Here is a 57671-nt window from a genome sequence, read left to right as displayed (position 1 = left end):
TGTAATATTGTTTCCTCGCAATACGTTTCCCGCCATCGAGCTTGATGCAGCTTTGATCAACTTCGGATCACTGCTGTTAATTTTGAATGGTGAAAAAAACAGAAGAACCAATAGGACCGCTGATAAAAGAACCGGCCCAAAGATACCGAAGAGTTTCTTTTTCATTAACCTTGTAATACTTTCACTTGTTCAATGATTTTAGTTGGTGTGTTCCATTGTGCGCGGTCAAACTCTGATACAGGAACTTGAACACCTAATTGTCCTTCGATTTCTACTAATAATTGAACTGTGGCTAGAGAATCCATCAATCCTTCTTCGAATAAATCTACTTCTGGATTATCTCTCACTTCATCTGTTCCGGTAATATCTTCTAAAATGCTAAAAATTGTTTCTTCCATGTTGCTCGCTCCATTTCATTTATAGTTTTTTATTTTTTATCGATAGTTATTTCATGAAAAATATATTGTGGAACCATAATTTATCTAGGAAACCTGAGAAGATCAAAAAGCTCAAACAAACAGCATTGAACGTTAAGAAAATCGCGAGGGCTTTCGTAAATTTATTAGATGGCAGTTGTTGCTTGTGTTTTTTTTTGAATCGCAGCCAGGCATCTGTCAAACAGATCAGCGTAGCATGATAAATACCATAAACGATATAGTACCAAGTCAAGCCATGCCAAACGCCCATCAATAAGAATAAGGCAAAGTAACCAACATTCGAGGCAACGATTCGGCTTTTGAATGTTTTCTTTTTGATCAATGTAAACATCAAGCGCATATAGATATAGTCGCGAAACCAAAAAGAGAGTGTCATGTGCCAACGATTCCAAAATTCTTTGATATTCCATGACAAGAATGGTTTGTTGAAATTCGGTGGTGTTTCGTAGCCCATCAATTTACTAGTTCCAACTGCGAACAAGCTGTATCCAGCAAAATCAAAGAATAGATACATACTGTAAACATACATATACCCTACTAAACTCCATGATAGACCACCATGCTGCAAGGCATGTCGGTCAACGATTGGTAATAATACTTGACCAAAATAATAACCGATGATGAATTTGTATAAAAAGCCCAGAAAGATATCATGAACAGCTGATCCTAATAGATCTACATATTTTTCTTTCGTCGGCGGTTCATTCAAATCTTTTTCAAAGCGACGGTAACGGTCGATCGGCCCCGACGAGATCGTTGGGAAGAAAAGTAAGAATTTAATGTAATTCAATGGACTGTATTCTTTGATCATACCATCGCGCATTTCCATAATGATCTGAACCGATTTGAATGTCAGATAGGAGATTCCTAAAAAGCCTAAAATTGAATTCTGACCATCCATAAACGGGGTGACTTTTACAAAGATCAGCGGAACGATGCTTAAAAAGACTGCTCCATAAAAAATACTGGCTTGATTTTTTTGTTTGCGATACCGATGATACCCAAAAACAAGCAGGCTTTGAAAAATCACATACCCGATCAAGGCCAACCCTTGCTGGTAATCACTTCCGCCAAAAGAGATATATAAAAAAAATAAGGTAATTAGTGATTGATACCAATTGATCCGTTTACCTCGAAACAACAAACTTAAAACCAATGGTGCCAAAGCAATAAATAAGATAATAAAATAAGTTGGCGATGCATATGGGATCATGTGAGGAATAAACATTAGCTGTTCACCTCACTGATCAAGCATTTCCGATCAATTTTTCCATTCATTGTGCGGGGCAATTGTTCAACATAAACAAATTTTTGCGGAATCATATACTCCATGACTCCTTCTGCCAATTCTTCTTTGATCGCTTTCGTCAATTGATAGTTTTTTTCGAATTCATTGTCTTTTGCTACTACATACGCAACTAGTTGCTGAACTTTGTGTGCTTGATATTTGGGAACTACGGTTGCTTGCTTTACAAAGGACACTTTCTCTAAATGGTGATCGATATCTTCTAACTCAATTCGAAATCCATGTAGTTTTACTTGGAAATCGATTCGACCTTCATAAAGAAGCAAGCCCTCTTCCGTTAAGCGGCCAGCGTCGCCTGTACGATAAGCCGGAACACCATCAATGGTGAAAAAGGCAGCCGCAGTTTTTTCAGGATTATGGAGATAGCCTTTCGACACACTGGGACCTTTGATAATAATTTCGCCCGCTTCACCAGCGGATACGGCTTTATTTTCATCATAGATCAACACTTCGGTATCTTTCTTGATATAACCGATCGGAACACGGTCATATTCAGCTAATACTTCAGCCGTCACTTCGATTTTTGTCATCGCTACTGTTGCTTCCGTTGGCCCATAAGTATTGAAAATTTTCGCTTGTGGGAAACGGCGTAATAATTCTTCAGCCGTTTTACGAGTAAGTTCTTCACCGCAAAATTGAAAAACTTTAAGTGATGGCACATGTTCGCCATCGAATGTCTTTTCCATTAAACAGATATCCATGAATGACGGGGTCGAAACCCATACGTCCAAATTCAATTGAGGTAAAAAATGAAACAATTGTTTGAAATCATTGATGATTGTTTTCTCCATCGGAATCAAGGTACCGCCGCTGCAAAGAGCGGGATAGACACTCATGACTGACAGATCGAATGAATACGGTGCTTGCGATAAGAAACGCATTCCTGACTGAATACCAAAATCGGCTAAATCCCATTCAGTAAAACTCAAAAGATTTTTATGACTGATTTGAACACCCTTAGGCACTCCAGTCGTTCCTGAAGTAAAAATGATATAAAAAGTTTCATCCTCCATAACTGGAGTGAGTGCTACTTCTTTTTGTTCAGTAGTAAAAAGTGCACGTAACTCCGCTGGTGATACTACGGGAATATCTGATTTGATTTCCTCTGGCCAAGGCATGACACTTAAGATCATTGCTGGTTGAGCAACGGCTAAAATTAGTTCGATCCGATCGAACGGTGTATTTGATTCGATTGGAATATACGCATGGCCACTTTTGGCTACCCCTAGGAAACTGGCGAGCATGTCAAATTCTAATTCGCCAAAGACCACGATCGGTTGTTTAGCTTCAATTGTTTGGTGTAAATAGTACGCGATATGATCAGACCACAGACGTAACGTTTGATAACTAAAGCTTTCCTTTTCAGATTGATAGGCAATCGCTTCGGGTTGATCAATGGCCCATTGATCAATGGTTTGAATAATATTTTGCATGACTATCCTCCGTTCATTGCAAAAAAATTTGCTTGATTAAAATTCGTTATAAATAAAATTACCGCCTTGGATACTCTTGTAATGGTACAAGTAGACTAGAATCAGAAGGACAGCAAAGTAAAAAATCGTCTTTCCAATAAAACTTGACCAATAACGAGTCGTCGGCCGATAAAAAAGCTCTTTCATCCAATCGCCCTTTCTTTTTCTGCTTTTGATAATTATTATAGAACGCTGAAAATAATCTACCACCGATTCCACTTACATAAAGCGCTTTCGAACGAACACTTTTGTCACCTAATTGAAATAAAAATAATCGGCCACTTCCAAAAAATGCTTGGAAACGGCCGATCAACGACTATTTTCTAAATTAAATAAAACTATTTATAGAAACTTCTTCTGATACATACAGGTGATCCAATAGAACAATCCATAGACGATCAGCATTAGACAACAAAATAGATACACAAAACCGTAATTAGCATTTTGCGCAATATGAGCGATCACAGAGATTGCTAGCACACTATGGATCAATGCCAGGAACGCTGGAATAAAGAAAGCGTAACGATTTTCACGATTGATTTCTTGATGGATATTTTTTTCTGGAATTCCTAATTGCTGCAACAATAAATACTGTTTGCGTTTTTGCTTAAAGTCAGATAATTGCCGCATCATCAACATACTGGCCGTAGCAATGATAAACATCGTGGTCACAAAGGTCACCACAAATAAAATCAAGCCTAGTGTGCTACGCGTTTGACGATAAGATTCTCGATGTGAGGCATATTCTGAGCGATAAATCGTCGATTCCTTATTATTCGTATCTTCGCCAGCTTTAATGTCACCTATAATCTGACCGTTTTTCCAGCTTAAATCATAGTGAATTGGGTGGGCCCAATCACCTTTTAGGGACTCTTTGACGATTCGATTTAATGTTTCTTCATCTTTTCTAGCCACATCAACCACTTCTAATTTATACGCCACTCCCTGTGTCTCCGCGAATATTTTATCGGAGACCACGATCATCCCAGTTCCATAACGCATCGTCGTATCACCAAAAAAGTTTGGCCGCATTTCTTGAACTGTCAATTTTCGTTGTTTCAAATTGATGGTCTTGTCATACTGCGTGTACTCATTTAAAAAACGCTGATACGAGCTCAAAATCACGGTTGCATCCATTGTTCCTAATTGGATATTCTCCAATGTATCGTTCATTTTTTGGAACGCGCGATAATCCGTTAGTGAGACCATGTCCATTACTTCCGGTTGCGTCATGGTATCTTCACCAGAGATTCGGACATCTTGTTTAGCAGGAACAGATTTCAAAGTCAAAGTTTCTTGCGTATAAGGAATTGCAGCTTTCAATTTAGGCTCGATTTTTTTAAAACTTTCACTAGTGATGATCAGCGAAGTCGGGGTGCTTTCATGCACCGAGCGCATCGCCAACGAACTGATTGCGATCATCAAACCTAATAATGTCAATGCTAAGCCAAGCGCTACTGTGATTGATCCTAAGAAACGCCATTCACTAGATAAGCGTAATTGCCATTCACTTCGTGCCAATATACCTAAATTTTTATTTAGACGTTTAGGCCGATACGAATTATACCAACGCAGCGTATAAGCAAAAAAGAAATAGCTTCCTATCACACAAATCGCAAAGATCAATAGCATCAGTATAAAATTTCCTTGGAATAATCCGAAGCGGTCGCTCCATTGCCGTGAAAAATAGAGATAAAAAATCGCTAATCCCCAACCAATAGACAGAAGTATGATACCTAAAACAGCTAGAATCTTTTGCCTAGTAGAAAGCGTCATTGCTTTGCTTTTTCGCAATTTTAATTTCTTAAGATGAGAAAATTTATAGCCAGACACTAGCCAAAGTACCTGGAAAGATACTACCAATAAAATGAACGCTACAACTAAACTCGTTGAAACGATTGCATCGGTAGAGAAAAAGAAATGTACTCGCAGCGGCAGATCCATCGCTTTGACTAAAATCATACTGAATAATTTTGATAGCAAAACACCCAAGCTGATCCCGATCACAAATGAAAAAACACCGATAAACAGAATCTCTAAAATAAACCACAAGCAGATCTGGTAGTAACTCAAACCATATAAATGAAAGATACTGATATCTTTACGCCGATTTTCAATAAAGAACCGATTGGTATTGGTCATAAAAAATAATAAGATCAGTACAACCACAAATCCGCCAAATCCTAGCATCGCAACCAACTGTGTATTTTTACCAGCACTACGGATCAGCGGTTGTTCATAGGTCATAGCAGTGAATGAATAATAGACCATAACTGCAAAAATCAAACTGAAAAAGAAGACCAAGTAATTTGAAAGTTGCTTTTTAAAGCCATGCCAAATCAATTTAATCAGCATTGGCTTTCCCTCCTCCGCCGATCGTAGCTTGCATATCGATTACTTTTTCAAAAAAGTCTTTACGGGATGAACGGCGAACGATTTCAGAAAAGAAACGACCATCCTTGATAAATAGCACCCGATTGCAATAACTAGCGGTATAAGGATCATGTGTCACCATCAAAACGGTTGTCTCTTCATGGAGATTGACTTCGTCTAAATAGTTCAAAAATTCGGTTGCTGATTTAGAATCTAACGAACCCGTCGGCTCATCCGCAAATAAAATTTGCGGTTGGCTGATCAACGCACGAGCTGCTGCCGTGCGTTGCTGCTGACCCACTGAGATTTCCTCTGGATAACGATTTAAAATATGATCGATTTTTAAAACATTCGTCAAATGCCTCACACGACGCATGATTTCTTCATTGGATAATTTGCTGACCGTCAATGGTAAGATGATATTGTCACGGACCGTCAAACTATCGATCAAATTAAATTCTTGAAAAATGAATCCTAGATTCTCTCGCCGAAAATCCGTTAATTTACTTTCTCGCATTTGCGTGATATCGGAACCGGCGATTTTTACTGAACCCATCGTCGGTAATAAGATCGTTGACAAAATATTCATTAAAGTCGTCTTGCCAGCACCACTAGGTCCCATGATGCCAACAAATTCACCCTTTTCCACTGAAAAATTCAAATCATTCAAGACATTGACTTTATTGTTGCGAGTACCGTAGCTTTTAGTAAGATGTTGGACATCAATAATTTTTTTCATTTGTTACCTCTTTTTAACATCTAATTTTTTTCTTTTATGGTATCATATTTAGGTTGGTTTCTTGAGTGAAACGACTAAATAGCACCTTACGTTTTTATCACTCGAAATTTAAAATTTTCAAGTTATTTTATTTTTTTCAAAGCTTGATACTATCACATTTAATACAACTTATGTTATCCAGAGATACTATATATAGTGCCTCTGGATTTTATTTTAATAAAAAAACTACTATATCTCGTTTCATTGTGATATTATTAATAATTGAAATAACCGAATTGGAGTGAATAGATATGATGGAAATTCATACAAAAGACTCGCTAACTAACGAGTTTCAACCGTCGCTTAAAAAAATCAAAGTCGTAAAACGAGACGGTCGACATGTGTCATTTGATGATCAAAAAATTTATGATGCCTTGATCAAAGCGGAAACAAAAATCAAAAAAACAATGGACCCTTTAGCCAATGAGCGTATCCAGTCAATCGTTGAACGTGTGGATGCTGAGATTTTTGAACGTTTTACAAATGATATCAAAATTTATGAAATCCAAAATATCGTGGAACATATCTTGCTTGAACATAATGAATATGAATTAGCCGAAGAATATATCAATTACCGGACGCACCGTGATTTCCAACGGAGCAAAGCAACCGATATCAATTTTACGATTGGCAAATTGATCAACAAAGACCAATCAGTTGTGAATGAAAATGCTAACAAAGATAGTGACGTCTTCAATACTCAACGAGATTTAACTGCTGGAATTGTCGGCAAATCAATTGGTTTAAAAATGTTGCCACCGCATGTAGCGAATGCCCATCAAAAAGGCGATATCCATTATCATGATTTGGATTACCATCCATATACACCAATGACGAATTGCTGCTTGATCGACTTCAAAGGCATGCTGACTGACGGTTTTAAAATCGGAAATGCTGATGTTGAAAGTCCTAAATCGATCCAAACAGCCACCGCTCAAATTTCACAAATCATTGCTAACGTTGCTTCTAGTCAATACGGCGGCTGTTCTTCCGACCGTACCGATGAATTGCTTGCGCCATTCGCACGCTTAAATTATCAAAAACATTTGAAAGATGCACAAGAATGGATCGAAGGTACTGAAAAACAAGAAGCGTTTGCGAAACAAAAAACCCGCAAAGATATCTATGACGCGATGCAAAGTTTGGAATACGAAATCAATACGTTGTTTACCTCAAACGGTCAAACACCTTTCACTTCACTAGGCTTTGGTCTAGGAACAGATTGGTTTGAACGCGAGATCCAAAAAGCGATTTTACAAATTCGGATCGAAGGTTTAGGAATCGAAAAACGGACAGCGATTTTCCCTAAATTAATCTTTACTCTTCGCCGCGGTACAAACCTAGAAGCAACGGATCCCAATTATGATATCAAACAATTGGCTTTAGAATGTGCCACTAAACGGATGTACCCAGATATTTTGAATTACGATAAATTGATTGAATTGACTGGTAGTTTCAAAGTTCCAATGGGCTGTCGTTCATTCCTTCAAGGTTGGAAAGATGAAAATGGCCAAGAAGTAAATGTTGGCCGTATGAATCTAGGGGTTGTTACTTTGAACTTACCTCGCATCGCAATGGAATCAGCTGGCGACAAAGAAAAATTCTGGACATTGTTAGAAGACCGTCTGCAAATCGCTAAAGATGCTTTAGTTTTCCGTGTTGATCGCTGTAAAGAAGCAACACCGGCAAATGCACCGATCCTTTATCAATATGGCGCTTTTGGCAAACGTTTAAAACGCACGGATTCAGTCAATGACTTATTCAAAAATAAACGAGCAACTGTTTCATTAGGCTATATCGGTCTTTATGAAGTAGCGAGTGTCTTTTATGGCGGCGAGTGGGAAAACAACCCTGAAGCCAAAGCCTTCACCTTGAAAATTATGGAAGATCTAAAAGCTCATACGGATGACTGGGGCAATGAATATGGCTATCATTTCAGTGTCTACTCAACTCCAAGTGAAAGCTTGACTGATCGTTTCTGTCGTTTAGATACTGAACGTTTTGGAATCGTAGAAAATATTACAGATAAAGAATATTACACGAACAGCTTCCATTATGATGTACGTAAAAATCCAACACCGTTTGAAAAATTAGATTTCGAGAAAGATTATCCTAATTATTGTTCTGGCGGTTTCATTCACTATTGTGAATATCCCGTACTACAACAAAATCCTAAATCATTAGAAGCTGTTTGGGATTACGGCTACGATCGCATCGGCTACCTAGGAACAAATACTCCGATCGATCATTGTTACAAATGTGGTTTCGAGGGCGATTTCAAACCGACTGAACGTGGTTTTGAATGTCCAGAATGCGGCAATCACGATCCAAAAAGTTGTGATGTTGTTAAACGTACTTGCGGCTACTTAGGAAATCCTCAAGCACGCCCAATGGTTCATGGACGTCATAAAGAAATCTCTTCTCGTGTCAAACACATGAAACAACAATAAAAATTATTCCTAACAGGGACGGCTCTTTCGCTGCTCCCTGTTTTACTTGAAAGGTGATCACATGCGTAACCCAAAACCGAAAGAATGGCTAGCTAGCGATTTGAGCTTGCAGTATATCGCTGACTATAAAGCCTTTAACTTTGTCGATGGTGAAGGTGTTCGAAATAGTTTATATGTCAGCGGCTGTCCCTTTGCCTGTGAAGGCTGTTTTAATGTTGCAGCTCAAAATTTTCATTATGGAAAACCATTTACTCAAGAATTAGAAGACCAGATCATCGCTGATACTGCTCATGACTATGTTCAAGGGATCACCCTGCTTGGTGGCGAACCCTTCTTGAATACTCAAGTTTGTTTGAAAGTCATCAACCGGATTCGTGCTGAATTTGGCCAAAGTAAAGATATTTGGTCATGGAGCGGCTATACCTTCGAAGAACTTTTACAAGACAGTGAAGATAAATTAGAAATGTTGAGCAAAATCGATATTTTAGTCGATGGCCGCTTTGACATCAATAAAAAAAATCTAATGCTGCAATTCCGTGGCAGCTCCAATCAACGGATCATCGATGTAAAAAAATCTTTAGCACAAGGAAAAGTCGTTATCTGGGAAAAATTACACGACTCTGAAAAAGCTTTTGAACAAATCAAAAAGGGCGATCTAATTTGATCGCCCTTCCCACAAAGGTAATACAATATTTTCATACGCAATGGGATCTAGATTAGTCAGCGTAATACCGACTAAACGGATCCCTTTTTCAATGCCGCCGATATCTTCCCAGATCAAACTGGCCTGCGAAAATAATTCTTCTTTTTTTGCTATGTAATAAGGCAATGTCACACGTTTCGTGACCGTTGTATAATCCGTATAACGGATCTTTACGACCACTGTTTTTCCGTGTCGCTGTACTCGTTTTAAAGCCTCTTCAACCTTTTCAGCCAATTGCCGCAGCTGACTCAATACTTCATCTTCTGTCGCTAATGGACGGCCGTATGTATGCTCTTTACCAACCGACTTTCGTTCACGAGTGATGCTGACGGCTGAATCGTGGATCCCTCGAACTTTCCGGTACAAAGAATAACCCATCTTCCCAAACTCTTGAATCAAAAACATTTCACTTTTATCATAAAGATCTGCACCGGTAAAAACACCTAGTTCATTCATCTTCGGAACTGTTTTCTTACCAACACCATGAAATTGTTCAATCGGCAAGCGTTTCAAAAAAGGGACAGCTTCTTCTGGTGAAATCACGGTCATTCCTCGGGGTTTCTGATAGTCGGAAGCTAATTTAGCTAAAAATTTATTGTAACTGACACCCGCTGAACAAGTTAAATGCAACTCTTGCCAGATATCTTGTTGGATCTTACGGGCGACTTTGATCGCCGAACGAGCATCGATTTTATTGTTCGTGACATCAAGATATGCTTCATCGATAGACACAGGTTCGATGATATCTGTATAGCGATGAAAAATTTCCCGAACTTGTTGGGAGACGGCACGATATTTTTCATGATCACCTGGTTTAAAAATCGCCTGTGGACATAATTCATAGGCTTTTTGTGCACTCATCGCTGAATGAATCCCATAAATCCGAGCTTTATAGTTAGCCGTCGTCACTACGCCTTTACCGCCCGTATCCGATGGATGACGTGCAATCACTAACGGATGCTTGGCTAATTCAGGATCATCTCGTTCTTCGACTGATGCAAAAAAAGCATCCATATCGATATGGATAATTTTTCGCGATGTATCATTTTTTAATGGAAACACTAATTCAGCCAAACAACTCACCTCTTTGTTCTTGCATTCTCCTCTCATTATAAACGAACGTTTGTTCAGAGACAAACCTTCTGATAATTAATAATGATTTTTTAATGCTCTTTTTTCCAATAAAAAATAGACAGCTCCCACTGTCTATCGTTCCACTAAATTCACTTTACGGATCATTAATTTATCTTGCGCATGTTGAGACTCTTGTGATTCACCAAAAATCTCCGCATAAATGATTTTGTTGTGTTCACGTCGACGTAGTTGATAAATGATTTTCCCGCTGTCTTCCAACTCTTTCATTAGTTCTGTTACGCCACCAAAACCCGTTTTTTTCGTGATAAAGCCATTTGCTACCATCCGCTCATCTAAAAAGCGTGCAGAGATCACTGAGCCTTTAGCTAATGATGATCTCAAAGCTGTCGCTAATTCTTCCAATTCTTCTGGCACTGGTAATTCTCGTTCAACAGGCTGATATAACGTATCTCGCAGTGTATCTAATTCTTCGACCAACGCTTCATATTGTTCTTTCGTCAACATCACACCGGCAATTTTTTCACGGTTAAAAATATAAACACCTGTCTCGGCTTTCCGAGCTTGGGCAAAAACATCCATTGGTGATTTTTTTACTTCAGTGATCGAAGATGTCGGAACATCTAATTTTCGTAACCCCACTTTGCTCTCCCCCTGATTTTCTATAATAACTTTTATTGCGATTCACTCTGCGTGGCCCTATTCATCGCTCTAGTTTTGGCTATTTCTCATGCCAGATTAAAAATTCTTAGGCACGATAAGCACTCTCAACGTATTATAGCATAACCTTTCTGGAAGCAAAATCGCAGATCTACTTTTCAGTTTGAAAAGTAGAAAATACGCAACTGGCTTCTTGGACCATTACGATCGGCGATTCAAGCTGCAAGCTAACGGCCATCTGCTGACTAGACTGAAAAATCTGCTGTACGGCTTTTGCCAACTCATCCAATTGACAGTTTACTAGCAAAGCACTCGCTCGTTTTAGTTCTTTACTCAATAAATAATAATAGTTACTTGGCACCGCTGATTTTCGATATAAATTATAAACGCTTAATGGTAAGCCCTGATGGATACCAATAAATAAATCAAACAGTTTTACAGTAAAAATTTTTTTAGTTAGCTCTGAATCCCACTGAATCGATGGTTCGATGATTTGTACACCATCGATCGTTGCTTGATACAACGAAGTCTGATGCAATTGATGCAAATGAAAAAAATCAGTACAAGCCGAATAATGACAGCGAATATAATCTAAAAAGAAGTATGGAGCAGCTAGTTCTTCCAAACCAAACTTTGTCGCAAATTGATTTAATAGACGTGAATCAGGAAAATAAACCGCCATATTATTAGAGTATTTAACAGAAAAATGATTCTGTTCGATATATGGATACCACTCCGTTTCTGTGTTTGAACAAAAATCACGTAAATAACGCAATTGGAGATGAATGAGCAATGCTTCCTCCCCTATCAATCCACCTGTTCGTCGATCTGCTGTAAGGTTCAACTTTACTAATTGTTGATTCAATTCTTTGACTTTGGAGTACTTGACTTCCTTGTTTCCGCGATTCCATAGATATTGTTGAAATAGCTGAAAGCGATCGTCTGTCCATAGCAACTTACGATAAAGGTCTGTATAACTAGGTTCTTGTCGCCAATTGATTTGCCAAAAACTATATTTTGCAACATAATTTTTTTGCTGCAATTCATAAAGATCTCGAAGGATTGTCTTGCGGCTAACCGTTAGTTTTTCTGCAAACTCAGCCACACTGTACCGTTCTTCTCGTAACAATTCGATTAAATTTAATTGTCGTCGACACTTTTTTCGTGTTACAAATTGCCAAATCATACTCCATCCCTTCTTCCTTTCATACTTCGACCGATGTATCAATTCCAACATAGCACAAGTATCCACAAATTTTTGTCTCAATTTTTTTGCAAAAAAAAAAACGCCTGAATTCTCAGACGTTTAATGTCATCGCATTGATGGCCACGATGATTGTACTTAATGACATCAAAATGGCACCGACTGCTGGACTCAATATTATCCCAATAGGCGCTAACACACCTGCAGCTAAAGGAATCGCCAAAATATTATAGCCGGCTCCCCACCAAAGATTCTGGATCATTTTGCTATGTGTTCTTTTTGCCAAGCGAACAAATTTTAAAATGTCTTGCAAGTTGCTGTTAGTCAACACAACATCGGCTGAATCAATCGCAATATCCGTTCCTGCGCCGATTGCCATCCCAATAGATGCTCGCGCTAAAGCAGGCGCATCATTGATTCCATCACCTACCATCATGACTTGGTTGCCTTTATCTGTGTATTGTTTAATGATTTTTTCTTTATCATCTGGTAAAAGCTCACTAAAAAATTCTTTGATACCTAAATAATTCGCTACCGCTTCTGCACTGGCTTGATTGTCTCCCGTCAACATCACAGGTTCGATACCGGCGTCTCTTAAGTGACTGATAAATTCTTTAGCTTGAGGTTTCAAGGTATCTCCCATCGCAAAGAATGCCATCAATTGATTATCGATCAGTAAGAAAGACAATGTATTTCCCTGTGTTTGATAATCACTCAATGCTGCTTGGTCGACCGCCAAACCTCGACGTTCTACTTCTTTTTGATTGGCTAGAATCACTTGATGCCCTTCTACGATTCCTTTCACACCGATCCCTTTCAAGGTGGAAACTTCTTGTGCTTGATAAGGTGTGATCTTTTCGGCTTTCAAATAATTCACTACCCCAACTGCTAGAGGGTGGTTTGTTTGAGCTTCTAACGCTCCGATATATTTTAATGCTTCTGCTTGGGACAATGATTGGCTTGTTTCTACACCTGTTACGGTAAATTTCCCTTCTGTCAATGTCCCTGTCTTATCCAAAAAAACATAATTTAAATCGCTAGCTTGTTCTAAGGCTTGACGACTTTTCAACAGCAATCCGTTTTTAGCTGCTAAAGAAGTTGAGCGGGCAATCACCAACGGAATCGCTAAACCTAAAGCATGAGGACAAGCAATCACGAAAACCGTCACCATTCGATCCAAAGCTTGCGCTAAGTCTGAAACAAATAACCAAACGATGAAGGTTAATATTCCTGCACCCAATGCAATATAAAACAGCCATTTAGCAACTTTATCAGAAATGGATTCTAATTTTGATTTTTCTTGTTGTGCTTGTTTGACCATTTCCATAACCTTGGCTAAGTATCCGTCTGATCCAGTTCCGGTAACTAGAATTTTGATCGTGCCGTCACCATTCACCGATCCGCCAATCACTGAATCATCTTTCGCTTTTTGGACTCCCTTTGACTCGCCTGTGACTGCTGATTCATCGACGATCGTTGTTCCATCGATAATTTTTCCATCAGTCGGTATTTTATCTCCTGCACGAACAAGTAGTTGATCGCCTTTTTGGATTTCTTGCAGCTTCACTTTTTTGGTAGTACCATCTACTTCGATTTTATTCACTTCATCAGGTAATAATTCAGCTAATTTTTGAATAGCATTGCTGGCATTTGAAACTGCGCTCATTTCGACCCAATGTCCTAACAGCATAATTACAATCAATGTCGCAAGTTCCCAGAAGAAATCCATCACATGCTCATGAGGATTTAGTTTATTTGCGACAAATGAATACAAACTATAAATGTAAGAGACGGAAATCCCCATCGCGATCAATGTCATCATTGCCGGACTCTTCATTTTCAATTCCATTTTTGCTCCGCTTAAAAATGGCTGACCGCCGTAAAAAAATAAAATCGTTGCTAAAACTAATACCACCCATTCAGATCCAGGAAAGGTAAATTGAAAAGGTAGAGACATTCCCATCATTGGTGATAATAGAATGATTGGAGTCGCTAAGACTAATGACAGCCAAAACTTTTGCTTGAAATTCCCCATGTGCATCGAATGATCCATGTCGCCATGTTCCATCTCATGATGATCCATTCCTTTCATTTTCCCCTCATGCATGTCCTGGTGGTTGGAATGATCCATCTTCATAGTTTGGTGTTTTTCCATCTTCTCTTTCATCTTAGTCACTCCTCATTCTTAAAAAATTTTTGTTCGATCAAAATGGCTTATATTTTTTTCCGGTTCAAACTCAATGAGTTAAGCAAAACACTGACTGAACTAAAAGCCATCGCTGCCCCAGCAAAAATTGGACTCAAAAAGCCTAATGCAGCAATCGGAATACCAATCACATTGTATAAAAAAGCCCAAAATAAATTTTGTTTGATTTTTCTTAAGGTCAATTTTGATAAACGAATACTTTTTTCGACTGAAAGCAAGTCACTGTTCATCAAGGTGATATCTGCCGTTTCCATCGCAATATCTGTTCCACTGCCCATCGCGATCCCAATATCAGCTAATGCTAACGCTGGTGCATCGTTGATTCCGTCACCGACCATCCCAACGATTTCTTGTTGCGACTGTAATTCCTTGACGATCTGTGCTTTGTCTTCTGGTAATACTTCTGCGACGATATCTTTTGAAGTTAAACCCACTTGTTGACCGATAAACTGAGCCGCTCTCGGATTATCGCCAGTCAACATCTTCACGTTGATTCCTAGATCATGTAACGCTTTGATAGCTGCACGCGATGAAGCTTTAACTTTATCTGTTACCGAGATCATCGCTAAAACTTTTGTCTCATCGCTTAAAAACATGACCGTCTTGCCTTCTGCTTCTAACGCTACCACACGTTCGTCGACAAATAAAATATTTCGATCATTCAATCCGCGTTTTGATCCTACAAATAATCTTTTATTATCAATCGTTCCTGTGACGCCTTTACCAGTGAGACTTTCAAAGCCAGTTACTGGCAAAACAGATGCTTTTTCTTTTCCATAATGATAGATTGCTTGAGCTAAGGGATGTTCTGACTGTTGTTCCAAACTAATCAAATAGCTCAACGCCTGTGGATCAAAAGCTTCAAACTCAGCAACAATTGGCTTACCTTCTGTGATTGTCCCAGTTTTATCAAGAACTACTGTGGTAAGGTGCGCAATTTGTTCAAGCGCCCCTCCACCTTTGATCAAAATACCTGATTTTGCCCCTAGTCCTGTTCCTACCATAATTGCGGTTGGTGTTGCTAGACCTAACGCACAGGGACACGCGATCACTAAAACAGCCACACTATGCACGATCGCTTGCTGCCAATCTTTCGTGATAATCCCGGTCGCAAGTAAGGTTACTAGTGCGATCACTAAAACGATTGGGACAAAAATACTAGATATTTTATCTGCAATTTGTTGAATCGGTGCTTTTTCACCTTGCGCATCTTCCACCATCCGAATAATTCGTGAGAGCACCGTCATACTCCCGACTTGCGTTGCCGTGAATTGGATACTGCCGGTCGTGTTGACCGTCCCGCCAAAAACAGCATCATCGATTTGTTTATCGACGGGTAGACTTTCGCCGGTCAACATACTTTCGTCGATCGTTGTTTGTCCAGCAATGATTTTTCCATCCACTGGAATTTGCTCTCCTGGGCGAACTCGTAATAAATCGCCTGCTTGAACCGTTTCGATAGCAACTTCTTTTTCGATTCCATCAACGATCAACGTAGCCTTTTTTGCTTGCAGATTCATTAGCTGTTTGATCGCGTCGCTGGTTTTGGTTTTTGCTTTTTGTTCAAGGTATTTTCCCAATAAGATCAATGTGATGATCATACCACTGCTTTCGAAATACAAATCAGAGGTATGTGGGTTAAAAAAGCCATTATAAATGCTCAATAAATACGCAGCTGTTGTTCCCATAGCGACTAAAACATCCATGTTCGGCGCCTTCGTTTTTAAGGCATGGTAAGCACCACGATAAAAACGCAGACCAACACCAAATTGGATCGGAGTAACTAAAATCAATTGGACCCATGGCAAATGCAAGAAATGGACCCAACCCCCATGACTGCCAAGCAGCATCCCGATCATGGCCGCCATTAAGGGAGCTGTTAAGATGGCACTGAGAATCAAATCACGTTTCATCTTTTTGACATAAGTGATTTTTTCTTGTTGAATTTTTTGCTTGTGTGCTTCATCAAACAAAATTGCACCATAACCAATCGCTTCTACTTGATGAATCAACGCTTCGGTCGTCGTCGAATCATCGAATTGGACGGTCGCTTTTTCCGTGGCTAGATTGACATTGGCTTCTAACACACCTGCAGTCGTTTTCAATTCCTTTTCAACACGAGCCGAGCAATTTGCACAGGTCATTCCTGTAATGGCAAAGGTCTCTACTGTACTGTTCGACACTTAGATCACCTCTGTTTCATACCCGGCTTCAGTCACTGCTGCTGCAATTTTATCAGCTGAGACTTTTGCTTCATCAAATTTTACAACGCCTTGGTTTTTTTTCAAATTGATTTTTACCTTATCGATTCCATCTAATTGATTGATCGTATTTTCTACCTTAGCCACACAGTGATTACAGCTCATTCCGTTGATTACAAATTGTTTTTTCATTTTTATTCGTCTCCTCTTTTTTGTTTGGTTTAAATATTAATGTTCATTTATGATGATTGCATTCACACTGGCCAGGAATACAATTACATTCGATCGTGGCGACTGTTTCTTTCGCTGCTAATTGCTCTTGCAACATCATTACATCTTCTGGCGTTAGTTGCGCTTCTTCGATTAGTTCAGTGATTGTTTCACCGATTCGTTTCGCACAAATATGAGAAAAAAGATTTTCTGTAGCACTTTTTACAGTTGCACTTTCGCTGATTGCTGGATAGTAAATATATTTTTTACCTGATTGTTCTGTGCGGACTGCTTCTTTTTTCACCAAACGACCAAGAAGGGTTTTGATTGTTGCTGGTTTCCAATCCATCGTTTGTCCCAAAATGGCAATGATTTCTTGGGCGGTAGTCGCTTCTTGTGTCCAAATCACACGCATTACTTCCCATTCGGAATCACTAATTTTGATAGGACTTACTGTCATTGTCATAAAAGAATCTCCTTTCGTTTACAGATGTAATCTTTATATTTTTAGTTTACATTTGTAATCTTCATTCGTCAACTAATATAACTGTCTTTCTTTTATTTTTTTCTATAAAAAAAACTTCACGCCTAAGACGTGAAGTTTTCTATTTGATTCTTAAACAACGCATTGCATTTAAAACAGCAAGCACTGTGACACCTACGTCAGCAAAAACAGCTGCGTACATCGTAGCAAAACCTAATGCGCCTAAAATCAAGACGATAATTTTTATTCCGATTGCAAAAACAATATTTTGTTTAACGATTTTCATTGTTTTACGGGCAATTTGAATTGCTGTTGGAATTTTAGCTGGCTGATCATCCATGATCACGACATCGGCAGCTTCGATCGCTGCATCAGACCCTAAGCCACCCATGGCAATTCCAAGATCTGCGCGAGCTAAAACGGGAGCGTCATTCATACCATCACCAACAAATGCTGTTTTTTGTTCGCGATTCAATTCTACTTCTAAATAATTGACCTTGTCTTCCGGCAATAATTCGCTATGAACTTGATCGATTCCAATTTTTTTGCCGATTGCATCTGCAATAACATGGTTGTCTCCGGTCAACATTACTGTACGTTTGACCCCTAAGCGTTTTGCTGCTGCGATCGCTGACCCTACATGATCCTTCAATTCATCAGCAATGACTAAGTAACCTAAGTAATTGTTTTCTTTTGCGACATAAACAATCGTTCCGATTTCATTCACCGGTTCAAAAGCTATTTGGTTTTTATTCAATAATTTTTCATTACCGACTAAGAAATGTTGGTTATCCATTACTGCTGAAATACCAAAACCAGCGATTTCTTCTAGTTGACTGACGGGCAACAATGGTTGATCGACATAATTGATGATTGATTGAGCGATTGGGTGACTTGAATTTTGTTCTGCACTTGCAACATAACGTAATAAATCTTGTTTATCTATAGTTGTTTCAACTTTTTGAACACGAAAGACACCTTTAGTTAATGTGCCTGTTTTATCAAAGACTAATGTATCGACATTTGCTAATATTTCAATATAGTTGCTGCCTTTGATCAAGATTCCTGCTTTACTAGCACCGCCGATCCCACCAAAGAAACTCAACGGAACAGAAATCACTAAAGCACAGGGACAAGAAATCACTAAAAATGTCAACGCACGATAGACCCAATCATAGAATGGGGCTCCCGTAACCAGTGGCGGTATGATTGCCAATAAGGCTGCCAATCCTACAACGATCGGTGTATAGTAATGAGCAAAATTGGTAATGAAATTTTCCGCCGGTGCTTTTTTACTGCTAGCATTTTCAACGAGATTAAGTATTTTACTTACAGTAGATTCACCAAAAGTAGTCGTAACCTCCACAGTCAACTGCCCGCTTTGGTTAATAAAACCGCTTAAAATTTCTTCACCTTGATCAATACTACGCGGAACAGATTCTCCTGTTAATGCGGAGGTATCCAACATTGAATGACCATCAATCACGAGACCATCCAAAGGAACTTTTTCTCCAGGATTGACTAGGATATGATCACCGATCGCAATCGTATCCGGTGCAACTTTTTTTATTACTCCATCTTGAATCAAATTCGCAGAATCAGGTCGAATCGCTAATAGCGAACCAATCGATTTTCTTGATTTTGCAACTGCATAATCTTGGAAAAATTCTCCGATTTGATAAAACAACATCACGGCCACTGCTTCTGGATATTCCCCGATCGCGATTGCACCAACTGTGGCAATTACCATCAAAAAATTCTCATCAAAGAGTTCTCCATGAAAAATATTCGTGATAGCTGTCTTTAATACATCATATCCTACCCAAAGATATACGATTAGATAAGCAATTAGTTTCCAAGGCATCATTGGTGTGAATAGTGTCAAGATGAACAATGCCAAGATAGCGATTCCGATTTGAATTAATTTTCCATAGGCTTTTTCTTCTTTTTTTTCAGATTGAACAGTATTGACGCTTACATCTGGTTCTAATTTATGAACGATTCCTTTTGCTTCATTACTAACTCGATCAATATTTTCTTCAGACGCTTTGATCGTAAGTTTCGTGCTCATAAAATCAACTTTAGCTTCCTCTACTCCTTGGATCTGTTGGACTGACCGTTCAATTTTTGCTGCACAATTTGCACAATCTAAACCATCCAAACGATAAACCTTTTCCATGAAATTCCCTTCTCTCTTTCACACATGAACATTTCTTCATATGTATTATATATGTTCATTCATTCATATGTCAAGCGAAAAAGAAAGCTTTTTCATAAGCATTGAGTTTTAGCTTTTTATTGCACTAAAAAAGAAGTTGAAACAAAAGCAACTACTTTTGTTTCAACTTCTAACTTCTATCATTATGGGTAAATACGATTTAATAAACGAGGGAATGGAATGGCTTCACGAACATGATCGATCCCTGAAATAAATGTGATCGTACGTTCTAACCCTAAACCAAAACCTGCATGTGGAACAGTTCCATATTTACGTAAGTCTAAGTACCAGCTGTACTCTTCTTCGTTCAGACCTGCTTCACGAATTTGTTCCAACAAGTAATCATAATCAGTTGCACGTTCTGAACCACCAATGATTTCACCGTAACCTTCTGGTGCGATCAAGTCTGCACAGATTACAACATCTTCACGGGTTGGATGTGGTTTCATATAGAATGGTTTGATTGCTTTTGGATAATTCAAAATAAAGACTGGACGGTCGAATGAATTAGCGATAAATGTTTCATGTGGTGAACCAAAGTCATCGCCCCATTCGATATCGTCAAAACCATTTTTCTTCAACAATTCGATTGCATCATCATAAGAGATGCGTGGGAAAGGTAATTTTGTATAATTTTTTAAGATTTCTTTATCGCGACCTAAAACATCTAACGCATAGTCACAGTTATCAAGGACACTTTGGACAAGGTAAGCAACATATTGTTCTTGGACTTCTAAACTATCTTCTTGATGCATGAAAGCCATCTCAGGTTCGATCATCCAAAATTCAATCAAATGACGGCGTGTTTTAGATTTTTCAGCTCGGAATGTTGGACCAAATGAGAAAACTTTGCCTAGAGCCATAGCAGCTGCTTCCATATATAATTGTCCACTTTGAGAAAGATATGCTTTTTGGTCGAAGTAGTTTGTTTCGAATAAATCACTTGTTCCTTCTGGTGCTGAACCCGTTAAGATCGGCGGATCGATTTTTACAAAACCGTTATTATTGAAGAATTCATACGTTGCACGAATCACTTCGTTACGGATCAACATGATAGCATGTTGTTGTGATGAACGTAACCATAAATGACGGTGATCCATTAAGAAATCAACACCATGTTCTTTTGGTGTAATTGGGTAATCATGGCTTTCACCGATTACTTCGATTTCTTTAACCCCTAATTCATAACCAAATTTTGAACGTGTATCTTCACGAATCTCACCAGTTACAATAATTGATGTTTCTTGAGTCAACTCTTTGGCTAAATGGAAAACTTCTTCTGATACTTCACTTTTTACAACAACTGCTTGAAAATACGCTGTTCCATCACGTAATTGTAAAAAAGAGATTTTTCCGCTTGAGCGTTTATTCGCTACCCAAGCACCAATTTTTACTGTTTCGCCAACATGATTCTTGGCATCGATGATTTGAATTTGTTCCACAAATGTCTCTCCTAACTTATTTATCCCGAAATTGATTTTTTACTTTTGACTATTTTCAATAAAACGACGAATTCGCACAACGGCTTCTTCTAGATCTTCCAAACTGGCTGAATAACTCATACGAACACTATCGGGCGAACCAAAGCCTTCCCCAGTTACCAAAGCTACGCGTTCTTGTTCCAATAAATCATTGACCCATGTCGTAACGTTATCGTAACCACCTAACGCCATTGCTTCAGCAATATTCGGGAACAAGTAAAAGGCCCCTTGCGGCTTCTTCAGCTTGAATCCAGGCAATGCAGCAACTTTTGGATAGATAGTATTTAGGCGTTTTTCAAAGGCTTGACGCATTTCTTCTGCTGTCTCTTGCTGACCCGCTAATGCTTCAACAGCTGCCGCTTGACTAACTGCTGCCGGGTTGCTGGTCGCTTGAGAGGCGATCGAAGTCATTCCGCCGATGATTTCACTATTTCCTACTGCATAACCGATTCGCCAACCAGTCATTGAGTAAGTTTTTGAAACACCGTTAATGATTACCGTATGATGGAAAATCTCGTCAGATAAAGTCGCGATATGCGGTGCTTCATTTCCATTATAAACAAGATGATCATAAATATCATCTGAGATAATCAATAAATCATGGCGAACAGCCCAGTCGCCGATTGCTCGCAATTCAGATTCAGTGTAAATCATCCCAGTTGGATTTGAAGGTGAATTGATGATCACTGCTTTTGTCCGTTCTGTTCGAACTTCTTCTAGCTGATCCAAAGTAATTTTATAATCATTGTCTAAACTACCACTAATGAAGACCGGATTTCCTTGAGCTAGTTTTACTTGCTCACCATAACTTACCCAATAAGGCACGGGAATGATCACTTCATCACCAGCATCCAAAATCGTTTGGAACAATGTATATAAAGCAAATTTAGCTCCACTGGTCACAATGACATTACTGGCATCAATAGTTAAATCATAATTTTTTTTCGTGACATCAATGATCGCTTTTTTCAATTCCGGTGTTCCACCAGAAGGTGTATAAAAGCTGACTTTGCCACTTTCAATACCTTCGATTGCTGCTTTTTCAATATTTTCTGGGGTGGTAAAATCAGGTTCACCCACAGTCAAACTAATGACATCTAATCCTTGGGCTTTTAATTCTTTGGCTTTAGCAGTAGCTGCTAAAGTAACGGACGGCTCTAAGTTTGTTACACGTTGCGATAATTTCATAACTGATAACTCCCCTACCAAGATTTTTTAGATTTCTTTGATGACTTTGATCGTTTTGCCGTCACTAAATGCCAGCAAGTAATACTGGATCGCGCCTTTTTCGTCTTTGGCAGTAACCTCCCAAGCCGTTTGGTCACGATAAATTCCTAGATTGGCTTTTTCAAAAGTCAAATCAGGATAGTCTTCAATAAACTTATTCTCAACTTGCTGCTCGGTCAATCCCGTTTTTTGATCTAAAACTTTTACCTTTTCACCTGATTTAGGAATGATCACAACGAGAGATTCGCCAGATTTATTCTTCCCAATGACTGTAAAATAAGTTTTTTCGCGATTGAACCAATAAAACTGATCCACATCCTCTATATCGGCGTATTTCTCAGCCATTTTTACAGCTTCTTTTTTCGCTTGCTGCATCGGCCGATTGGAACGGATAAAGAGCATACTTGCCGAAACGATGACGATCAGTAAAAAAATAATGATCCCCAACAACCAGCGATTTAATTTTTGTTGTCTTGCACTATTCGTATCCAAAAATCATACTCCTCTCAGACAAGCTACATTATACCAAAAGACAAGCGAACCCTCATTAATTCTCTTCATTTTTGTCAGAATTTAAAAATTCATCGCTTTCTCTTAAGATTTCTGCTAATGGCAGCTGCTTGATCGGTAGTTCTTTGGGCAAAGACTTCTGTAATTTTTCACCGTAGCTGGCTGTGAGCAAACGCTGATCTAACAACAGCATTACACCACGGTCGTTTTCAGAACGAATCAACCGTCCTAATGCTTGACGTAAACGTAAGGCCGCTTGCGGAACCGATTCCTGGTAAAACGGATTGATCCCTTGTGCAGACAAAAATTCATTACGCGCATGGACTTGGAGCCGTTTAGGATTTTCAAATGGCAAACGAGTCACTACTAAAATCTGCAGGATTTCTCCCGGCAAATCGATTCCTTCCCAAAAGCTATCTGCACCAAACAGCAGCGCATCTTCAGAAAGCAAGAAGCGTTTCAATAATTTTTCTCGACTGCCGCCGACCCCTTGCGCTAAAACTTCTCTGCCTTCATTCAATAAAGGAACTCGAACTCGTTGATACACTCGATTCAAGATATCATGGGAAGTAAATAAAATTAAAATCGGACGCTTTTGTTTTTCTGACAGTTGATGAACGACTTGTGCTAAATAGTTAGCATAATGATCCGGCGAAGTTCCTTGGATGCTGATACTATCCGTTGGTAAATAAAGCCGAGCTTGTTTTTCGTAATCGTAAGGACTGCTGATTATTTTTAATGCTGTATCAGGAATTCCCCAGCGTTTCGCAAAATAATGCCGGTCACTTCCTACCTTCAATGTCCCACCAAGGTACAAAATTTGTTGATACCGGCCATACCATTTGGTATCGCTGATCAAAGAAGCTTCTAAATCTTGAACATGGAATGTTTTTCGTTTTCCGTTGAACCAATGGATATAACGCGCATCCCAGCGTTCGCTAAAACAATCAAAAGCTATTTGTTGTTGTTGCAAACTTTCCAAAACAAGCTGTAATTCATTCCACTCAGCTTGTTCTTTGATGCTGAATGTTTCCTTGTGAAGCTCGTAGTATTCCTGTAATCGTTCACCTAAGATCAAGACATCCTGATATAAGCGTCCCGTTCGTTGCAAAACTTGTTCCCCGGCTAATGATAGCTGATCGATCATAGCTTTTGTGATCAAGCGATCTTCTTCGGTCGGATATTCTTGTTTGAACACTTGATATAAATCAGTTAATTCTTCATTTAGCTCGTGCATCACATCTTGAAAAAGCTCAACAGTATGCTGGGTGTATTGATCGTTACTGACTAATTCATGCCACGTCGCATAAAGCTGCTGCTCATTTAATTGGTGAAACTGGCGTTGAATCGCTAGAATATTCAATTGATGCGTACTATTTCTTTCCAACGAACGTGTTAAATGATGGGCTTCATCAATAATCAAATATGGGCTTGCTGGCAATTGTGGTTCTTTACGCTGATCTTCTTGAGCCAGAAAAGCATGATTGGTAATAATAAGATTGCTTTGAGCCAATTTACGTTGGCGATGGTGGATAAAATCGACTGTATAAAAAGGACTTTTTGGATTCAATGAATGTGGGCCTAAATGAGCAACTTCTTGCCAAAACGGATGATTCAAATTTGTCATGTTCAACTCATCAAAATCACCAGTCTCAGTCTGTGTCAACCAGACCAATAAAGCCATTTGGTATAAAGTATATTGTTTTTGTTGGGAATTTTTTTCAAATGTTTGATAAAAACGTTCCAAATCCAAATAATGGCGACTACTTTTCATGACTACCGCTTGCAACGGTTGATCCAGCAAACGATTGATTAACGGTAGATCATTCGTCAAGATCTGTTCTTGCAAGAGCAGTGAAACGGTACTGATAATGATCGGTTGCTCGGCTGTCGCCAGATAACTCATTGGCAACAGATAACCCAAGGTTTTCCCAATTCCTGTTGCTGCTTCGACTAGAATATTTTTTTCGGTTTTTTTATTAAAAAAATCATAGACCAAATTCATCAAACGCGCCTGTTCCTTGCGAAATGTCAAAGAACCTTGATAAATTTTTTCTTTCGCTTTACGTGAACGAGGATACGCTTTGTTTCCGTAATAGTTCTCGGAAAAAAGCGGCACACTTTTTTTGTGTAATGCCAAGCCATGAACGATCGTCAATTCATCCGGTAAAGGCTTGGGCTCTAATTGCATATCGGCTAGACAATCGACTAAGAAATCTTTTGTTTGAAACGCCATTTGATCCGCAGCACTAATGATTTTTTCCACAGTGACGATGGGTAATTCTTTGATTATATTTTCTAGATGCAGTAACAATTGAGCGGTCACATCGGCATCACTATCCGCTTGGTGAGGATTTTCATGGACTAAATGCAATTCTTCTGCTAAATCTTTTAAGCGAAAACTTAACGAAGTCGGCATGAAGACTTGAGCTAACTCCACTGTATCGATTCCCGGAATCGTTAATGCTGGAAGTCCGCAACGCTCAAGTTCATTGCTTAAAAATGGATAATCAAAATGGATATTATGTGCAACAAATACAGTATCTTCTAACAAGTTCGCGATAGTTAGAGCCACGTCTTCAAAATAAGGCGCTTTGCGAATACGCTGATTGGTGATCCCAGTCAATGTCTGAATTTGAGGCGGTATCATTTGGTCAGGATTGATATCGGTGGAAAAATGACTCACTATTTTTCCGTCTTCGATCAATACACAGCCAAACTGGATGATTCGACTTGTTTTAGGATCCGTTCCTGTCGTTTCAATATCTACGACTGCGTAACTCTTTTTCACACAAGCTCTTCCTTTCGCAATGATTCAGTATCACATTAAATAAAATACGTTATCGTTATTATGTACAGTTGTTTGAGAAATGATAAATAAATTCTTCTAAGAGAGTTCCTCAAGGCATTATATCTGAATAGTAACATGTTCTTCAAGAAAGTTCTTTCAATCAATCGTTTTCATTAAAAAAATAATTGTTAAATTTTCAGATAGATTTTGATTTGTTTCAAATAGTTGTTTTAAACCAAAAAAAGCCAGATGCTTACGCATCTGACTGTTAAATTCAACTAATTAAGCTTTGTTAACGTTAGTTGCTTGTGGTCCACGTTGGCCATCTTCAACATCGAAAGTCACTGCTTGACCTTCTTCTAAAGTTTTGAAGCCGTCGCCTTGGATTGCTGAGAAATGTACGAATACGTCGTTTCCGTTTTCAGCAGTGATAAATCCGTAGCCTTTTTCTGAGTTAAACCATTTTACTGTACCTTGTTCCATGTTAAACATCCTCCTAGGATAAAAATTGATTTGTAATTACTTGAATGGTGAAATAGGAAGGATGTTGTTTGAAACAAACTTACCAATTACCGTACAACAACTACAAAAATAATTATAGCATATTTAAAGCGATAACACTAGATTATCGCTCAAAATATTTTGTGTTTTTAGCAACCTTTCTAATAACGTAAAACCGCTAACAAACTCTTCTCATCTGGGGCATCTTTTTGCTCTAAAACAAACACTTGACCACCCGTTTTTGTCACGTTTGCTGTGATTTCATTCAATACTTGACGACGGTCATATTCCACATCTGGATCTTCACCAAAACCATCGACTAAGTTTGAAGTTGCGACGAACAAATGAGATATTTTCCCTTCTTTAGCAGCGGGAACGATATCCACCAATTGATCGACAAACTTCTTATTGGTCAATTCTTGATAGGTCTTTGTTTCTACGGCCGCTAATTGATCGGTCAATTTTTCAGTTTCTTTCTTCAAATCATTGATCGTCACTTGTGCTGGCGAACCAGTGATTGCCGCTTTATCTGAATAATACGGATTTTTCGCTACTTTTTTGAATTGAGTTTGATTTTCTGGTAACGCATAAACATAAATTGGAAGTTTTTCTGGATTATCTAATGTTTTTAAGAAATTATCCACTGCTTGGTAATAGTTTACCCAATCAATTTCGACTTCTCCATCTTTCGCGTTGACTCCATGGAAACTTCCCACTTCACCGCCACGCGCAGAAACATTTAAGTTTCCACCAGTCAATTCATCTCCTAAAGCAGTTACAACATCGGTCGGTGCGTCTTCAGGTAACTCAACCGCTGTCACTTCTTTATTATGAACAGTATATAATTTCATTGAATCCTTGTTCAACGTAAGTAGATAGTATGAATAATTGAATTGTGCATTTTTGATAATCGCTAATAGATAGGGCAAATCACTTACATAGTATTGATCGTCCACATCGATAGTCAAACGATGGATATACGTTTGATCCTTGGTCAAAATCACTGCGACACTTTTCGTTCCGCTGCGCCAAAAATCTCCGTCGGCTAATAATTGATCGATTTTTTCTTGGAATGGTTCAAAGCTTGTTTCAGTGTACTTCTTTTCAAAGCGTTTCTTTGCTTCTTTAGAAAAGTTTTTAAACGTGATTTGATCTTTTTCTACTTCTTGGTGCGCATGATGCGTATTCAACATAAAGGTGATAAACGGGCCATTCGCTTCTTCCGATGTCAATTCAGTTAATAACTTTTTACTGATGTTTGCCATAAAACTAACCTCCTAATAAAATCTTCCATTCTCAGTGTAGCACAGACTCGAAATTCCTAAAAACAAAATGCAACCCTTACATTGTGTAAAATACCAAAAAATTTCATGCAAAATTGCATAAGACCTTTCTAATACATTTCTTAGTGATTAACAAAGTACCATTCATACTTTCATTCACAGAATGCTTTATTATAATAATATACCAATTATCCCGAATTGGTTTTTTCATACTTACTCCTACCAAGAGTAAATAACAACCTTCATTTCCACCATAGTGACGGCTATGGTGGTTTTTTATTTTTCTTTTTAATGAATTCCCAAATCTAAAAATCACTACAGATATTTTTAACTTCAAAGAACATTTAAAAATTTCTTTTCAAAGACTAATTAAAATCGTTTTTAAAATCAATTTACTATTATCGGGAAATTAGATAATTTTTTCTACTATATTAATAGAAAAACTCATTAATTTTACCGTTTCCTAAAAAGTAAAACCAATTCACAATTGTTATTAAAAAAAATGAATAAAATAAGTTTATATCAATCATTATTTACATTTAATAAAAACTAGACCAATTAAAAACACTGCCTGATTTTGTCAGGCAGTGTTTTTTTATCGAATTGCTGCTTTTCCATGTTCCCCTGTACGAATTCGAATGACTTCTTCAATCGGGGAAACAAAAATTTTACCTGTGCCACATTCATCCGATTGACAAATATCTAAAATCAAATCGATGACTCCATTGACATCTTCATCGGCTAAAATAAAACTAACAGATACTTTAGGGAGTAAGGTCGTGATGACCTCCTGGCCTCGCACGTAGCTCTTTTGTCCTTTTTGTAAACCACAACCTAATACTTGGCTGACGGTCATTCCGTTGACAGCCACCGTTTGATCAATGGCAAATTTTATTTCTTCTAACTTTTCTTGTCTAATGATCGCTTCTACTTTTTTCATCTGGCTGCTCCTTTACGAATCCATTCCCATGAAGGTCGGATAAGCATTTTCATCGTGTTCGATTTGATCTAAGCCCAATGCTTCTTCTTGTTGTGAGACACGAATTGGCATAAACAATCGTATCAACGAAATAATCAAGTAACTGGCTATTCCGGCAAATAATAAAGTAAATACTACACTTTCAATCTGTGCGATAAACAATGGTGTACCACCATAAAGCAGTCCGGTTTTTCCACCAACCGATGGATCTGCAAAAATTCCGGTTGCAAGTCCACCAAAGATCCCGCCAACACCATGACAGCCAAACGCATCTAGCGCATCATCAAATCCAAGCTTTTGTTTGATGACAGCAATAAAATAATAGCAGAACGGACTGACTAAAGCACCGATCAAAGCGCTGGAACCAATCGAAACAAATCCTGCTCCTGGCGTGATCGCTACTAAACCAACTACTGCTCCTGTACAAGCACCAACAACTGTTGGTTTGCCATTCAATATTTTTTCGATCAACATCCAAGAAAGCATCGCACAAGCAGCGGCAGTATTGGTGGTAATCATTGAATGGATCGCTAAACCGTCAGCCGCTAATGCGGAACCACCATTAAAACCAAACCAGCCAAACCATAAAAGTCCGGTTCCTAAAACAACAAAAGGAACATTATGCGGACGATAATCCCCTAAATGATATTCCCGTCTACGACCTAAAACTACTGCTAACACTAAACCTGATATTCCAGAACTTATGTGGACAACATTTCCGCCAGCAAAATCAATCGAGCCGATTTTATCTAAGAAACCACCGCCCCAAACCATGTGTGCCATAGGAAAGTATACCACAACCAACCAAATAGCGATAAATAAGAAAATTGCTGAAAAGCGCATTCTTCCTGCAACAGAGCCAGTCAAGATCGCCGTCGTGATCAATGCAAACATCATTTGGAAGAAAGCAAACAACCCTTCAGGGATACCATCGCCTTTTGTCATAGAGACATGATTAAAAAATAATTTATCTAAATTACCAATAAAATCACCGCCGCCGCTGAAAGATAAAGAATAGCCGATAGCTACCCAAATCAAAGATGCCAGTCCTGTCGTACAAATGACCATCATCATAGTGTTCAAAATATTTTTGCGTCGTTCTAAACCGCCATAGAAAAAGGCTAATGCCGGTGTCATTAGAAAAACAAATCCTGAACAAATCAATATAAATGCAATATTAGCTGCCATCGAATCACTCCATTCTAATTATGTTAAGTATTCTAACATCTTGAATTAAAATTAAAAGAGTTTTTTTCAATTCCATTCATTTAATTCTCATTTAATTACTTTTCGTGTTAGAAAACTTTACACAAAAAAAGCAGGAGTAATCTCCTGCTCTTACAATTGATGGTATTCTTTATAAACGTCTTGCTTTTTTAGATTATGGCGTTTCGCTACAGTCTTCATTGCTTCTTTAGAAGACTGTCCTTCAGAAATCAAAGCTTCGACTTGTTCTTTTAATGTACCTTCAAAGATAATCTCTTCTTCAGCCGGTTCGGTGGTACCAGATACAAGTAAACAACACTCGCCTTTTAATTGATGATCTACCAAGTATTCTAATAATTCTTCCACACTTCCCCGTAGGTATTCTTCATAAAGTTTTGTCAACTCACGACAGATCACGACTTCGCGATTGCCGCAAACATCTAAAATATTTTTTAACGTTTCTTTGACCCGATGGGGAGATTCATAAAAAACAAGAGTCGCTGTTTGTTTTTTTAATTCTTCTAGTTCTTTCTTTTGGGAACTTTTTTTCCGTTGTAAAAAACCATAAAAATAGAATGGTTGTGGTAAGAGTCCAGAAGCAATCAACGCAGTCATTCCAGCTGTTGCTCCAGGAAGGGCTACAACTGGGATATCTTCCTCAATACAAGCGACAACCAGTTCATGTCCCGGATCACTGATAGATGGCATACCAGCATCACTTACTTGTGCGATTGATTTGCCCGCTTTTAAAAAGGCAAGTAATTCTGGGATTCGCTCATTGTAATTATGTTCATGCAGACTTTTTTGTGGAACTTTCACTTCAAAGTGATTCAATAACTTTTGAGTATTCCGTGTATCTTCACTAGCAATCAAATCAACGGTTTGCAATGTTTTAACACCACGGAAGGTCATGTCTTCTAAGTTACCGATCGGGGTCGGAACTAAATACAGCGTTCCTTGTTCTTGTGCAAAACTTTTTTGGATTCTCACACACATTCTCCTCACTCATTCAAACTACTATTTCTTTTTCTCCTAAACAAAAGAAAAGCGGGCGTGACAAAAGCAACGTCATGCCCACTTTCAGAAACGATCATTCAAGATCATTCTGTTTTATTTATGTGTACTTTCGCGATAAATGACATCTAAACAGAAAGCACAAGGTTCATCTTGTTCTCGTCTCGATCCATAAAGTAAGTTGCAGACATGAAACCCATCTTCATAGATTTTCTCTAAATTCAAACGTGATTCAGATAATTCCTGACGCTCATCTTGGACAGGCGTTTTCTTTTCATCGATTTCACGGATACGCTCGCGCAAACGCTCATTTTCCATCTCTAAAGTGGTATTTTTTTCTACAATCTCCAATAGTGTTTCTTTCATTGAAGCGAGATCATCAAGATTCTTGTGCATGTCTTGTTCTAGTTGATTCAATCCATCGTAAAGTGACCGTCGATCCATCATGATACACCACCTGCTTCAACAAGTTCTTGAAAATCAAAATCGACAGTTGCATCCCGGCCGAATAAACGAACTTTGACAACTTTACTTAACAGATTCAAGCCGACGACTTTTCCGCGCCCTTCTGGTGTATCGATTTCTTTACCATAATCCGGCATCGCTTTTTTAGCCGCAGCATATTCGCTATTTTCATATTTCAAACAACACATCAGGCGACCACACAACCCAGAAATCTTTGTAGGATTCAGAGATAAGCCTTGATCTTTCGCCATCTTGATCGAAACAGGAATAAAGTCTCCCAAGAAAGTCGAGCAACAGAGCGGACGACCACATGGTCCAAGCCCTCCTAAGATCTTCGCCTCATCCCGAACACCGATTTGACGTAATTCGATCCGTGTACGGAAAATACTTGCTAAGTCTTTGACCAATTCACGAAAATCGATCCGACCGTCTGCTGTAAAGAAGAAAATCATTTTAGTGCGATCAAACGTATATTCCACTTGGATCAATTTCATCTCTAATTCGTGGATTCGAATTTTTTCTTTTGCTATTTTAAAAGCTGCTTCAGCATCAGCTTCATTTTTGGCTAATTTTTTTAATTCTTTGTCTGATGCTTTATGTAAGATCATCTTCAAGTCATCTGACAAATCTTTTTTTGCTATTTCTATTTTTGGAATTGCCACTGTCGCGATCTGGTGCGCTTGTTGTGACTCAACCAAGACTTTATCATTATAAAAATATTCATCTTTCCCCGGAGCATAATAATAGACATGTCCCGCGTCGCGAAAACGAACACCTACAACTTCAACCATGACTGTTCCCTACTCTCTTAAATAACGTGTTTAAAACACGATTCGCAACGTTATCTGTTCTGCAATATTTTGAAATAAAACATTCGCTTCTAATTTCTGACTGGCCAATAAAACTTCTTCCAACAAATAATTGTATTTATCTAAGGCTGCTGGATCTTGTTTTATCACTTGGTTTCGTTTTTCTTTGACATAATACGCCAGCATCTCGAATGCAAGTTGCTGCTGTTGTTTGTCTCTAAACGTCTTGACCAATTTTTTTTGAACATAGATAAACGCTTGTGAATCATTTTTCTCGAGATAATTAAACCATTGAATAACAGCATCTCTAGCTTCATTAAACCATTCATCTTTTGAGATTTCAACAGCTTTTCCATAACTATTTGTTAAATTAGCTAATAGACTCGCTGTTTTGGTCGGAATTTGTTCTGCCTCCAAACGGGCTTGTAACCGTTGAGTCGATAATCCTTGGAAATGGATGATCTGACAGCGGGAACGAATCGTTGGTAAAATTTTGCCCAATGACTGTGTTTCTAGGATAATCATGAAGTTTGCAGGGGGTTCTTCCAAAAATTTCAATAAACTATTGGCTGAATTAGTATTCATTTTTTCTGCTTGATGGATAATCACGACTTTCTTAGCCGACTCAAATCCACTCTTCGTCAATTCACTTTGCAGCGCCCGAATTTGATCGACTTTGATCGACTGGCCATCAGGTTCGATCTCGACTACATCGGGATGTTCTCTGCTATTGATTCGTAGACAATTATTACATTTTTCGCAAGGCATATTGTCTTGAAGGTCCAGACAAAATAGATGCTTCGTGAACCATAGCGCAAGCGCTGCTTTTCCAGTTCCTTGATCGCCCTCAAAAAGATAAGCATGGGCTAACCGCCCATGCTCAAAACTATTTTGTAATTGACGAAAAACGATTGGCTGAATAGTTTCTAGTTTTTCTGTCTCTTCCATATTAATACTGATGAAATCCTTCGACAGGAAGAACAAAAACAGTTGCTCCGCCGACTTCGACTTCGACTGGGTATGGTATTTGGCCATCTAACGAGATATCTAACGTTACTGGTGTCGTCACGTATTGAGTACGTGCTTGACAGGTTTCTTTGATCAACGCTAATGTATCTTCCACGCGGTCATCTTCGATCCCAATGATAAATGTGCTATTCCCAGCTTTTAAGAACCCACCGGTAGAAGAAAGTTTAGTTGCTCGAATATTGGCATCGATAAATTCATTTGCTAAACGATTTGAATCTTTGTCTTGAACAATTGCTAAAATAAGTTTCATAATCTACACCTCTCGTGATTGAAAATAGTCTGGGTAACGTGTTACTAATTCATAAAAACATTCTTTTACGACTTCGTCTAAACGTTTCCGAGCATCAATTTTTATGATCCGATCTGGGTTTGCTTCTGCTATTTTTAAGTATGCATGTCGGACCCTCTGATGAAATTGTAACCCTTCTGAGTCCAAACGGTCAATTTGATTGGTCCGATTCTTCATAATTCGTTGTAATCCGGTATCTGAATCCACATCTAAATACAAAGTAATGTTAGGTGTCGTACCTTCCGTTGCAAACTTATTGATCGCTGCGACTTCATCCATACCGATTCCTCTAGCCGCGCCTTGATAGGCTAATGAGCTGTCTACAAAGCGGTCACACAAAACAATTTCATCGGCTTCGAGTGCCGGCCAAACTTTTTCCACTAAGTGCTGGCGACGAGCAGCTGCATAAAGTAAGGCCTCTGTTCGTTCATCCATGCGGTCATTGATTGGGTCAAGAATCACGTGACGAATTTTTTCGGCGATTGGAATTCCTCCAGGCTCTCTTGTTTTGACGATCGTCCGTTTCGCTGTTAACTGTAATCTTGGATAAAGTTCATTCAGCACACTCGTTTTGCCTGCGCCATCTGGACCTTCAATCGTAATAAATAATCCGTTCACTTTCTTGTCCTCCAACTTTTTAATCTTGTCTATGTTTCAAAAAACACCGCGAAAAATTAAAGTTCACGGCGTCCTTCTACAGCTTTCAATAAAGTAATCTCATCAGCATACTCGATATCGCTGCCCACGGATAACCCATGAGCGAGACGTGTCACTTTGATGCCGGCTGGTTTGATCAAGCGAGAAAGATACATTGCAGTCGCTTCGCCTTCTGTCGTCGCATTCGTCGCAATGATCACTTCTTTGATTTCATCATCGTGAAGACGTTTGATCAGCGGCGCGATATTGATATCTTCCGGCCCAGTCCCTTCCATCGGCGACAATACACCGTGAAGAACATGATAAAGTCCATGATATTCACGGACTTTTTCCATCGACATCACATCTTTAGGTTCTTCGACAACTAAAATCGTGCTACGATCTCTCGTTGTATCTGAACAAATTTCGCAAGGATCTTCTTCCGTGATATTGCCGCAAATACTGCAAAAATGCAGATCGCGTTTGACACTGATCAACGAACGCGCAAACTCATTGACGGATTCATCCTTCATATCGATCGTGAAAAATGCCAAACGTGTGGCCGTCTTTTGGCCGATCCCAGGTAATTTCATATAACTTTCGATCAGTTTTGCAATTGGTTCTGGATATTGCATCTTGTTCTTCCTCTCTGATTAACGTCACTTACATTCCAGGAAGGCCTTTTGTGTATTTACCCATGGTTTGTTCAGTTTCCTTCGTGATTTTAGTGATCGCATCATTGACTGCTAAAACAATCATATCTTGCAACATATCTGGATCTTCTGGATCGATCAATTCAGGATTGATCGCCATTGTTTTCATTGTTTTATCGCCAGTAAAAGTAACCGTCACAAGATCATTCGTTGAACTCCCGTTGAATTCTTTAGCATTCAATTCATCTTGTGCTTTCACCATTTCTTTTTGCATTTTTTGCATTTGTTTCATCATACCTTGCATGTTTCCCATTCCGCGCATCATATTATTTATTCGCTCCTTTTAATCTTCTTTGATTGTGACTAAATCACCAAACAAACTTTTCGCTTGTTCGACGACTTCATTGGTTTCTGCTGGCAATAGATCTACTTGCCCATCGTTTGAATCCGTTTCTTCTAATGCGACTGGTCGCTCATGATTTTGACTAAGAAAAGCTTGGCGTAAACGCGGCCATGTTTCTCTAGTGATAAAGACAAATTCAGGGACATAATCCTTGATCATCATACTCAAACTATTCTGCATATTCAAGCGTAACTCATCATTTGAGTCTGCTCGTTGACAAACAATCTCATAGTCAAAGGCAACCAATAATAAATCGGGGCCTGCCGCTACCGGTTCACTGGCTTTTAACATTGCCCGTTGCGTTACTGGCAAAGCCATCAATAAATCTTCCCAAACATTTTTTACATTCAGCAAATGCTCTTTAGTTGCCTCACCTAATACTTGATATACCCGTTCAGTCGGTACACGATAGGCACTGGTATTTTTCTTTGGAGCAACTTTTCGTTCTTCCTTTTCACTAACAGGTTGTACTTTTAGTTGTTTCATCTCATTTTGTAATTGCTGAACTTGTTTTTTTAGTGCCAGTAATTCGGCTGAATCAGCTGGTTGTGCCGCAGAATTTTCAACGCTCTGTGGTTTCACCGGACTGATAGTCGCTGTTTGCGGTGTTGCCAATTTTACAGTCGCTACTTCTAGATAAACATTAGCGTGGTTTGTAAAACGAATCTCATTTTGCGTCTCACTCAAAATTTTAATCATTAGATACAAACGTTCTGAGGCAGTTGCTTGAGCCAGTTGCTTGAAATTATCTGTTAAATACGCAGCTCGATTTTCTAATAGTTTAGGCGCTTGTTGATACATCAATAAGTCGCGGCAATATAATAATAAATCCTCGGTCAAGCGGCGTGCTTCTTTGCCTTCCGCTAAGATATTTTCTAAAACTTCTAAAGCTCCGCTGACATCTTGTTGTAGACATGCTCCGATAAAGCTGTCCATCATTTCTGTCGTCAAACTGCCAGTGACTGCTAACGCATCTTCCAAAGTAATCGTTTTATTACTAAAAGAAATGGCTTGGTCTAAAATACTCAAAGCATCCCGCATACCGCCTTCTGCTGCACGAGCAATCACAGATAACGCTTGCTCTTCGTAAGGCTGATTACTTTCTTCTAAAATATATTTCATCCGGCCAATAATTGCTTGAACATTGATACGTTTAAAATCAAACCGCTGCGTCCGCGAAATGATCGTTGCTGGGATTTTATGTGGTTCAGTTGTCGCTAAAACGAAAATCACATGTTCTTTTGGCTCTTCCAAAGTTTTTAGCAACGCATTGAAGGCTCCTGTCGAAAGCATATGGACTTCATCGATGATATACACTTTATATTTAGCCATTGTTGGTGCGTAGTTCGCTCGATCACGGATAAAACGAATTTCTTCGACACCGTTATTACTAGCCGCATCAATTTCGATAACGTCTTCTTGTCGTCCTTCAGTGATTGAGCGACACATTTCGCATTCATTACATGGCTCGCCATCAACACTGTTTGGGCAATTGATCGCTTTGGCAAAGATTTTTGCCGCACTTGTCTTCCCAGTTCCGCGGGGACCAGTAAACAAATAAGCATGGGAAGTTTTCTGTTGTTGGATCGCATTCTTCAACGTTTTTGTAATTGCTTCTTGTCCAACTAAGTCATCAAAACGTTGAGATCGCCAAACGCGGTAAAGTGCTTGATAAGCCATAATTTTCCTCTTCTCTTTCGAAATCACTGCTTTTCATTATACGTGATTTTGTCGAAAAAAACTATATAAACTGTCTGTTCGATTGAATTGTTTAATGAGTTTTAATTTGTTCGATTGCATCTTTTCGATTACCAAAATAGCCTATGGTATAATGAAAAAAACGTTTTTATGGAGGGATATTCATGGGACTATTCAAAGCAGCAACAAGCAGTGTCGGTGGTGGATTAGCTGATCAATGGCTCGAAGTCATCGAACCTGCCGATATGGGACAAACGACCGTCATGACAAAAGGAACTGCTGTACGTAAAGATGATAAACGAGGAAGCAATAAAAAAGGCACCGCCGATGTGATTACTGACGGTTCGGTCATTCACGTTTATCCGAATATGATGATGCTTCTAGTCGATGGTGGAAAAATCATCGATTATACCGCTGAAGAAGGTTATTATACTGTGCAAAATAATTCAGCCCCTTCGATGTTCAATGGTTCGTTAAAAGATGCCGTCGCAGAAACATTCAGCCGTTTCAAATTCGGCGGTGTGACTCCGCAAAAACAACAAGTCTTTTACATCAATCTCCAAGAAATCAAAGGTATCAAATTTGGGACAAGTACACCGTTGAATTATTTTGATAATTTTTATAATGCCGAATTGTTTTTACGTGCTCATGGAACCTATTCGATCAAAGTGACTGATCCGATTTTATTTTATGCCAATGCGATTCCTCGCAATATGGATCAAGTGGATATCAATGATATCAATGAACAGTACTTGCAAGAATTTTTAACGGGTCTGCAAGCCTCGATCAATCAAATGTCTGCCGATGGTCAACGAATTTCTTACGTGCCGTCAAAAAGTTTAGAATTAAGCAAATATTTAGCGACTGCCTTAGATGATAGCTGGAAAGAATTACGTGGCATGGAGATTGTTTCCGTTGCTGTGGCTAGCATTTCTTATACCGATGACTCAACTAAATTGATCAATATGCGGAATGAAGGCGCCATGCTGGGGGATCCTAGCGTACGTGAAGGCTATGTCCAAGGTTCGGTTGCTCGTGGCATGGAGGCCGCTGGAAAAAATGATGCCGGCGCCAGCACTGGATTTTTCGGTATGGGTATGGGCATGAATGCCGGCGGTGATTTCTTAAATCAAGCTTCCCAAAACAATAATCAACAAATGCAGCAAAATCAACAAGCTAAAACGCAAGCGCAAGGCGAACAATGGGCTTGTCCAAAATGCGGCACTGAAAATACCGGGAAATTCTGCAGTAATTGCGGCGAACCAAAACCAGCACCAGCTGCTGCAGCAAAGATCCAAATGAAATGTAGTGCATGTGGCGAAATTGTAGATCTAAGTAATGGCGTACCAAAATTCTGTCCACATTGCGGAAAACCGTTTCAAGGAGTGCCATTAGATTAAAAAAATAAGCTGAATTGAGGTGGTCTGCAAATGGCGGATGTTATTACACATCATTGTCCCAACTGCGGCGGGCCGTTAACATTCAATCCTAGTGATCAAAAATTTCATTGTGACTATTGTTTGAGTATTTTTACCGTAGAAGATATCGAAAAATTTGAAGCAAAAGAAACAGCTACCACTGTAGAAGATACTACAGCAGAGGCTTCATCGTTCGAAACGACTGACGGCAGTGAAATGGATTTATTTCTCTGCCCCAGTTGTGGTGCTCAAATCGTCACTGATCACACGACTGCCGCGACTTATTGTTACTTCTGTCATAATCCAGTAGTCCTATCTGGGCGCTTGACGGGCGAATTTTTGCCAAATAAAGTCTTACCGTTTAAAATCGATCGCGAAAAAGCAATTGCTGATTTTTTAGCTTGGACCAAGAAAAAACGATTCGTTCCAAAGGATTTTTTCAATCAAGAACAAATCGAAAAAATGACCGGTGTCTATTTTCCATATTGGGTGATCGACGCGGAAACTAATGGAAATCTTACTGGTAGCGGAACTTCATTAAGGGTTTGGGTGATCGGCGACATCGAATATACGGAAACCAAAGTCTATCAAGTTTTTCGTAAAGGAACTGCTAAAATCAGACAATTGACTAAAAATGCGTTGACTAAAAATCTGCAGCAAAAAATGGTCGAAGGCGTACAACCTTTTCCGATCGATCAAGCGGTTGATTTTCATACCGAATATCTATCTGGTTTCCAAGCCGAAAAACGCGATATCGAGATCATTGAATTAGCCGACCAGATCCAACATGAATTAGGCGAGTATACGGAAGACCTGTTGCGAGATACGGTCTCGGGCTATACAACATTTACTACTAAAAATAAATCCGTTGCAATTGAAAAACAAGATAATCATTATATGTTGCTACCGGTTTGGCTTGTTACCTATCAAGCCGCAGATAAAAAGACCTATTATTATGCTATGAATGGACAGACAGGCAAAGTCAGCGGTGTCTTGCCTATCAGCAATAAACGATTAGGCTTATTCTCTGCTGGTATATTTGCAGGTATTTTAGCTTTAGCTATGATCGTGGGGTATTTCCTATGAAAAAAATTTTTTTATTACTCAGCTTTTTAGTCTTGCTGCTCCCTTTAAAAGCTCATGCAGCAGCTGATACCGTCGATGACCAAGCAAACTTATTGACGCAAGAACAGCGCACAGAATTAGCCAATCAAGCAGCGACCCTTGATCAAAAAATCAAAGGCCAGGTTTTTATCTTAACGACGAACACTAATACTGAAGAACCGCGCACCTTTGCAAACCAACAGCTAAAAGCGCGTGTTGGGAAAGATAATAATGGCGCTCTTTTATTGATCGATATGAATCAACGACAAGTTTACGTGTCTACATCTGGTAATATGATCGATTACTTAACGGACAAACGTGTCGATAAGATCTTAGATGCAGTGACTGCCGCGATGCAAAATGAAAATTATTATCAAGCCGGGGCAGATTATCTTTCGACGACGAAAGAATTTGTCGACGCTGGAGTCCCAAAAGGCTCTTATCGAATCGATGAAAAAACTGGCAAGATCACTTATTACAAAGCGATCACACCGATCGAATTTGCAATTGGTTTTGTTATTGCAGCTGCGGCGGCGATTGCATTCTTCGTTTCTGTCCGTTTGCGTTATCAATTGAAAAGAGGGACATATCGTTATCCCTATCGTCAAAATGCCCAGCTTGATTTAACAGAACGACAAGACCAATTAGTCAATTCATTTGTTACAACTCGTCGAATTCCACGGCCATCTAATAATAACGGCGGTGGTGGTGGCGGTGGAAGTACGACTAATTCTAGCGGCGGCGGAACTTTTGGCGGCGGCGGACGCGGATTTTAATTTCTTGATCAAAAATTTTTGACTGATCCCAGCGGAATTCCGAAACACTAGGAATCCACTGGGATTTGCTTGTATTCCCCCTTTTATTTTGCTAAAATTTTTTAGGTAATAAACTAAAGGAGCTTACCAATGTATAAAAAGAAAAGATTTCCCCTTGTTTTGGTTGCCTTGATCCTCTTTTTCCAAAGCTTCATTGGAATTACTGTACGAGCGGATGATGATTTTTCTGTCAATGCCAGTGCTGGCTATGCCATTGATGCTGATTCTGGAAAAGTGTTCTTCAATCAAGATGGCGATACCCCAAAAGGGATTGCTTCCATCACAAAGACTGTCACTGCTTACCTAGTTTTAGATGCCATAAAGCAAAAGAAAATAACTTGGGACCAAGAAGTACCGATTTCAGAATATGCTGAATCATTGAGTACTGTTCCCGACTTATCTAATGTTACTTTAGTCAGCGGCCAAAAATATACAGTCAAAGATATTTTTGAAGCTATGATCGTTCAGTCAGCAAATGCTTGTGCCGTAGCACTCGCTGAACTTGTTGCCGGAAGTGAGCATACTTTCGTCGATCAAATGCGTGAACAGTTGAAAAAATGGGATATCACTGACGCAACGGTCATCAATTCATCTGGATTGAGTAACGTCTACTTAGGCGATAATCGCTATCCTGACACTCAAGAAAACGATGAAAATATGATGTCTGCCAAAGATGTCGCAATCGTTGCCCAACATCTAATCAACGATTTCCCTGAAATTTTAGAAACATCAAAAATTCAAGAAAAAACTTTTGCGCCTAACACGACACATCCCAGCGAGATGAAAAACTGGAATGTCATGCTTTTTGAAGGTGATAATTACAAAGAAGGCGTAGATGGATTAAAAACTGGAACAACCGATCTAGCGGGTGCCTGCTTTGTCGGGACGATCGAAAAAGATGGTCGTCGTGTGATCACCGTCATTTTAAATGCCCTGAATCAAGCGAACGATACCAATGCTCGTTTTACTGAAACAAGTAAACTGATGGATTATTGCTTGAATAATTGGAGTCAACAAGAAGTGACTACTGCGGGACAAACACCCGCTGATAAAAAATCTTTAGCAGTCGCTGAAGGCAAACAAGATCGCGTAGCTTTGGCGATGGAAAAACCCGTAACACTTTGGGTCCGCAGCGATATGGACTCTACAGATTTGACAATCAAGTCAACAGTGGACAGTTCATTGTTAGATGATCAGAAAATTACTGCTCCTGTTCATAAAAATGAAAAAGTCGGTACCGTCAGCGTACAGCTTGCCCAAGATACTTTAGGCTATGTTCGTAAAAACGAAGGTGCTACGACAAACTTGATCACCAAAACAGCGGTTGAAAAGGCTAATGTTTTTGAGATTCTTTGGCAAAAGATCACCAATGCCTTTGCATAAATAAAAAACTTTCGACTTTATTAGAGTCGAAAGTTTTTTTATGTTTTAAACGGGAAATACAGTTCGACTTCGCCTTGTGCAAATTCAGGTAAATAATGTTCTTGGATCGCTCCAGCAAGTTCCAATTTTTCTAAAGGAAAAATTTCTCCTAACATTAGATTCGTGGCTTCTTCGATCTTATCTCCATTTGCTTTGACCGTTAAGTAACTTTTGGCTGGAAGTTCCCAACGCGTCCACCCTTCTGGTACAATCGCTTCTTTCGTAACTTGGACTCCCGCTAGGTAACGTCCTTCATTTTGCCATGGCTCTAGCCATTCTTTTCCATCACTCATCAATCCCCAAAGATGTAATATCTCTTGTTCTTGACCTGTCAACGATACTATCAACTCTTCAAAATGATCATTAACTTGATCCCATAATGCTGGTACCCAAGAAGCTCCCTCCTCTGCTAGCCCGCGGCCTTCTTTTCCAATCACATAGATCGTGGGCAAGTCGATTCGATCAATCCCTTTAATCTTCATTCTCATTCCTCCCTGACTAAAAAAGCTTATTCTCTATTTTACCGAGCTTTCTGGTAAAAACCAATTAATCGTTCTTCACTGCGCATTTCCTCGTTTCTTTGATATACTGTCTACTGTAACAAATGGTTTCTTCTTGCTGATAATTATAACTACTCAGCAGTCAGTTAAATCAAAGAAAATTTTTTATATTTATGAATGAAGAAAGGCGTGATGGTATGGACTTCCAGCGAGACTTCCTAGCATTAGGAATCTACTTGCTTGTTCTATTAGTTTTAATGATTCGTTTCAAACATAAGCGATTCAGTCTCTTTTTACGTTGGTCAGGAATTTTTCTACTTTTATATTTTTTAGGAATCGAGATTCAAGCAAAAACTTTTTATATTTTGATTCCAGTATTTTTCTTTTTATTGTTCTGCTATTTTTATTTCAAAGAAAAATGTCGGTTAAGAAACGGCTGGCTACTAAATCTATTTTTGATCAGCTTTATGATCTATGTTGGACTGATTAGTTTCACTTCTCAATCCATTATCGGAATGGCGATCTCAGTTGCCTTGCTAGTTTTATTTTTAATTGCTGTAGCATTTGGTGTTTACGCTGCCGTGATTTTTTTGATCGGCAATAGTTTTATCGTGTTAAAACGTGAATCACGACGTTTACCGAATCTATTGACACTGATCTTAGGGCTAGCGATCCTGGCACTGCTTATTTTGCGTATTGTAGGTACCCAACTTTTACCGAGCTGGTCATTAGTCTTATTAGCGATCCCAACGACGATTGCATTTTATTTTTTCATCGTCTTTTGGAATTTCTTATCGATCTCTGTTTTGTACCAATTCAATCAGCCAAAGTACGACCAAGACTTCATCGTTGTTTTAGGCGCGGGGCTGATCAATGGGGAAAAAGTTACCCCGCTATTAGCAAAACGGATTGATCGTGCAATCCAGTTTTATCACAAACAAAGCGTTGCAACCTTAACTCCGCCAAAACTTGTGATGTCTGGCGGACAAGGATCGGATGAAAAAGTTCCTGAGGCGCAAGCGATGCGTGAATATGCGATAGAACAAGGAATCCCTGAAGATGAGATCCTCATGGAAGCTCAATCAACCAATACGTTAGAAAATATGCGCTTTAGTAAAGAAATTATGGAACATGAAAAACCAACTGGTTATCATGCGATTTTTACTTCTAATAATTACCATATTTTTAGAGCCGGTATGTATGCCGAAGAAGTCGGCTTGAATATCGATGGCCTCGGGGCAAAGACTGCCAAATATTATTTACCGAATGCTTTTCTACGTGAATTCATTGCGATTGCTTTGATGCATAAAAAAGCTCACTTGATTATTTGCGGCTTGATCACGGTTGGTTACATTGCTTTAGCTGCCATCAATTATTTCTTTGGCGGCTAATAAAAAAGCTGAGACAAAAGTATTTTTTACTTTCGTCTCAGCTTTTTTTATTATTCTGCTCGTAAAGCAATCGCTGCATCTTTTTTAGCAGCCATTTTAGCAGGAATGTGTCCGCCGATCATCGTCAAAACAGTTGAAACGATGATTAAAATAAGCCCATGCACTGGATTCAATTGAGCAACATCTTTAAGGTCAGTCATATTGTATAAAATCGCATTGATTGGGAATGTAGCCAAGTAAGCAATCAACACACCTAGGGTTCCTGATGCTACCCCTAGGATACATGTCTCGGCATCAAATACGCGGGTAATATCTTTTTTACGCGCACCTAAAGCTTTCAAGACCCCAATTTCTTTGGTCCGTTCAATCACAGATGTATAAGTGATGATCCCGATCATGATCATACTTGTTACTAATGAGATACCGGCAAAGGCTACTAATACATACGTAATCGCATCCATCAAGCCCCCAGTCAACTCAGTCATCGTACCGGCCAAGTCTGTATAAATAATCTTATCGGCTTTCTTTTTACCTTTATTGTATTTATCTAAATAAGTTAAGATTTTTTCTTTGTCTTTATAATTATTCGGATAGATCATGATGCTGCTTGGCAAGCTATCGCCGCCTAAGTAAGCCATCGTACTTTCTTTAGTCGTTGCATCTAATTTTTCATTCGTCATGACATTAGTATCCGTCGCTTTTTGTGCATTGACGATTTCAGAATTTTGATTATCTTTCACGATTTTAGATGTTAATTCATTGCTGTAAGCAATCCCTGGTGCTAAAAGGTTCATAGTTGATGATTGTTTTACTCGTAAGATTCCCGAAATTTTCAATGTATCATTATTCGCATTATCATACATTGCTTTGTAATCTGTGTTGGGGATAAAATTCCCTGTTGGTAGTTTGGCATAGTATTCATTATTATTGACCAACTTGAATTCGGTACCTACGATTTTGTCAAAATCAATTTTTTCGCCATCTTTGACATCGAAGCCTAAATTTTTCAATGAATTGATATTAGTACTATTATTGGCATCAACGATCAAGACAACATCTGTTGCAGTAGTTGGATATGCTCCTGATAATAATTTGTAATTATCTTTTAGGAAGTTGCCTGAATCTTTATCCAGCTGTGTCGGAAATGAAGAAACGCCCATCCCAGTCATGCTAGACATCGCACTCATCATTGATGGACTACTATTAGATGCTGTATTTGATAGTTGAACTGGTTTTACATCTCCATCGACATCGCGTAATAAATTCATCCCTACTACACGTGTATAACCGATATTATTACTTAATTTTGGATCGATATTATTGATGTAATCCACATAGTCTTGATTGATGTTGTTCGTATGTTGTGCCCGATCTTCATCGCTGATTTTAGCAACGATATTATTCTCATTGCCTTTGTCAGAACCGCTGGATTTATCTGACCCTAGGGCTTGATCACGATTGGCCGTTTGATCAGTTGTTGTTTTTGAAATAGTGATCGGGTATTTCGACATCGTTTCTGCTTGAGTGCTATCGATTTGTTTTTGGAAACCGCTAGACAGTGATAATACGATCCCGATACTGATGATCCCGATACTTGAAGCAAACGCGGTCAACAAGGTTCGACCCTTTTTGGTACGTAAGTTATTGAAGGAAAGTTTCAACGCCGTCATAAACTTCATTTTGGTCCGTTTTAATTGGAATTGTTCCCCTTTTTTCCCTTCGATATGCGGATGAGAATCATCCATGATCTGTCCATCAGAAAATTCAATGATGCGATCGGCATATTTTCTAGCCAATTCAGGATTATGCGTAACCATGATGACTAATTTTTCTTTTGACAATTCTTGAATCAGATTCATGATCTGAACACTGGTCTCTGTATCTAACGCTCCTGTCGGCTCGTCACAAAGCAAAATATCCGGATCGTTCGCTAAAGCACGTGCAATCGCAACTCGCTGCATCTGACCACCAGAAAGTTGGTTGGGCTTTTTATGCATGTGATCGGCTAGGCCTACACGACGTAAAGCATCTTCTGCTTTTTGTTTCTTTTCTTCTTTAGAGACACCGCTCAAAGTCATCCCTAACTCAACATTGTCGATGATCCCTAAATGACTGATCAAGTTATAACTTTGGAAAACAAAACCGATCGAATTATTTCGATATGCGTCCCAATCAGCATCTTTGAATGTTTTAGTCGATTTGCCATCGATGATCATGTCGCCGGAATCATAATTGTCCAAGCCGCCGATCACATTCAACATCGTCGTCTTTCCAGAACCACTGGCTCCTAAAATCGCCACAAACTCTTGGCGTCTAAATGAGACTGATACGCCATCTAGCGCTTTGGTCGTTGTATCACCAACATGGTAATATTTTTTGATATCTTTTAACTCTAACATTCTGTCACCCTTTTCTTTAAGTTTACTTTGTAAAGATAGCATGGCATTATTAACTCAAAATGAACAAAAATTCATACTAGGTTCACAGTAATCTGTTATTATTATCTGGCAAAAAGGAGGACGTGGCAAATGAATCGAATACTTATTGTAGAAGATGACGAAAACCTATCATTACTTTATCAATCAGCCTTAAAAAATGAACGTTTTGAAGTCTTTCGTGCCGAAAATGGACTCGAAGCGTTAACGATTTTAGATCAACAATATATTGATTTGATTATCAGCGATATTATGATGCCCGATATGGACGGCTATGAATTAGCTCAAAGCCTACGCGAGGCAAATTATGAACTGCCGATTTTATTTATCACTGCTAAAGATTCTTTTGAAGACAAAAAACGCGGTTTCACCTTAGGGATCGATGACTATATGGTCAAACCAATCGATGTCAATGAAATGATTTTGCGTGTCGAAGCTTTATTGCGGCGAGCACAGATCGTTCACACGAAAGAGTTGATCGTCGGAAAAACCCAATTGAACCAAGAAACTTATCAGATCAAAAGAGAAATACAAGAAATGACTTTGCCGCAAAAAGAATTTTTACTGCTCTATAAACTGCTGGCTTATCCGAATAAAATTTTTACCCGACAACAATTGATGGATGAGATCTGGGGGCTAGACTCTGATACAGATGAGCGAACGATCGATGTCCATATCAAACGTTTGCGTACTCGTTTAGAAAAAAATCCTGATTTCACGATCGAGACGATCCGTGGTCTAGGCTATAAGGCGGTCATCTACGCATGAGAAAAAAATTCTTCTCCCAGCTATGGATCTATTTTGCCGGGATCACCTTTTTGATGATGGTCGTCGTCCTAACCGTCTTTGTGGGACTGCTTTTTTTAGTCACACATTTTGAATTGCTGTCACCTGAACGCGAAGGTCACCTTTTTCCTTTATACTTTATTTTATTTTTAAGTCTCATTATCGGTGCGACTTTATCTTTCTTCGTTGGAAAACGAATCCTCCAACCGATCGGAAACCTGCGGCAAGCGATGAGTAAAGTCGCCCAAGGCGATTTCACGATCCAGCTACAAGAAAACCAGTCATTAGAAGATGTTGACGAATTGTATCATGCCTTTAATGTGATGGTGACAGAATTAAATAGTATCGAAACGTTACGCAATGATTTCGTCTCTACGATTTCTCATGAATTCAAAACTCCGATCGCAACGATCAAAGGCTACGTTCAGCTACTGCAAAATGAACAGTTACCACCTGAGGAACGACAAGTTTATTTAGAACGAATGTTAGATGGAACCCACCAGCTGACTTATCTGACAGATAATGTTTTAAAATTAAGCAAACTGGAAAATCAAGGAGTAGGATTAGATTTCCAAACATTTCGTTTAGATGAGCAAATCCGTGAAGTGATCCTTTTTTTACAACCTAAATGGGAACAATTGAATCTAACCTTAGATTTAGATTTGCCAAGAACCATTTATATTGGCAATGAAGAATTTCTTTATCAAGTCTGGTTGAATCTAATGGACAATGCGATCAAATACAGCTATAAAAATGGAAACATCCGTGTTCATCTCACGCAAAATGACCAAGGTGTCATCTTAGCAATCAGTGATGAAGGCATCGGGATGACGGAAGAAGTCGCCAATCGTGTGTTTGATAAGTTTTATCAGAGTGATACGAGCCGTAAACGAACAGGCAACGGCCTAGGTTTAGCATTAGCAAAACAAATCGTAGAGCTACACCAAGGGACGATCGAAGTCAAGAGTTCTCCCGATCAAGGCAGTCAATTTAAATTGTTTTTACCAAACATCGCAAAAAATTCATAATTTTCTTGTCATTTTGGCCGATTAATTCATGATTAGTTAATATTTATACTGTAAGCTATGAGTAACTTAAAGAAAGGGTGACTCATATGATGGAGAAACAAAAAGTAACGAAGTCTGTATATTTTGTCGAAGAAACTCAGAATATCGAAGGCGCGTACGTTGAAGTAAATACACTTTTTGTTGCAGACAATCAAGAGCAAGCGACCGAAGTCTATGAAAAGCTCGTGAAGGAGGAAAGTAAAAAATCCTTTGGGCTTTTATTGAATGAATATACAATTAACGCGGAGGGCGGTTTTTTCCGTAACCTACTTGAATCATGGAAACACCTGCCCGCTGAATTTTATCGAAAAATGCAAGTATTGACTTATCGTCCAATTGCGGAGTATCAAAATTAACTTAGGACGAAGTTTTTTCGTCAAAAAAAGCGAGGCACTCAGCTAGAGTACTTCGCTTTTTTAAATCATCGATAATAAAAAGACAGCTGCTAAACCTGTAAGGACAGAAATTGCCATTGAACGAGTTTTGTACGCAACTCCTGCGACTAAAAACATCGCAATGATCCGGACGTTATCAACGATATCTAATTGATTGTTGCTGATAAAGACATCTTTGAAAACCAATGCCGCAAACAATGAGATCGGTACGTATTTCATCCAATCACTGAACCATTGCGGAACTTGGCGTTGTGAGAAATACAACATCGGAAACAAACGTGGCAGATAAGATGCTCCGAATAAACATAGGATCAATAATAGTAATGAATAATCACTCATGATGAACCTCCCCGCCAGTCAGATCATAATGATCTGGCCCATCATTATCAGCATCGACAGTTTTTCTGCTGCGTTCAACGAGATAACCAGCAAAAGAAGCTAGTAATGTCGCTAAAATCAAACCAAAAGTATTTTTAAATAGCAACATAAAGATGATCGCCAAGCCACCAGAGAATAAGCCTGTTACTAACAACAAACCATTATTCAATTGCATCATGAACATAAAAATAAACATTGCCGTCAACGCAAAATGAACCAATTCAGTATCCACATGGATGACTGAACCAAATAAAGTTCCGACAATCGTACTTCCCGTCCAAGAAAGCATCGAAAACCAATTGACGTATAATGCCTTTTTACGATTCCACTCAGGATCAGTAGAGTATTTCAAATAATTTACTGCATAATTTTCATCATTCATCGACTGCGAAAACAGTGCAATAAATGAACGTTTTTCATTTTTGAAAAATTGTGACAAACTAGAGCCTAACAACGCATAGCGCAGCTCCAAGAAAAAAACCATTAAGATTGTGGACACAAGTGATGCATGAACACTTATCATCGAGACTACTAAAAATTGGGCGCCTCCAGAGAAAACAAGCATCGACAGTAAAGCCGTTAATAAAATGTTAAATCCCGCTTTCTGCAGCAGCATGCCACAAGCCAAGCCGACCGGAATATAACTTAAACACAGCGGCATGGCCGCATATAACGCCTCTAACCATGGTGTCCTTTTTTTTACAGGCATGGTATGTTCTCAATTCCCTTCACGTTCACAGGATAAAAAGCATTTTCATTCTAACACATTCTGGACAAAAAGATACAACTCCTCAAATAACTTTTTTTTAGCCAAAAAAATCCTTTATTATTCGTAAATAAAATCAATAAACCGTTAAAAAATAAATAAAAAAGCTTATAAAGCATTTATTACGAATTATTTTTTTAGATAAACTAAAATCATTTGCTTTTGCTTTTTTAAAAAAGGAAAGTCTTAAAGTTTTCTTATGAAAACCTCATCTATCATATCAAGTCGTTCTTTTTGCCAATGCTTGACGGATCAAGCGAATATCCCGTGTATTGATCGTCGAACGAATTTGTAAAGCTTTCGCATGTTGTGTTGGCATATTGGACAAAATCAAATCGGCCGCTACTTCATCCTCCACAAATTCCAATTGATAGTGATTGCTTAGGGCCGCGATCAATAGGTCTTTTTGCAATTGTTCAAAGACCGGACCCAAATCCGAAAGTACATACAAACGAGCCTTTGGTCGATAGGTCAAATAAGGGATCAGTAGATTCGCCAGCAACAATGAAAAAAGTTCTGTCATTTTAGGATTAGTACTAGTTGTGTTAGTTAAAAATTCTGACATAAAATCAGCAAAGGTTTCCATGTAACAAGGAACGATTTTTTTTAATCGTTGGTCATCCACAATTGGAAATAAACTTGTCAAAGTATGAACCTCCTTCAAGTAGCGATTAAATAAAAACAAGCGCCTCAATTGGCCTCTGACAGCTGTTTGATCGTCAATAGTTACGGAAAAATGTTTTTCAAATACGTCAAACCAGCTATCGCTTTGACTGCTGACCCAGGTTTCTGTTTGAGCAGAAATCTCCATAAAATCGATTTTTTCACTCAAATCAAAAAATAATGGGAAAATACTTAAAAAGAACAGCAATGTTCCCCAATCATTTCGATTCCAATGATCGAATAGCGAAGGTGCTTCAAAATTCAGCGGTACAGCAATCGTCTCTGTTGCTTGGACTGCATTGCGCTTTTCAAAAATAAATAATAATACGCCTAACTGACTGCGTTGGGTTTGAGAAAATTCGTAAGAGAATAAATCTGCTAACTGTTCGATGGGGTAACTTATCTGTTCATCGATTTCCCACGGTAATTCTTTGACCCCACGATAGATCGACCACAAATATTGAAAGAACAAGTAGCGGATTTGGTGCTCAGGGCCTTTTAAATGGATGATCGTGCCTTTTGATAAAGATAAGCGTAAAGGCTCAAGTTCTTTCGTTAATTTTGCAATCGTTCGTCGTAAAGTTGATGGACTGATAAATTGCTGCTCACAAAATTCTTGGGTATCTACTTTTCCAGACACCAACAACTCCTCCAACAAACGCACCAAAGTACTTTGACGAACAATGTCTCGCAACAGACGATGCAACGGAAAGTCCGATTCACGAACGAGACGAACACCGTAGTTTCGGTGCTTCTCCAAACTAACCGCTGAAAAGTCTTGCATTAAGGCTTGTAATTGATCCAAGTATTTTTGAATCGTGTTGACATTCAATCCTGTGATATGTGACAAATCGGACCGGCTGTACCATTTATCTTGTTGATCCAGTATTTGTAAAAGTTCTAACTGCCAATGTACCTCTTTGATTAACATCCAATTTCCTCCCTTTTCAATTATTAGTTTATCCAGACTGAAAAATTGAAATCCCTCTTAGTTATAACAAGTTATAATACTCTTCAGCAACTTTTAGGGGGAGAAAAATGAGAAAATTTATCTATTGTTTGTTGATTGCTTTACTATTTTTTCCAATATCTGTGATTGCGGCTACAACAAATGCTAAAAAGAGTTCAATTGAAATCAGCTACATCAACGTCACTTTAAACGGTGCAAATATTAATTCCGGTTTCGTATCAGTGGAACCGGGGCAGCAATTACAATTACGGGTTCTATTCAATTATTATGGCGGTCAAATTACTGATTACAATGCCACTCGTCTACGGTTAGATGATGGACAAGCAAATGGAAAAATCCAAGCACTAGCCAATCATTTTGAAAAAATCACCGATAATCAAGCTGGGGAAGATGTGACGATCACGATCGCACCTACCGTCAAGAGCGGTGCTACTATCCCGGTCAAATTTATTATTGATGGGCCTGATGTCAGTAGCGAAGAAGGCGAAACCATCACATTTGTTATAAAAAATGCAACTAGTGGTACGACCGATTCTAGCTCATCTAGTGAATATTCGTCTAGCGAAAGTTCAACCGATTCTAGTTCATCTAGTGAATCTTCGTCTAGCGAAAGTTCAACCGATTCTAGCTCATCTAGTGAATCTTCATCTACTGAGAGTTCAAATGATTCTAGTTCATCTAGTGAATCTTCATCTACTGAAAGTTCAACCGATTCTAGTTCATCTAACGAATCTTCTTCTAGCGAAAGTTCAACCGTTTCTAGTTCATCTAGTGAATCTTCATCTAGCGAAAGTTCAAATGATTCTAGTTCAATAGAAGCTTCCGATTCTATGGATTCAAACCAGAAGGATTTCTCGAAGACCGATCACTCAGCCAGTAATAATGATTTAAACGAAAAAAAGCAGTTGTATGCTAAAAATAAATTGGTACCCAAAACCAAAAACAACAGTACCTCAGGCGTTCAAAAAAAAGCAACATTGAAATTTTTACCTAAAACGGGTATGAAAACTTCAGGTTATGCGTGGGTTGGTCTTGGTTTGACTAATTTGGTTGTAGCACTTTATTTATTCCGGAAAAAATAGACATGCAAGTTGTCTAGCCATTTTCTGAAAAAATATGTTACTATATTCAACGAAAAGAGTTGAATGATAGATGAACAATAGTTTTCACGAGAATCGTTCAGTAGGTCTGCTACTGACTTTTATTGGGGGAATGATGGACAGTTATACTTATATCCGATACGAAGCTTTTGCTTCTGCGCAGACAGGAAATTTGATTTTGGCCATCATCCAAGCATATGAAAGACAATGGAATATGGTCGGAAAAAAATTGCTTTCCACCCTCTTTTTCTTTGTCGGTATTCTTTTAGCCAAGTTTATGATCGATTATTTTAGAAAAAAGGAACTTCATTTCTGGCGCTTATTTTTACTTTATTTTGAAGCGGTGGTCTTTTTCGTAATCAGTTTGCACTTCTTAGATCCCTATCCAGCAATTGTTACGATCATGATTGCTTTTACTGCCTCGATCCAATGGGTGTCCTTCGATAAAATCAATGGCTTGGCCTACACGAATTTATTTACTACTGGAAATTTGAAAGGTGTCGCAACGAATCTTTATGATTATTTAAGTACGAAAGATCAAGCGGCAAAAACACGGTTTGTCCACTTTTTACTAGTGGTACTAGCTTTTATTGCCGGTGCGATTGTTTCAGTCTTTTTCTATCGTTTAATCGGGACGAAAGCTTTGTGGATCATCTCAGGATTATTCTTATTGATGGCTTTATCTGAAACTTTCTTAGTGTGGCAATTTCAACGAAACGTTTTTCGACTTGAAAAAAAATAACTCTTCAGCGACTTGCGCTGAAGAGTTTTTTTATGGCTGAATAGCAACATCGATGGCGCCGTTACTCGTCCGAATCGTTAATTCTTTCGAACCTGCTGCCTTTTTCACTAGATTATTTTTGGCATTGCTTGTTTTAGCATCGATCGAGAAATCATTTTGATTTCCGATCACTTTTCCGGTGACTTTTGCATTACTCGTTTCAAGTACTAATGATTCCTTCGGCTGAAGACGATCTAAATAAATGGCGCCGTTGGTCGTCTCGAATTCTCCGGTCTTAAAGTTTAGGTTTTTTAAAGTAATTTTACTGTTACTCGTTTCAAATGACCCTTCATTAAAAGTCAGATCAGTTAATTCTAAGTGACCATTGCTTGTTTGCGCTTCGATTTCATCAGCCTTCGTATCTGCTACAGCCACTTTACTATTGCTTGTTTCTATTTCTAATGTAGCTAATGCTATTTTTTCCACTGAGACTTGGGCATTGGATGTCTCGACCTGCAGATCTTTCAATTGTTCTTGCGGCACTTCGATCGTTACTTGCGCTTGATCCTTGCCAAAGCTGAAGAAACTTGGACTCCACCAATTGCTGCGGTTACGTACAAATTTTAATTCCTGACCTTTTTGCTGGATTTTATATTTTGTATTACGTGTTTTCGCATACTGAATTCGAGTCTGTTTCTCAGCAGTTCCGACCACTTTAATCGGGGTATTCCGATCATCGACAATCAATGTATCAATTTTATTTTTAGTCGTGTATTCTTTTTGCATGACTTGATTATGAAAAAATAGACTGCTGATACTGACTAAAGCAGCTCCAACCAAAATAACCCCTACGATGATTTTTTTCATCTTTTGCTCCTTCTTTGATTCATTTTCTTTATCATAAAAGATTACACAAACGTTTTCATAGGGCTTCCGCCTGATTCTGCTTATTTATCTCGATAGAATCCTGCTTTTATCTCAATAAATTCTTGAAATAACTGAAATACTTGAAACAGCATCGCTCGATTCTCAAACGCTTGTCGATTTTCTGGTAGCTCTTTTTCCTGATAGCGCTGATCCAACTCAGTGATTTTTTCCAAAATTTCTGAACCATCATTCTCCTCCGCTAACGTTTCGGCTGTAAATTCTAAAAGTTCCTGCAATTCTATGACATCTTCTGGCTCGGCTGTTAGACGATTCAAAATCTGCAACATCGCTGTTAAAATTTTTAGCTGTAAACGTCGCATCGCAAAATATTCAAAATAATACCCGTTGCTGGAGAAGAAATGATTCTCTTCAAATTCTTGCGCTCGTTTTTGTGCTGCTTTAACAAAAGTCAAAAGTGCCAAACATTCTTGACGTAAATCTTCTTCTTTTTTCGACTGATTCAAATGCAGCGCCATATCCTGCAACATTTTTTTCATCGACACTTCGACGATCATTTGGTCAGCTTGTAATTTTTTCTCGGTATTCGGCATATAAAGATTGGCTAATAAGGCACAACCGACTCCGATCGACATCAAGAGATACTCATTGATGATCAAGTGAACTGATATTTCTTGAGCCACCAAATAATGAGTGATCAACACGGAGCTAACGGCAATTCCTTCATCTAGCTTTAGCGCTAGTGAGGCCGGGATAAATAAAAATAAGTACAAACCAAAGACCAAAGGATGGTAACCGAAGAGTAAAAAACAACTACCCGCGATGACTGTTGCCAGCGTCAATGAAAAAAAACGATTGATCGCCGTTTTGACTGTTGAGCGTTTCGTATTGGTCACGGTCAGGATCGTAATGATCGCCGCTGAAGCTGCTGATTCTAACCCCAAGCTATTTGCCAAAAATAAAGCAATCGGTGCAGCAATCGCTGTTTTGACTGTTCGTAACCCAAATTTCATGTGATCCCTCCTTCACTAAAAGCTTACACTATTTGCTGAAAAAAGTCGCAACTTACCATGATATCTTGTATAGTAAATAAGTTGAAGAAAAACGTATGTACGAAGCTAACAAGAACTCATTTTATAACCTGTAGGGAGTGGATATAGTGGAGAGCTGGATTTTTTTAGGTGTGATTCTTTTGATTGCCTTTATCGCAAAGAACCAAAGCTTATTGATTGCAACGATCGCCGTATTATTTTTGAAATTACTGCCCCATTCAGATAAGATTCTGACTACCTTAAATCAACGTGGGATCAATTGGGGTGTGACCTTGATTTCGGCAACGATCTTAGTGCCGATCGCGACGGGTGATATCGTCTTGAAAGATTTATTAGACACTTTGAAATCACCGCTTGGCTGGGTCGCAACCATCTGTGGTGTCTTAGTCGCTGTTTTATCTTCTAAAGGGGTCGGTTTAATCAATCAATCGCCAGAAGTCACGGTCGCTTTGGTTTTTGGAACGATCATGGGTGTTGTCTTTTTAAAAGGAATCGCTGCCGGACCAGTGATTGCTGCCGGGATGACATACTGCATCATGCAAGTCATCCAAACTGTAATGAACCGTTAATTTTAAACACACAACTCTTTATTTTCCGAAAGAGTTGTGTGTTTATTTGTTTCTCATAAAATTCTCTTGTAAGATAGAAAGAAACGACCGATTCAACAAATATAAAAATCCCTTTACAAAATATTGAAAAATGGCACAAGATCTTATTTTTATAAGAACTAGGAGGTGCAATGATGACTGAACAAACCAAGACCGCTCGTTTACGGCAAATCGTCAAAATTCTAAATCACTACAGTGTCGTCAAAAATATTACTCAACAAAAAAATCCCGCTGAGGTTCGTCAAGCTTTTGAAGAACTTGGTCCTACTTTTATCAAAGTCGGACAAATGATGTCTGTTCGGACTGACATCTTTACAGTGGATTTCACCCGCGAGTTACGTAAGTTACAGGATCAAGTTAAGACAGATGATTTTACTACAGTCAAAAAAGCGGTCGAGCAAGAACTGGATCACTCATTGACTGAGCTTTTTTCCCAATTTGATGAACAGCCATTTGCTTCGGCTTCGATCGCTCAAGTTCATCATGCCAAATTAAAGAGTGGTGAAGAAGTGGTCGTCAAAGTCCAACATCCAGGAATTGATACCGAGATCGAATTAGATCTGGCGTTGTTTGAAAAAGCTCTTCCTCTCGTCAACTGGGTGCCACAAAGCAATGTGATCAATTTAAAAAGTTTAGTTAGAGAAATTCGTAATTCCTTACAAAATGAATTGGACTTTCGTAAAGAGCTCGCTTTTGCTGAAGAGTTTTATCGCCTAAATAATGACTGGAAAGAAATTCGTGTTCCTAAAATGGAACCAGCTTATTCCACAAAAAAAATTATCGTGATGGAATTGATGGCTGGTAGAAGTCTAGAAACATTGATTCAAATCCAGACAGAACCGATTTTACAACCTGGAATGTCTAATAATGAATTAAAGAAAGTAATCAGCGGCTTATTAGTAGAGCATTTTATGAAAGAAGTCTTCGATGATGGCTTCTTCCATGCCGATCCGCATCCTGGCAATATCTTACTTCAACTATTGGACGAGTCTGAAAACCATGCTGATCAACCCCTTAAATCAAAAAAATTAGAACGAAAACTGGGCAAACAGACGTATCACTTTTCGTATGCTTACCATCAAAAGCTTCGGCCTTTCCGTTTGAATTTCATTGATTTCGGAATGATGGGAACGATCCAGCCTGAGATGCAGATGAAGATGGGCAACACGATCCTCGCTCTTTACAGTAAAGACAATCAACGGATCACCAATGCTGTTCGCTCGATTTGTAAACCTACCGGAAGCTTCGACGAAGAAAAATTCAATAATGAGCTGGATGACTTTTTAAACCGCTATTTGAATCTACCGATCAAAGAAATCGATTTACAAAAATTATTCTCACAAGTCGTAATGATTTGCCATGATAATAACCTGCAAATCGATGATTCTGTAACGATGCTGATCAAAGCTTTCGGTACATTAGAAGGTGTGATCGAGGATTTGAATCCTGATCTTTCATTGTTTGAAGTCGTCGCACCTTTTGCCCAAAAATTTTTTATCAAACAATTGCACCTGAAAGATGAATTACAAGAAACAGGGCTAGATTATTTATCCAGCTTAAAAGCGTTGCCTAAAATTCCTAGTCGTACGCTGACTGTTTTAGATACTTTTGCCAAAGGTAAAGGTAAATTAAATCTTGAATTCAAAAATCAAAAAGCCCTTTTAGAACGCGTGGAGGCAATGGTCAACCGATTAGTAATCGGCCTGATTTTATCTGCTTTAGTGATTGGCTCTTCTCTATTGGTTCAGACTTCCCCTAACGGTCATACATTCATTTCTAATCTTGGCATCTTTGGTTATTCGATCGCTGCACTCTCGATCCTTTTCTTGATCTCAGAAAGTTTTTACCGCCGTTATCGAAAATGGAAAGACCGTTAAAACGAAAAATTCCTAGCTGCGCCCAAAGTAAATCATCCTTTGGGTGTGGCTTTTTTATCGCCTAATTCGAATGTGATTCTTTTATTTTTCAACCAAATAAAAAAAACGGTTTTCTTTGATCGGTTTTTTTGAATGATATTTGTTTTTTTGAAGATAATAGAGCATTTTTTTTTACAAAAACGATTGAAAATTATACTATTTTAATATAGACAAAGAAAAAAATATTTATGTGAGGAGGTACTTTATGAATAAGGCGATTAAAACCATCCTGATTATCTGTTCGTTGGTTTTACTTTCCATTTTTCTATCGGTAGCAGCAATTTATTACTTTATTGTTCCTAATAATCCATTAGATCTCAGCTCGCTTCAGCGTTTTGTTTTGACCAATGATTACGCACAGAACTATTTATTCTGGGTTGGCGCTGTACTAGCTATTTTGATGGTGATTGTGATTTTAGTCATTATTTTTTATCCGAAGAGAGTAACAACATTTACGCTTAATGAAAATCGTGGAAAACTGACTTTGGATAAACGCGCGATCGAAGGCTAT

General features: G+C 38.7%; 54 protein-coding genes (2 of these 54 cut by a window edge). 15 read left to right on the top strand and 39 right to left on the bottom strand.

Annotation, left to right across the window (positions count from 1 at the left end; genetic code table 11):
- From dltD to ACKTSC_RS00740, 7 genes are all read right to left on the bottom strand, one after another.
- Positions 1–165: the 5' end (the start) of a D-alanyl-lipoteichoic acid biosynthesis protein DltD gene (gene dltD, locus ACKTSC_RS00770; RefSeq protein ID WP_407856569.1), read on the bottom strand. The gene continues 1104 nt to the left of window position 1, outside the view; the window shows 165 of its 1269 coding nt (coding positions 1–165); the start codon lies at positions 163–165; its stop codon lies off the left edge, out of view.
- Positions 165–398, bottom strand: a complete 234-nt coding sequence (dltC, locus tag ACKTSC_RS00765) for a D-alanine--poly(phosphoribitol) ligase subunit DltC (protein WP_407854882.1) — start codon at positions 396–398, stop codon at positions 165–167. Before dltC ends, dltD begins: the two co-directional genes overlap by 1 nt.
- A 46-nt stretch (positions 399–444) precedes the next feature.
- Positions 445–1665, bottom strand: coding sequence for a D-alanyl-lipoteichoic acid biosynthesis protein DltB (gene dltB, locus ACKTSC_RS00760; RefSeq protein ID WP_407856568.1), 1221 nt, complete (start codon positions 1663–1665; stop codon positions 445–447).
- Complete coding sequence (gene dltA / locus ACKTSC_RS00755; protein ID WP_407856567.1) at positions 1665–3176, bottom strand: D-alanine--poly(phosphoribitol) ligase subunit DltA; 1512 nt, start codon at positions 3174–3176, stop codon at positions 1665–1667. The genes dltB and dltA overlap by 1 nt, the downstream gene beginning before the upstream one ends.
- 36 nt (positions 3177–3212) lie before the next feature.
- On the bottom strand, positions 3213–3362 hold the full coding sequence (locus ACKTSC_RS00750) for a teichoic acid D-Ala incorporation-associated protein DltX (protein ID WP_407854885.1): 150 nt from the start codon (positions 3360–3362) through the stop codon (positions 3213–3215).
- Between the two features lie 195 nt (positions 3363–3557).
- Positions 3558–5570 carry an FtsX-like permease family protein gene (locus ACKTSC_RS00745; RefSeq protein WP_407856566.1) on the bottom strand — a complete coding sequence of 671 codons (2013 nt, stop codon included), beginning with the start codon at positions 5568–5570 and terminating at the stop codon, positions 3558–3560.
- Entirely contained in the window at positions 5560–6327 is a 768-nt protein-coding gene (locus ACKTSC_RS00740) for an ABC transporter ATP-binding protein (RefSeq protein ID WP_407856565.1), read from the bottom strand. The genes ACKTSC_RS00745 and ACKTSC_RS00740 overlap by 11 nt, the downstream gene beginning before the upstream one ends.
- A gap of 290 nt (positions 6328–6617) precedes the next feature.
- Here ACKTSC_RS00740 and nrdD point away from each other — a divergent pair, with 290 nt between their 5' ends.
- The gene (gene nrdD, locus ACKTSC_RS00735) at positions 6618–8816 is read left to right on the top strand and encodes an anaerobic ribonucleoside-triphosphate reductase (protein WP_332580021.1); all 2199 of its coding nucleotides are present in this window, start codon (positions 6618–6620) and stop codon (positions 8814–8816) included.
- 61 nt (positions 8817–8877) lie between these two features.
- Entirely contained in the window at positions 8878–9480 is a 603-nt protein-coding gene (gene nrdG, locus ACKTSC_RS00730) for an anaerobic ribonucleoside-triphosphate reductase activating protein (protein ID WP_407856564.1), read from the top strand.
- On the opposite strand, the gene dinB is transcribed toward nrdG, so the two are convergent.
- The 25 genes from dinB to dnaX form a co-directional block, all read right to left on the bottom strand.
- Entirely contained in the window at positions 9472–10593 is a 1122-nt protein-coding gene (gene dinB / locus ACKTSC_RS00725; protein WP_407856563.1) for a DNA polymerase IV, read from the bottom strand. The two genes, nrdG and dinB, sit on opposite strands and share 9 nt — an antisense overlap.
- Before the next feature lie 132 nt (positions 10594–10725).
- On the bottom strand, positions 10726–11253 hold the full coding sequence (locus ACKTSC_RS00720; protein WP_332580018.1) for a type II toxin-antitoxin system Phd/YefM family antitoxin: 528 nt from the start codon (positions 11251–11253) through the stop codon (positions 10726–10728).
- 169 nt (positions 11254–11422) lie between these two features.
- On the bottom strand, positions 11423–12457 hold the full coding sequence (locus ACKTSC_RS00715) for an HTH domain-containing protein (protein ID WP_407856562.1): 1035 nt from the start codon (positions 12455–12457) through the stop codon (positions 11423–11425).
- 112 nt (positions 12458–12569) lie between these two features.
- A complete protein-coding gene (locus ACKTSC_RS00710) occupies positions 12570–14642 on the bottom strand; it encodes a heavy metal translocating P-type ATPase (protein ID WP_407856561.1) in 2073 nt (690 codons plus the stop codon).
- A gap of 47 nt (positions 14643–14689) precedes the next feature.
- Positions 14690–16864 (bottom strand): heavy metal translocating P-type ATPase, encoded by a 2175-nt coding sequence (locus ACKTSC_RS00705; protein WP_407856560.1) that lies wholly within the window; start codon positions 16862–16864, stop codon positions 14690–14692.
- Positions 16865–17074, bottom strand: a complete 210-nt coding sequence (copZ, locus tag ACKTSC_RS00700; RefSeq protein ID WP_332580014.1) for a copper chaperone CopZ — start codon at positions 17072–17074, stop codon at positions 16865–16867.
- 43 nt (positions 17075–17117) lie between these two features.
- A complete protein-coding gene (locus ACKTSC_RS00695) occupies positions 17118–17558 on the bottom strand; it encodes a CopY/TcrY family copper transport repressor (RefSeq protein WP_332580013.1) in 441 nt (146 codons plus the stop codon).
- A gap of 139 nt (positions 17559–17697) precedes the next feature.
- Positions 17698–19755 (bottom strand): heavy metal translocating P-type ATPase, encoded by a 2058-nt coding sequence (locus ACKTSC_RS00690; protein WP_407856559.1) that lies wholly within the window; start codon positions 19753–19755, stop codon positions 17698–17700.
- A 182-nt stretch (positions 19756–19937) separates the two neighbouring features.
- The gene (asnS, locus tag ACKTSC_RS00685) at positions 19938–21236 is read right to left on the bottom strand and encodes an asparagine--tRNA ligase (RefSeq protein ID WP_407856558.1); all 1299 of its coding nucleotides are present in this window, start codon (positions 21234–21236) and stop codon (positions 19938–19940) included.
- Between the two features lie 39 nt (positions 21237–21275).
- Entirely contained in the window at positions 21276–22463 is a 1188-nt protein-coding gene (locus ACKTSC_RS00680) for a pyridoxal phosphate-dependent aminotransferase (RefSeq protein ID WP_407856557.1), read from the bottom strand.
- Between the two features lie 27 nt (positions 22464–22490).
- Positions 22491–22994: a cell wall elongation regulator TseB-like domain-containing protein gene (locus ACKTSC_RS00675; RefSeq protein WP_407854899.1), complete on the bottom strand. Its 504-nt coding sequence runs from the start codon at positions 22992–22994 to the stop codon at positions 22491–22493.
- A gap of 55 nt (positions 22995–23049) precedes the next feature.
- Positions 23050–25803, bottom strand: a complete 2754-nt coding sequence (locus ACKTSC_RS00670; protein ID WP_332580008.1) for a helicase C-terminal domain-containing protein — start codon at positions 25801–25803, stop codon at positions 23050–23052.
- A gap of 282 nt (positions 25804–26085) precedes the next feature.
- Positions 26086–26286 (bottom strand): cold-shock protein, encoded by a 201-nt coding sequence (locus ACKTSC_RS00665; RefSeq protein ID WP_010740784.1) that lies wholly within the window; start codon positions 26284–26286, stop codon positions 26086–26088.
- Between the two features lie 179 nt (positions 26287–26465).
- Complete coding sequence (locus ACKTSC_RS00660; protein ID WP_332653811.1) at positions 26466–27569, bottom strand: baeRF6 domain-containing protein; 1104 nt, start codon at positions 27567–27569, stop codon at positions 26466–26468.
- Positions 27570–28182: 613 nt separating this feature from the next.
- Positions 28183–28527, bottom strand: coding sequence for a P-II family nitrogen regulator (locus ACKTSC_RS00655; RefSeq protein WP_407854901.1), 345 nt, complete (start codon positions 28525–28527; stop codon positions 28183–28185).
- A gap of 12 nt (positions 28528–28539) precedes the next feature.
- Complete coding sequence (locus tag ACKTSC_RS00650; protein WP_332580005.1) at positions 28540–29754, bottom strand: ammonium transporter; 1215 nt, start codon at positions 29752–29754, stop codon at positions 28540–28542.
- A 150-nt stretch (positions 29755–29904) separates the two neighbouring features.
- Entirely contained in the window at positions 29905–30768 is an 864-nt protein-coding gene (rsmI, locus tag ACKTSC_RS00645) for a 16S rRNA (cytidine(1402)-2'-O)-methyltransferase (protein ID WP_407856556.1), read from the bottom strand.
- A 114-nt stretch (positions 30769–30882) separates the two neighbouring features.
- A complete protein-coding gene (locus tag ACKTSC_RS00640; RefSeq protein ID WP_332580072.1) occupies positions 30883–31230 on the bottom strand; it encodes a DNA replication initiation control protein YabA in 348 nt (115 codons plus the stop codon).
- Positions 31230–32042 carry a PSP1 domain-containing protein gene (locus ACKTSC_RS00635; RefSeq protein WP_407856555.1) on the bottom strand — a complete coding sequence of 271 codons (813 nt, stop codon included), beginning with the start codon at positions 32040–32042 and terminating at the stop codon, positions 31230–31232. Before ACKTSC_RS00635 ends, ACKTSC_RS00640 begins: the two co-directional genes overlap by 1 nt.
- A gap of 30 nt (positions 32043–32072) precedes the next feature.
- Complete coding sequence (gene holB, locus ACKTSC_RS00630) at positions 32073–33008, bottom strand: DNA polymerase III subunit delta' (protein ID WP_407856554.1); 936 nt, start codon at positions 33006–33008, stop codon at positions 32073–32075.
- 1 nt (position 33009) lies between these two features.
- Positions 33010–33339 (bottom strand): cyclic-di-AMP receptor, encoded by a 330-nt coding sequence (locus ACKTSC_RS00625; RefSeq protein ID WP_332580001.1) that lies wholly within the window; start codon positions 33337–33339, stop codon positions 33010–33012.
- Between the two features lie 3 nt (positions 33340–33342).
- Entirely contained in the window at positions 33343–33996 is a 654-nt protein-coding gene (gene tmk / locus ACKTSC_RS00620; RefSeq protein WP_332580000.1) for a dTMP kinase, read from the bottom strand.
- Positions 33997–34052: 56 nt separating this feature from the next.
- Positions 34053–34649 (bottom strand): recombination mediator RecR, encoded by a 597-nt coding sequence (gene recR, locus ACKTSC_RS00615; protein WP_332579999.1) that lies wholly within the window; start codon positions 34647–34649, stop codon positions 34053–34055.
- A gap of 28 nt (positions 34650–34677) precedes the next feature.
- Positions 34678–34992, bottom strand: coding sequence for a YbaB/EbfC family nucleoid-associated protein (locus ACKTSC_RS00610; RefSeq protein WP_332579998.1), 315 nt, complete (start codon positions 34990–34992; stop codon positions 34678–34680).
- A gap of 18 nt (positions 34993–35010) precedes the next feature.
- A complete protein-coding gene (gene dnaX, locus ACKTSC_RS00605) occupies positions 35011–36750 on the bottom strand; it encodes a DNA polymerase III subunit gamma/tau (RefSeq protein ID WP_407856553.1) in 1740 nt (579 codons plus the stop codon).
- A gap of 182 nt (positions 36751–36932) precedes the next feature.
- Between dnaX and ACKTSC_RS00600 the strand changes: the two genes are divergently transcribed.
- The 4 genes from ACKTSC_RS00600 to ACKTSC_RS00585 all read left to right on the top strand — a co-directional run bounded on the left by ACKTSC_RS00600 (position 36933) and on the right by ACKTSC_RS00585 (position 41488).
- Positions 36933–38168 (top strand): SPFH domain-containing protein, encoded by a 1236-nt coding sequence (locus ACKTSC_RS00600; protein WP_407856552.1) that lies wholly within the window; start codon positions 36933–36935, stop codon positions 38166–38168.
- Positions 38169–38198: 30 nt separating this feature from the next.
- A complete protein-coding gene (locus tag ACKTSC_RS00595; protein ID WP_332579995.1) occupies positions 38199–39272 on the top strand; it encodes a TFIIB-type zinc ribbon-containing protein in 1074 nt (357 codons plus the stop codon).
- On the top strand, positions 39269–40066 hold the full coding sequence (locus ACKTSC_RS00590) for a TPM domain-containing protein (protein WP_332653822.1): 798 nt from the start codon (positions 39269–39271) through the stop codon (positions 40064–40066). Before ACKTSC_RS00595 ends, ACKTSC_RS00590 begins: the two co-directional genes overlap by 4 nt.
- 129 nt (positions 40067–40195) lie before the next feature.
- Entirely contained in the window at positions 40196–41488 is a 1293-nt protein-coding gene (locus ACKTSC_RS00585) for a serine hydrolase (RefSeq protein WP_407856551.1), read from the top strand.
- Positions 41489–41526: 38 nt separating this feature from the next.
- Here the strand turns inward: ACKTSC_RS00585 and ACKTSC_RS00580 are convergent, their stop codons facing one another.
- On the bottom strand, positions 41527–42009 hold the full coding sequence (locus ACKTSC_RS00580; protein ID WP_407854910.1) for a GyrI-like domain-containing protein: 483 nt from the start codon (positions 42007–42009) through the stop codon (positions 41527–41529).
- A gap of 215 nt (positions 42010–42224) precedes the next feature.
- On the opposite strand from ACKTSC_RS00580, the gene ACKTSC_RS00575 reads away from it, so the two are divergent.
- On the top strand, positions 42225–43418 hold the full coding sequence (locus ACKTSC_RS00575) for a YdcF family protein (RefSeq protein WP_407856550.1): 1194 nt from the start codon (positions 42225–42227) through the stop codon (positions 43416–43418).
- Between the two features lie 50 nt (positions 43419–43468).
- On the opposite strand, the gene ACKTSC_RS00570 is transcribed toward ACKTSC_RS00575, so the two are convergent.
- The gene (locus ACKTSC_RS00570; RefSeq protein ID WP_407856549.1) at positions 43469–45817 is read right to left on the bottom strand and encodes an ABC transporter ATP-binding protein/permease; all 2349 of its coding nucleotides are present in this window, start codon (positions 45815–45817) and stop codon (positions 43469–43471) included.
- A gap of 129 nt (positions 45818–45946) precedes the next feature.
- Here ACKTSC_RS00570 and ACKTSC_RS00565 point away from each other — a divergent pair, with 129 nt between their 5' ends.
- The 3 genes from ACKTSC_RS00565 (at position 45947) to ACKTSC_RS00555 (ending at position 48062) form a co-directional block, all read left to right on the top strand.
- Complete coding sequence (locus tag ACKTSC_RS00565; protein WP_407854913.1) at positions 45947–46621, top strand: response regulator transcription factor; 675 nt, start codon at positions 45947–45949, stop codon at positions 46619–46621.
- Positions 46618–47667 carry a sensor histidine kinase gene (locus ACKTSC_RS00560; protein ID WP_407856548.1) on the top strand — a complete coding sequence of 350 codons (1050 nt, stop codon included), beginning with the start codon at positions 46618–46620 and terminating at the stop codon, positions 47665–47667. The genes ACKTSC_RS00565 and ACKTSC_RS00560 overlap by 4 nt, the downstream gene beginning before the upstream one ends.
- Before the next feature lie 86 nt (positions 47668–47753).
- The gene (locus ACKTSC_RS00555; RefSeq protein ID WP_332579987.1) at positions 47754–48062 is read left to right on the top strand and encodes a hypothetical protein; all 309 of its coding nucleotides are present in this window, start codon (positions 47754–47756) and stop codon (positions 48060–48062) included.
- 60 nt (positions 48063–48122) lie between these two features.
- Here the strand turns inward: ACKTSC_RS00555 and ACKTSC_RS00550 are convergent, their stop codons facing one another.
- The 3 genes from ACKTSC_RS00550 to ACKTSC_RS00540 all read right to left on the bottom strand — a co-directional run bounded on the left by ACKTSC_RS00550 (position 48123) and on the right by ACKTSC_RS00540 (position 50839).
- Positions 48123–48440, bottom strand: coding sequence for an AzlD domain-containing protein (locus ACKTSC_RS00550; RefSeq protein WP_407856547.1), 318 nt, complete (start codon positions 48438–48440; stop codon positions 48123–48125).
- Positions 48433–49188 (bottom strand): AzlC family ABC transporter permease, encoded by a 756-nt coding sequence (locus tag ACKTSC_RS00545; protein ID WP_407856546.1) that lies wholly within the window; start codon positions 49186–49188, stop codon positions 48433–48435. Before ACKTSC_RS00545 ends, ACKTSC_RS00550 begins: the two co-directional genes overlap by 8 nt.
- A gap of 277 nt (positions 49189–49465) precedes the next feature.
- Positions 49466–50839, bottom strand: coding sequence for an AcpB/EbpR/MafR family transcriptional regulator (locus ACKTSC_RS00540; RefSeq protein ID WP_407856545.1), 1374 nt, complete (start codon positions 50837–50839; stop codon positions 49466–49468).
- Positions 50840–50946: 107 nt separating this feature from the next.
- On the opposite strand from ACKTSC_RS00540, the gene ACKTSC_RS00535 reads away from it, so the two are divergent.
- Positions 50947–51960, top strand: a complete 1014-nt coding sequence (locus tag ACKTSC_RS00535) for an LPXTG cell wall anchor domain-containing protein (RefSeq protein WP_407856544.1) — start codon at positions 50947–50949, stop codon at positions 51958–51960.
- A 70-nt stretch (positions 51961–52030) separates the two neighbouring features.
- Complete coding sequence (locus tag ACKTSC_RS00530) at positions 52031–52720, top strand: YoaK family protein (protein ID WP_332579981.1); 690 nt, start codon at positions 52031–52033, stop codon at positions 52718–52720.
- A 30-nt stretch (positions 52721–52750) separates the two neighbouring features.
- Here ACKTSC_RS00530 and ACKTSC_RS00525 read toward each other — a convergent pair whose 3' ends face one another.
- Both ACKTSC_RS00525 and ACKTSC_RS00520 read right to left on the bottom strand, forming a co-directional pair.
- Positions 52751–53566, bottom strand: coding sequence for a DUF4097 family beta strand repeat-containing protein (locus ACKTSC_RS00525; RefSeq protein ID WP_407856543.1), 816 nt, complete (start codon positions 53564–53566; stop codon positions 52751–52753).
- Between the two features lie 80 nt (positions 53567–53646).
- Positions 53647–54597 carry an aromatic acid exporter family protein gene (locus ACKTSC_RS00520; RefSeq protein ID WP_407856542.1) on the bottom strand — a complete coding sequence of 317 codons (951 nt, stop codon included), beginning with the start codon at positions 54595–54597 and terminating at the stop codon, positions 53647–53649.
- Positions 54598–54743: 146 nt separating this feature from the next.
- Between ACKTSC_RS00520 and ACKTSC_RS00515 the strand changes: the two genes are divergently transcribed.
- The 3 genes from ACKTSC_RS00515 to amaP all read left to right on the top strand — a co-directional run.
- The gene (locus ACKTSC_RS00515; RefSeq protein WP_332579978.1) at positions 54744–55205 is read left to right on the top strand and encodes a DUF441 domain-containing protein; all 462 of its coding nucleotides are present in this window, start codon (positions 54744–54746) and stop codon (positions 55203–55205) included.
- Between the two features lie 173 nt (positions 55206–55378).
- Positions 55379–57121: an ABC1 kinase family protein gene (locus ACKTSC_RS00510; protein WP_332579977.1), complete on the top strand. Its 1743-nt coding sequence runs from the start codon at positions 55379–55381 to the stop codon at positions 57119–57121.
- Positions 57122–57365: 244 nt separating this feature from the next.
- Positions 57366–57671, top strand: the 5' portion of a protein-coding gene (gene amaP, locus ACKTSC_RS00505; RefSeq protein WP_332653841.1) for an alkaline shock response membrane anchor protein AmaP. 273 nt of this gene lie beyond the right edge of the window; the window shows 306 of its 579 coding nt (coding positions 1–306); it begins with the start codon at positions 57366–57368; its stop codon lies off the right edge, out of view.

Origin of the sequence: Enterococcus hailinensis (genome assembly GCF_045862035.1) — a bacterium.
In the GTDB taxonomy this organism is placed as follows: Bacteria; Bacillota; Bacilli; order Lactobacillales; family Enterococcaceae; genus Enterococcus_A; species Enterococcus_A hailinensis.
Note: the sequence above shows the minus strand (reverse complement) of the source record. Positions and strands in the feature narration are given on the sequence as shown.

What these genes read in the sequence shown, in the direction of transcription:
- dltC (WP_407854882.1), bottom strand. Translation starts at nt 398, where the DNA reads ATGGAAGAAACAATTTTTAGCATTTTAGAAGATATTACCGGAACAGAT.
- dltB (WP_407856568.1), bottom strand. Translation starts at nt 1,665, where the DNA reads ATGTTTATTCCTCACATGATCCCATATGCATCGCCAACTTATTTTATT.
- dltA (WP_407856567.1), bottom strand. Translation starts at nt 3,176, where the DNA reads ATGCAAAATATTATTCAAACCATTGATCAATGGGCCATTGATCAACCC.
- ACKTSC_RS00750 (WP_407854885.1), bottom strand. Translation starts at nt 3,362, where the DNA reads ATGAAAGAGCTTTTTTATCGGCCGACGACTCGTTATTGGTCAAGTTTT.
- ACKTSC_RS00745 (WP_407856566.1), bottom strand. Translation starts at nt 5,570, where the DNA reads ATGCTGATTAAATTGATTTGGCATGGCTTTAAAAAGCAACTTTCAAAT.
- ACKTSC_RS00740 (WP_407856565.1), bottom strand. Translation starts at nt 6,327, where the DNA reads ATGAAAAAAATTATTGATGTCCAACATCTTACTAAAAGCTACGGTACT.
- nrdD (WP_332580021.1), top strand. Translation starts at nt 6,618, where the DNA reads ATGATGGAAATTCATACAAAAGACTCGCTAACTAACGAGTTTCAACCG.
- nrdG (WP_407856564.1), top strand. Translation starts at nt 8,878, where the DNA reads ATGCGTAACCCAAAACCGAAAGAATGGCTAGCTAGCGATTTGAGCTTG.
- ACKTSC_RS00715 (WP_407856562.1), bottom strand. Translation starts at nt 12,457, where the DNA reads ATGATTTGGCAATTTGTAACACGAAAAAAGTGTCGACGACAATTAAAT.
- ACKTSC_RS00710 (WP_407856561.1), bottom strand. Translation starts at nt 14,642, where the DNA reads ATGAAAGAGAAGATGGAAAAACACCAAACTATGAAGATGGATCATTCC.
- copZ (WP_332580014.1), bottom strand. Translation starts at nt 17,074, where the DNA reads ATGAAAAAACAATTTGTAATCAACGGAATGAGCTGTAATCACTGTGTG.
- ACKTSC_RS00695 (WP_332580013.1), bottom strand. Translation starts at nt 17,558, where the DNA reads ATGACAATGACAGTAAGTCCTATCAAAATTAGTGATTCCGAATGGGAA.
- ACKTSC_RS00690 (WP_407856559.1), bottom strand. Translation starts at nt 19,755, where the DNA reads ATGGAAAAGGTTTATCGTTTGGATGGTTTAGATTGTGCAAATTGTGCA.
- ACKTSC_RS00680 (WP_407856557.1), bottom strand. Translation starts at nt 22,463, where the DNA reads ATGAAATTATCGCAACGTGTAACAAACTTAGAGCCGTCCGTTACTTTA.
- ACKTSC_RS00665 (WP_010740784.1), bottom strand. Translation starts at nt 26,286, where the DNA reads ATGGAACAAGGTACAGTAAAATGGTTTAACTCAGAAAAAGGCTACGGA.
- ACKTSC_RS00660 (WP_332653811.1), bottom strand. Translation starts at nt 27,569, where the DNA reads ATGGCAAACATCAGTAAAAAGTTATTAACTGAATTGACATCGGAAGAA.
- ACKTSC_RS00655 (WP_407854901.1), bottom strand. Translation starts at nt 28,527, where the DNA reads ATGAAAAAAGTAGAAGCGATCATTAGACAAGAAAAGTTAGAAGAAATA.
- ACKTSC_RS00650 (WP_332580005.1), bottom strand. Translation starts at nt 29,754, where the DNA reads ATGGCAGCTAATATTGCATTTATATTGATTTGTTCAGGATTTGTTTTT.
- rsmI (WP_407856556.1), bottom strand. Translation starts at nt 30,768, where the DNA reads ATGTGTGTGAGAATCCAAAAAAGTTTTGCACAAGAACAAGGAACGCTG.
- ACKTSC_RS00640 (WP_332580072.1), bottom strand. Translation starts at nt 31,230, where the DNA reads ATGGATCGACGGTCACTTTACGATGGATTGAATCAACTAGAACAAGAC.
- ACKTSC_RS00635 (WP_407856555.1), bottom strand. Translation starts at nt 32,042, where the DNA reads ATGGTTGAAGTTGTAGGTGTTCGTTTTCGCGACGCGGGACATGTCTAT.
- holB (WP_407856554.1), bottom strand. Translation starts at nt 33,008, where the DNA reads ATGGAAGAGACAGAAAAACTAGAAACTATTCAGCCAATCGTTTTTCGT.
- ACKTSC_RS00625 (WP_332580001.1), bottom strand. Translation starts at nt 33,339, where the DNA reads ATGAAACTTATTTTAGCAATTGTTCAAGACAAAGATTCAAATCGTTTA.
- recR (WP_332579999.1), bottom strand. Translation starts at nt 34,649, where the DNA reads ATGCAATATCCAGAACCAATTGCAAAACTGATCGAAAGTTATATGAAA.
- ACKTSC_RS00610 (WP_332579998.1), bottom strand. Translation starts at nt 34,992, where the DNA reads ATGATGCGCGGAATGGGAAACATGCAAGGTATGATGAAACAAATGCAA.
- dnaX (WP_407856553.1), bottom strand. Translation starts at nt 36,750, where the DNA reads ATGGCTTATCAAGCACTTTACCGCGTTTGGCGATCTCAACGTTTTGAT.
- ACKTSC_RS00600 (WP_407856552.1), top strand. Translation starts at nt 36,933, where the DNA reads ATGGGACTATTCAAAGCAGCAACAAGCAGTGTCGGTGGTGGATTAGCT.
- ACKTSC_RS00595 (WP_332579995.1), top strand. Translation starts at nt 38,199, where the DNA reads ATGGCGGATGTTATTACACATCATTGTCCCAACTGCGGCGGGCCGTTA.
- ACKTSC_RS00590 (WP_332653822.1), top strand. Translation starts at nt 39,269, where the DNA reads ATGAAAAAAATTTTTTTATTACTCAGCTTTTTAGTCTTGCTGCTCCCT.
- ACKTSC_RS00585 (WP_407856551.1), top strand. Translation starts at nt 40,196, where the DNA reads ATGTATAAAAAGAAAAGATTTCCCCTTGTTTTGGTTGCCTTGATCCTC.
- ACKTSC_RS00580 (WP_407854910.1), bottom strand. Translation starts at nt 42,009, where the DNA reads ATGAAGATTAAAGGGATTGATCGAATCGACTTGCCCACGATCTATGTG.
- ACKTSC_RS00575 (WP_407856550.1), top strand. Translation starts at nt 42,225, where the DNA reads ATGGACTTCCAGCGAGACTTCCTAGCATTAGGAATCTACTTGCTTGTT.
- ACKTSC_RS00570 (WP_407856549.1), bottom strand. Translation starts at nt 45,817, where the DNA reads ATGTTAGAGTTAAAAGATATCAAAAAATATTACCATGTTGGTGATACA.
- ACKTSC_RS00565 (WP_407854913.1), top strand. Translation starts at nt 45,947, where the DNA reads ATGAATCGAATACTTATTGTAGAAGATGACGAAAACCTATCATTACTT.
- ACKTSC_RS00560 (WP_407856548.1), top strand. Translation starts at nt 46,618, where the DNA reads ATGAGAAAAAAATTCTTCTCCCAGCTATGGATCTATTTTGCCGGGATC.
- ACKTSC_RS00555 (WP_332579987.1), top strand. Translation starts at nt 47,754, where the DNA reads ATGATGGAGAAACAAAAAGTAACGAAGTCTGTATATTTTGTCGAAGAA.
- ACKTSC_RS00550 (WP_407856547.1), bottom strand. Translation starts at nt 48,440, where the DNA reads ATGAGTGATTATTCATTACTATTATTGATCCTATGTTTATTCGGAGCA.
- ACKTSC_RS00545 (WP_407856546.1), bottom strand. Translation starts at nt 49,188, where the DNA reads ATGCCTGTAAAAAAAAGGACACCATGGTTAGAGGCGTTATATGCGGCC.
- ACKTSC_RS00540 (WP_407856545.1), bottom strand. Translation starts at nt 50,839, where the DNA reads ATGTTAATCAAAGAGGTACATTGGCAGTTAGAACTTTTACAAATACTG.
- ACKTSC_RS00535 (WP_407856544.1), top strand. Translation starts at nt 50,947, where the DNA reads ATGAGAAAATTTATCTATTGTTTGTTGATTGCTTTACTATTTTTTCCA.
- ACKTSC_RS00530 (WP_332579981.1), top strand. Translation starts at nt 52,031, where the DNA reads ATGAACAATAGTTTTCACGAGAATCGTTCAGTAGGTCTGCTACTGACT.
- ACKTSC_RS00525 (WP_407856543.1), bottom strand. Translation starts at nt 53,566, where the DNA reads ATGAAAAAAATCATCGTAGGGGTTATTTTGGTTGGAGCTGCTTTAGTC.
- ACKTSC_RS00520 (WP_407856542.1), bottom strand. Translation starts at nt 54,597, where the DNA reads ATGAAATTTGGGTTACGAACAGTCAAAACAGCGATTGCTGCACCGATT.
- ACKTSC_RS00510 (WP_332579977.1), top strand. Translation starts at nt 55,379, where the DNA reads ATGACTGAACAAACCAAGACCGCTCGTTTACGGCAAATCGTCAAAATT.